At 68.1% G+C, this 56,191-nt stretch carries 55 protein-coding genes and 3 pseudogenes (1 of these 58 cut by a window edge); 46 read left to right on the forward strand and 12 right to left on the reverse strand.

The annotated features are described in order from the left end of the window. From ftsY to A5753_RS17405, 4 genes are all read left to right on the forward strand, one after another. A partial coding sequence (ftsY, locus tag A5753_RS17390) for a signal recognition particle-docking protein FtsY (protein ID WP_067130730.1) occupies positions 1-977 on the forward strand: 977 nt, incomplete at its 5' end. Between the two features lie 189 nt (positions 978-1,166). After that, a complete protein-coding gene (locus tag A5753_RS17395; RefSeq protein WP_067130983.1) occupies positions 1,167-2,555 on the forward strand; it encodes an ammonium transporter in 1,389 nt (462 codons plus the stop codon). Beyond that, the gene (gene glnB, locus A5753_RS17400) at positions 2,552-2,890 is read left to right on the forward strand and encodes a nitrogen regulatory protein P-II (RefSeq protein WP_003878721.1); all 339 of its coding nucleotides are present in this window, start codon (positions 2,552-2,554) and stop codon (positions 2,888-2,890) included. The genes A5753_RS17395 and glnB overlap by 4 nt, the downstream gene beginning before the upstream one ends. A 45-nt stretch (positions 2,891-2,935) precedes the next feature. Beyond that, positions 2,936-5,422: a [protein-PII] uridylyltransferase gene (locus tag A5753_RS17405; protein ID WP_082971360.1), complete on the forward strand. Its 2,487-nt coding sequence runs from the start codon at positions 2,936-2,938 to the stop codon at positions 5,420-5,422. Here A5753_RS17405 and A5753_RS17410 read toward each other — a convergent pair. Both A5753_RS17410 and A5753_RS17415 read right to left on the reverse strand, forming a co-directional pair. After that, the gene (locus A5753_RS17410; RefSeq protein ID WP_231990103.1) at positions 5,419-7,167 is read right to left on the reverse strand and encodes a DEAD/DEAH box helicase; all 1,749 of its coding nucleotides are present in this window, start codon (positions 7,165-7,167) and stop codon (positions 5,419-5,421) included. The genes A5753_RS17405 and A5753_RS17410 overlap by 4 nt on opposite strands. A gap of 107 nt (positions 7,168-7,274) precedes the next feature. Continuing rightward, a complete protein-coding gene (locus A5753_RS17415) occupies positions 7,275-8,063 on the reverse strand; it encodes an alpha/beta hydrolase (RefSeq protein ID WP_067130736.1) in 789 nt (262 codons plus the stop codon). Between the two features lie 167 nt (positions 8,064-8,230). On the opposite strand from A5753_RS17415, the gene ffh reads away from it, so the two are divergent. The 4 genes and pseudogenes from ffh (at position 8,231) to A5753_RS17435 (ending at position 13,530) form a co-directional block, all read left to right on the forward strand. After that, entirely contained in the window at positions 8,231-9,784 is a 1,554-nt protein-coding gene (gene ffh, locus A5753_RS17420) for a signal recognition particle protein (RefSeq protein ID WP_067130739.1), read from the forward strand. Positions 9,785-9,859: 75 nt separating this feature from the next. Further along, positions 9,860-10,936 carry an amidohydrolase family protein gene (locus A5753_RS17425; RefSeq protein ID WP_156656153.1) on the forward strand — a complete coding sequence of 359 codons (1,077 nt, stop codon included), beginning with the start codon at positions 9,860-9,862 and terminating at the stop codon, positions 10,934-10,936. A gap of 147 nt (positions 10,937-11,083) precedes the next feature. Next, a pseudogene (locus A5753_RS17430) lies at positions 11,084-12,926 on the forward strand (amidohydrolase family protein). Between the two features lies 1 nt (position 12,927). Then, positions 12,928-13,530, forward strand: a complete 603-nt coding sequence (locus A5753_RS17435; RefSeq protein ID WP_067130748.1) for a TetR/AcrR family transcriptional regulator — start codon at positions 12,928-12,930, stop codon at positions 13,528-13,530. Between the two features lie 7 nt (positions 13,531-13,537). Here the strand turns inward: A5753_RS17435 and A5753_RS17440 are convergent, their stop codons facing one another. Continuing rightward, positions 13,538-14,419 (reverse strand): D-alanyl-D-alanine carboxypeptidase family protein, encoded by an 882-nt coding sequence (locus A5753_RS17440; RefSeq protein WP_067130989.1) that lies wholly within the window; start codon positions 14,417-14,419, stop codon positions 13,538-13,540. Positions 14,420-14,477: 58 nt separating this feature from the next. Here A5753_RS17440 and A5753_RS17445 point away from each other — a divergent pair, with 58 nt between their 5' ends. The 5 genes from A5753_RS17445 (at position 14,478) to trmD (ending at position 17,144) form a co-directional block, all read left to right on the forward strand. Then, positions 14,478-14,897, forward strand: a complete 420-nt coding sequence (locus A5753_RS17445; RefSeq protein ID WP_067130751.1) for a nuclear transport factor 2 family protein — start codon at positions 14,478-14,480, stop codon at positions 14,895-14,897. Between the two features lie 173 nt (positions 14,898-15,070). Continuing rightward, the gene (gene rpsP / locus A5753_RS17450; protein ID WP_067130754.1) at positions 15,071-15,595 is read left to right on the forward strand and encodes a 30S ribosomal protein S16; all 525 of its coding nucleotides are present in this window, start codon (positions 15,071-15,073) and stop codon (positions 15,593-15,595) included. Between the two features lie 8 nt (positions 15,596-15,603). Continuing rightward, on the forward strand, positions 15,604-15,846 hold the full coding sequence (locus A5753_RS17455) for an RNA-binding protein (protein WP_003878715.1): 243 nt from the start codon (positions 15,604-15,606) through the stop codon (positions 15,844-15,846). A 24-nt stretch (positions 15,847-15,870) separates the two neighbouring features. Continuing rightward, a complete protein-coding gene (gene rimM, locus A5753_RS17460) occupies positions 15,871-16,407 on the forward strand; it encodes a ribosome maturation factor RimM (RefSeq protein ID WP_067130757.1) in 537 nt (178 codons plus the stop codon). Between the two features lie 14 nt (positions 16,408-16,421). Then, positions 16,422-17,144 carry a tRNA (guanosine(37)-N1)-methyltransferase TrmD gene (trmD, locus tag A5753_RS17465; RefSeq protein ID WP_067130760.1) on the forward strand — a complete coding sequence of 241 codons (723 nt, stop codon included), beginning with the start codon at positions 16,422-16,424 and terminating at the stop codon, positions 17,142-17,144. Here the strand turns inward: trmD and A5753_RS17470 are convergent. Continuing rightward, on the reverse strand, positions 17,141-18,118 hold the full coding sequence (locus A5753_RS17470; protein WP_067130763.1) for a hypothetical protein: 978 nt from the start codon (positions 18,116-18,118) through the stop codon (positions 17,141-17,143). The genes trmD and A5753_RS17470 overlap by 4 nt on opposite strands. Before the next feature lie 342 nt (positions 18,119-18,460). Here A5753_RS17470 and rplS point away from each other — a divergent pair, with 342 nt between their 5' ends. From rplS to A5753_RS17490, 4 genes are all read left to right on the forward strand, one after another. Next, on the forward strand, positions 18,461-18,802 hold the full coding sequence (rplS, locus tag A5753_RS17475; RefSeq protein WP_067130769.1) for a 50S ribosomal protein L19: 342 nt from the start codon (positions 18,461-18,463) through the stop codon (positions 18,800-18,802). A gap of 211 nt (positions 18,803-19,013) precedes the next feature. Beyond that, on the forward strand, positions 19,014-19,802 hold the full coding sequence (gene lepB, locus A5753_RS17480) for a signal peptidase I (RefSeq protein WP_369829334.1): 789 nt from the start codon (positions 19,014-19,016) through the stop codon (positions 19,800-19,802). Positions 19,803-19,804: 2 nt separating this feature from the next. Continuing rightward, complete coding sequence (locus A5753_RS17485) at positions 19,805-20,524, forward strand: ribonuclease HII (RefSeq protein ID WP_067130775.1); 720 nt, start codon at positions 19,805-19,807, stop codon at positions 20,522-20,524. A 92-nt stretch (positions 20,525-20,616) separates the two neighbouring features. Next, positions 20,617-20,922 (forward strand): DUF2469 domain-containing protein, encoded by a 306-nt coding sequence (locus A5753_RS17490; RefSeq protein ID WP_003875077.1) that lies wholly within the window; start codon positions 20,617-20,619, stop codon positions 20,920-20,922. A gap of 6 nt (positions 20,923-20,928) precedes the next feature. On the opposite strand, the gene A5753_RS17495 is transcribed toward A5753_RS17490, so the two are convergent. Further along, complete coding sequence (locus A5753_RS17495; protein WP_067130991.1) at positions 20,929-21,699, reverse strand: GAF and ANTAR domain-containing protein; 771 nt, start codon at positions 21,697-21,699, stop codon at positions 20,929-20,931. Between the two features lie 284 nt (positions 21,700-21,983). Between A5753_RS17495 and A5753_RS17500 the strand changes: the two genes are divergently transcribed. The 7 genes and pseudogenes from A5753_RS17500 to A5753_RS17530 all read left to right on the forward strand — a co-directional run bounded on the left by A5753_RS17500 (position 21,984) and on the right by A5753_RS17530 (position 29,201). Continuing rightward, positions 21,984-22,964 (forward strand): NAD-dependent epimerase/dehydratase family protein, encoded by a 981-nt coding sequence (locus tag A5753_RS17500; RefSeq protein ID WP_067130778.1) that lies wholly within the window; start codon positions 21,984-21,986, stop codon positions 22,962-22,964. Positions 22,965-23,131: 167 nt separating this feature from the next. Then, a complete protein-coding gene (locus A5753_RS17505) occupies positions 23,132-23,509 on the forward strand; it encodes a YraN family protein (protein ID WP_067130781.1) in 378 nt (125 codons plus the stop codon). Beyond that, positions 23,509-25,019: pseudogene (locus A5753_RS17510) on the forward strand (YifB family Mg chelatase-like AAA ATPase). Before A5753_RS17505 ends, A5753_RS17510 begins: the two are co-directional and overlap by 1 nt. Next, positions 25,016-26,194 (forward strand): DNA-processing protein DprA, encoded by a 1,179-nt coding sequence (gene dprA / locus A5753_RS17515; protein WP_067130783.1) that lies wholly within the window; start codon positions 25,016-25,018, stop codon positions 26,192-26,194. The pseudogene A5753_RS17510 and the gene dprA overlap by 4 nt, the downstream one beginning before the upstream one ends. Before the next feature lie 34 nt (positions 26,195-26,228). Beyond that, positions 26,229-27,086 carry a siderophore-interacting protein gene (locus A5753_RS17520; RefSeq protein ID WP_067130786.1) on the forward strand — a complete coding sequence of 286 codons (858 nt, stop codon included), beginning with the start codon at positions 26,229-26,231 and terminating at the stop codon, positions 27,084-27,086. Between the two features lie 24 nt (positions 27,087-27,110). Continuing rightward, the gene (locus A5753_RS17525) at positions 27,111-28,271 is read left to right on the forward strand and encodes an alpha-hydroxy-acid oxidizing protein (protein WP_067130789.1); all 1,161 of its coding nucleotides are present in this window, start codon (positions 27,111-27,113) and stop codon (positions 28,269-28,271) included. A 33-nt stretch (positions 28,272-28,304) separates the two neighbouring features. Further along, positions 28,305-29,201: a tyrosine recombinase XerC gene (locus tag A5753_RS17530; RefSeq protein ID WP_067130792.1), complete on the forward strand. Its 897-nt coding sequence runs from the start codon at positions 28,305-28,307 to the stop codon at positions 29,199-29,201. 15 nt (positions 29,202-29,216) lie between these two features. Here the strand turns inward: A5753_RS17530 and A5753_RS17535 are convergent. Then, a pseudogene (locus A5753_RS17535) lies at positions 29,217-29,684 on the reverse strand (M23 family metallopeptidase); the annotation flags it as partial. 304 nt (positions 29,685-29,988) lie between these two features. Between A5753_RS17535 and rpsB the strand changes: the two are divergent. The 3 genes from rpsB (at position 29,989) to A5753_RS17550 (ending at position 33,153) form a co-directional block, all read left to right on the forward strand. After that, complete coding sequence (gene rpsB / locus A5753_RS17540; RefSeq protein ID WP_067094602.1) at positions 29,989-30,822, forward strand: 30S ribosomal protein S2; 834 nt, start codon at positions 29,989-29,991, stop codon at positions 30,820-30,822. A gap of 12 nt (positions 30,823-30,834) precedes the next feature. After that, a complete protein-coding gene (tsf, locus tag A5753_RS17545; RefSeq protein WP_067130798.1) occupies positions 30,835-31,662 on the forward strand; it encodes a translation elongation factor Ts in 828 nt (275 codons plus the stop codon). 84 nt (positions 31,663-31,746) lie between these two features. Continuing rightward, entirely contained in the window at positions 31,747-33,153 is a 1,407-nt protein-coding gene (locus tag A5753_RS17550) for an amidase (RefSeq protein ID WP_067130801.1), read from the forward strand. Between the two features lie 50 nt (positions 33,154-33,203). Here the strand turns inward: A5753_RS17550 and A5753_RS17555 are convergent, their stop codons facing one another. After that, the gene (locus tag A5753_RS17555) at positions 33,204-33,623 is read right to left on the reverse strand and encodes a MarR family winged helix-turn-helix transcriptional regulator (RefSeq protein WP_067130804.1); all 420 of its coding nucleotides are present in this window, start codon (positions 33,621-33,623) and stop codon (positions 33,204-33,206) included. A gap of 123 nt (positions 33,624-33,746) precedes the next feature. Here A5753_RS17555 and A5753_RS17560 point away from each other — a divergent pair, with 123 nt between their 5' ends. From A5753_RS17560 to A5753_RS17585, 6 genes are all read left to right on the forward strand, one after another. Then, a complete protein-coding gene (locus A5753_RS17560; protein WP_067130807.1) occupies positions 33,747-34,160 on the forward strand; it encodes a ChaB family protein in 414 nt (137 codons plus the stop codon). 306 nt (positions 34,161-34,466) lie between these two features. Further along, positions 34,467-35,639, forward strand: a complete 1,173-nt coding sequence (locus A5753_RS17565) for a phosphatidylserine decarboxylase (protein WP_067130994.1) — start codon at positions 34,467-34,469, stop codon at positions 35,637-35,639. A 325-nt stretch (positions 35,640-35,964) separates the two neighbouring features. Beyond that, positions 35,965-37,785 (forward strand): Hsp70 family protein, encoded by a 1,821-nt coding sequence (locus A5753_RS17570; RefSeq protein ID WP_067130810.1) that lies wholly within the window; start codon positions 35,965-35,967, stop codon positions 37,783-37,785. A 124-nt stretch (positions 37,786-37,909) separates the two neighbouring features. After that, entirely contained in the window at positions 37,910-38,410 is a 501-nt protein-coding gene (locus A5753_RS17575; RefSeq protein ID WP_067130812.1) for an oxidoreductase, read from the forward strand. Positions 38,411-38,421: 11 nt separating this feature from the next. Beyond that, positions 38,422-39,912: a molybdopterin-dependent oxidoreductase gene (locus A5753_RS17580; protein ID WP_067130816.1), complete on the forward strand. Its 1,491-nt coding sequence runs from the start codon at positions 38,422-38,424 to the stop codon at positions 39,910-39,912. A gap of 1 nt (position 39,913) precedes the next feature. After that, positions 39,914-40,267, forward strand: a complete 354-nt coding sequence (locus A5753_RS17585) for a hypothetical protein (protein ID WP_067130820.1) — start codon at positions 39,914-39,916, stop codon at positions 40,265-40,267. Here A5753_RS17585 and A5753_RS17590 read toward each other — a convergent pair. Both A5753_RS17590 and A5753_RS17595 read right to left on the reverse strand, forming a co-directional pair. Next, entirely contained in the window at positions 40,233-40,565 is a 333-nt protein-coding gene (locus tag A5753_RS17590; protein ID WP_067130997.1) for a hypothetical protein, read from the reverse strand. The two genes, A5753_RS17585 and A5753_RS17590, sit on opposite strands and share 35 nt — an antisense overlap. A 123-nt stretch (positions 40,566-40,688) precedes the next feature. Continuing rightward, positions 40,689-41,528 carry an SDR family oxidoreductase gene (locus A5753_RS17595; protein ID WP_067130823.1) on the reverse strand — a complete coding sequence of 280 codons (840 nt, stop codon included), beginning with the start codon at positions 41,526-41,528 and terminating at the stop codon, positions 40,689-40,691. Positions 41,529-41,881: 353 nt separating this feature from the next. Here A5753_RS17595 and A5753_RS17600 point away from each other — a divergent pair, with 353 nt between their 5' ends. Both A5753_RS17600 and A5753_RS17605 read left to right on the forward strand, forming a co-directional pair. Beyond that, entirely contained in the window at positions 41,882-42,433 is a 552-nt protein-coding gene (locus A5753_RS17600; protein ID WP_067130825.1) for an MPT63 family protein, read from the forward strand. A 95-nt stretch (positions 42,434-42,528) separates the two neighbouring features. Beyond that, on the forward strand, positions 42,529-43,467 hold the full coding sequence (locus A5753_RS17605) for a lysophospholipid acyltransferase family protein (RefSeq protein WP_067130829.1): 939 nt from the start codon (positions 42,529-42,531) through the stop codon (positions 43,465-43,467). 22 nt (positions 43,468-43,489) lie between these two features. Here A5753_RS17605 and A5753_RS17610 read toward each other — a convergent pair whose 3' ends face one another. Together A5753_RS17610 and A5753_RS17615 are read right to left on the reverse strand one after the other, a co-directional pair. Then, the gene (locus tag A5753_RS17610; protein WP_082971361.1) at positions 43,490-44,251 is read right to left on the reverse strand and encodes a response regulator transcription factor; all 762 of its coding nucleotides are present in this window, start codon (positions 44,249-44,251) and stop codon (positions 43,490-43,492) included. 195 nt (positions 44,252-44,446) lie between these two features. Next, a complete protein-coding gene (locus A5753_RS17615) occupies positions 44,447-44,686 on the reverse strand; it encodes a general stress protein CsbD (RefSeq protein WP_067130831.1) in 240 nt (79 codons plus the stop codon). Between the two features lie 346 nt (positions 44,687-45,032). On the opposite strand from A5753_RS17615, the gene pyrH reads away from it, so the two are divergent. The 6 genes from pyrH to A5753_RS17645 all read left to right on the forward strand — a co-directional run bounded on the left by pyrH (position 45,033) and on the right by A5753_RS17645 (position 50,078). After that, positions 45,033-45,866: a UMP kinase gene (gene pyrH, locus A5753_RS17620; RefSeq protein WP_067130834.1), complete on the forward strand. Its 834-nt coding sequence runs from the start codon at positions 45,033-45,035 to the stop codon at positions 45,864-45,866. A gap of 66 nt (positions 45,867-45,932) precedes the next feature. Next, positions 45,933-46,490 carry a ribosome recycling factor gene (frr, locus tag A5753_RS17625; RefSeq protein WP_067130836.1) on the forward strand — a complete coding sequence of 186 codons (558 nt, stop codon included), beginning with the start codon at positions 45,933-45,935 and terminating at the stop codon, positions 46,488-46,490. Between the two features lie 32 nt (positions 46,491-46,522). Continuing rightward, positions 46,523-47,452 carry a phosphatidate cytidylyltransferase gene (locus A5753_RS17630; RefSeq protein ID WP_067130839.1) on the forward strand — a complete coding sequence of 310 codons (930 nt, stop codon included), beginning with the start codon at positions 46,523-46,525 and terminating at the stop codon, positions 47,450-47,452. A 33-nt stretch (positions 47,453-47,485) separates the two neighbouring features. Continuing rightward, complete coding sequence (rlmN, locus tag A5753_RS17635) at positions 47,486-48,580, forward strand: 23S rRNA (adenine(2503)-C(2))-methyltransferase RlmN (RefSeq protein WP_067130842.1); 1,095 nt, start codon at positions 47,486-47,488, stop codon at positions 48,578-48,580. 123 nt (positions 48,581-48,703) lie between these two features. After that, positions 48,704-49,210: a protein disulfide oxidoreductase gene (locus tag A5753_RS17640; RefSeq protein ID WP_067094640.1), complete on the forward strand. Its 507-nt coding sequence runs from the start codon at positions 48,704-48,706 to the stop codon at positions 49,208-49,210. A 4-nt stretch (positions 49,211-49,214) separates the two neighbouring features. Beyond that, on the forward strand, positions 49,215-50,078 hold the full coding sequence (locus A5753_RS17645) for a cytochrome c biogenesis CcdA family protein (RefSeq protein ID WP_067130846.1): 864 nt from the start codon (positions 49,215-49,217) through the stop codon (positions 50,076-50,078). A gap of 23 nt (positions 50,079-50,101) precedes the next feature. On the opposite strand, the gene A5753_RS17650 is transcribed toward A5753_RS17645, so the two are convergent. After that, positions 50,102-50,356, reverse strand: coding sequence for a DUF2631 domain-containing protein (locus A5753_RS17650; RefSeq protein ID WP_067130849.1), 255 nt, complete (start codon positions 50,354-50,356; stop codon positions 50,102-50,104). Positions 50,357-50,476: 120 nt separating this feature from the next. Here A5753_RS17650 and dxr point away from each other — a divergent pair, with 120 nt between their 5' ends. The 5 genes from dxr to A5753_RS17675 form a co-directional block, all read left to right on the forward strand. Continuing rightward, positions 50,477-51,688: a 1-deoxy-D-xylulose-5-phosphate reductoisomerase gene (dxr, locus tag A5753_RS17655; protein ID WP_197694732.1), complete on the forward strand. Its 1,212-nt coding sequence runs from the start codon at positions 50,477-50,479 to the stop codon at positions 51,686-51,688. Between the two features lie 20 nt (positions 51,689-51,708). After that, on the forward strand, positions 51,709-52,929 hold the full coding sequence (locus A5753_RS17660) for an RIP metalloprotease (RefSeq protein WP_067131002.1): 1,221 nt from the start codon (positions 51,709-51,711) through the stop codon (positions 52,927-52,929). A gap of 22 nt (positions 52,930-52,951) precedes the next feature. Continuing rightward, the gene (gene ispG, locus A5753_RS17665; protein ID WP_067130856.1) at positions 52,952-54,130 is read left to right on the forward strand and encodes a flavodoxin-dependent (E)-4-hydroxy-3-methylbut-2-enyl-diphosphate synthase; all 1,179 of its coding nucleotides are present in this window, start codon (positions 52,952-52,954) and stop codon (positions 54,128-54,130) included. Between the two features lie 49 nt (positions 54,131-54,179). Beyond that, positions 54,180-55,034, forward strand: a complete 855-nt coding sequence (locus tag A5753_RS17670; protein WP_067130859.1) for a GNAT family N-acetyltransferase — start codon at positions 54,180-54,182, stop codon at positions 55,032-55,034. 174 nt (positions 55,035-55,208) lie between these two features. Next, positions 55,209-56,191 carry the 5' portion of a penicillin-binding transpeptidase domain-containing protein gene (locus A5753_RS17675; protein WP_067131005.1) on the forward strand. 832 nt of this gene lie beyond the right edge of the window, so only the first 983 of its 1,815 coding nucleotides appear in the window; the start codon lies at positions 55,209-55,211; its stop codon lies beyond the right edge, outside the window.

The following is a 56,191-nucleotide window of genomic DNA, read 5'->3' on the forward strand; positions in this document are numbered from 1 at the left end:
CGGAGTCATACGCCACCGAGGCCGGGTCGGCGCCCTCGGCGCCGCGCACCACCTCCGCGCCCACCGAGGGCCGGCTGGAGCGGCTGCGCGGCAGGCTGGCCAGGTCGCAGAACGCGCTCGGGCGCAGCATGCTGGGCCTGATCGGGGGCGGTGACCTGGACGAGGACGCCTGGCAGGACGTCGAGGACACGCTGCTGATCGCCGACCTGGGCCCGGTGGTCGCCGAATCGGTGATCGCGCAGCTGCGCAGCCGGCTGGCCAGCAGCGACGTGCGCACCGAGGCCGACGCCAAGGCCGTGCTGCGCGACGTGCTGATCAACGAGTTGCAGCCCGGCATGGACCGGTCGATCCGGGCGCTGCCGCACGACGACCATCCCTCGGTGCTGCTGATCGTCGGCGTGAACGGCACCGGAAAGACCACCACCGTCGGCAAGCTGGCCCGGGTGCTGGTCGCAGACGGGCGGCGCGTCGTCCTGGGTGCCGCCGACACCTTCCGCGCCGCGGCGGCCGATCAGCTGCAGACCTGGGCATCGCGGGTGGGCGCGGAGGTGGTGCGCGGCGCCGAGGGCGCCGACCCGGCCTCGGTGGCGTATGACTCCGTCGACAAGGGCATCGCCACGGGCGCCGATGTGGTGCTCATCGACACCGCGGGCCGGCTGCACACCAAGGTCGGGCTGATGGACGAGCTCGACAAAGTTAAGCGGGTGGTAACACGGCGCGCGGCGGTCGACGAGGTGTTGCTGGTGCTTGACGCCACCATCGGGCAGAACGGACTGGCCCAGGCCCGGGTGTTCGCCGAGGTCGTCGAGATCACCGGTGCGGTGCTGACCAAGCTGGACGGAACGGCCAAGGGCGGCATCGTCTTTCGGGTTCAGCAGGAACTGGGCGTGCCGGTCAAGCTTGTCGGACTCGGGGAAGGCCCCGACGATCTCGCGCCGTTCGAACCGGCCGCTTTCGTCGACGCGCTGCTCGGCTGAACCTCTTACCCGGCCAGCGGGACGTTAATACCGCTGAAACATGGCGGCACCATCGCCGAAACAACGATTGCGCAATCTTCTGGTCAGGTCATCAGACGTGCGTCTGGCGGCCAATCGTGGGCCGACCGGAGGAGATTGCGAGTGACATACCCGATACTGGGCCAGCCCAATACCGGCGATACCGCCTGGATGCTGGCCAGTTCCGCGCTGGTGCTGTTGATGACGCCGGGCCTGGCGTTCTTCTACGGCGGTATGGTGCGCGCCCGAAGCGTGCTGAACATGCTCATGATGAGCATCAGCGCGATGGGTGTGGTCACCGTGCTGTGGGTGCTCTACGGCTATTCGCTCGCCTTCGGCGACGACGCCGGGGCCGGCGTCGTCGGAAAGCCGACCTCGTTCTGGGGTCTGAAAGGCCTCATCGGCGTCAACTCGGCGGCCGCCGATCCCAGCAAAGGCGTTGCGGCAACTGACATTCCGCTGGCGGGTACCCTGCCCGCGACCGTGTTCGTGGCTTTCCAGCTGATGTTCGCGATCATCACCGTAGCCCTGATCTCGGGTGCGGTGTCCGACCGGCTGAAGTTCGGCGCCTGGCTGGTGTTCGCCGGCTTGTGGGCGACGTTCGTCTATTTCCCGGTCGCCCACTGGGTTTTCGCGTTCGACGGCTTCGCCTCCGAGAAGGGCGGCTGGATCGCCAACAAGCTGCACGCGATCGACTTCGCCGGGGGGACCGCGGTTCACATCAATTCCGGTGTGGCGGGCCTGATGCTGGCGATCGTGCTGGGCAAGCGGCGCGGTTGGCCCACCACGTTGTTCCGGCCGCACAACCTGCCCTTCGTGATGCTCGGCGCCGGATTGCTGTGGTTCGGCTGGTACGGCTTCAACGCCGGATCGGCCACCAGCTCCAACGGTGTCGCCGGCTCGACCTTCATCACCACGACGGTCGCGACGGCCACCGCGATGCTGGGCTGGATGCTCACCGAGCGCATCCGCGACGGCAAGGCGACGACGCTGGGCGCGGCGTCGGGCATCGTCGCGGGCCTGGTCGCCATCACGCCGTCGTGCTCGTCGGTCAACGTGCTCGGCGCCTTGGTGGTGGGCCTGGTGGCCGGCGTCGTGTGCGCGCTGGCGGTCGGCCTGAAATTCAAGCTGGGGTTTGACGACTCACTCGACGTGGTCGGCGTGCACCTGGTCGGCGGCTTGGCCGGCACCCTGCTGGTCGGGTTGCTCGCCGCGCCGGAGAGCCCGGCCATCAACGGCGTCACGGGGGTGTCCAAGGGCCTGTTCTACGGCGGCGGCTGGGCGCAGCTCGAGCGGCAGGCGGTCGGCGCGTTCAGCGTACTCATCTACTCTGGGGTGGTTACGCTGATCCTGGCCTTGATCCTGAAGTACACCATCGGGCTTCGTCTCAACCCGGAGGCGGAAGCCGCGGGTATCGACGAGGCCGAACACGCCGAGAGCGGTTACGATTTCGCCGTGGCTACCGGTTCGGTTCTGCCGCCCCGGGCCCCTGTGGTGGATACCCGCAACGGCCTGGAGGAGGAGCGAGTGGGCGACAAAGTGGAGGCAGAGCAGTCATGAAGCTGATCACCGCGATCGTAAAGCCGTTCACGCTCGATGACGTGAAGACCAGTCTGGAGGACGCGGGCGTCCTGGGGATGACGGTCAGCGAAATCCAGGGCTACGGACGGCAGAAGGGTCACACCGAGGTCTACCGGGGTGCCGAATATTCGGTCGACTTCGTGCCCAAGGTGCGCATCGAGGTCGTCGTCGACGATTCCATTGTCGACAAGGTCGTGGACAGCATCGTCCGCGCGGCGCGCACCGGCAAGATCGGTGACGGCAAAGTGTGGGTGAGCCCCGTGGAAACCATTGTGCGGGTGCGCACCGGCGAGCGCGGAACCGATGCGCTATGACATCCGCTGTCAATTGCTGATGCGACCCGGGCGGGCCGGGAGGGCATGACCCTGAACGACCCCGACTCGTCCGGGCACCTAGCGGGGGCAGAAAGCGCCTGCGGGGCAGTCGATTTGGCGGCCTCGCGGCGCCAACTGCTGTCCGAGGGCAGCAAGCTGCACGCCGCCGAACTGCGGCACGCCTGGCTGGACCTGCACGAGTCCTGGTTGATGGCCAAGGCGGCCGAGATCGGGATCACCGACGACAGCGGCTTCGCGATCGTCGGCATCGGTGGACTGGGCCGCCACGAGTTGTTGCCGCATTCCGACCTGGACCTGATGTTATTGCACGGCAACAAGTCCGACGACATGCTGGGCACGGTGGCCGACAAGTTGTGGTACCCGTTGTGGGACGCCAACGTTCGGCTCGACCACAGTGTGCGAACCGTCTCCGGGGCCCTCGGGGTGGCCAACGCCGACATGATCGCGGCGCTGGGCATGCTCGACGCGCGCCACATCGCCGGCGACGCCCGGCTCTCCGACGAACTGATCGCCGGTGCTCGACGGCAGTGGCGCAGCGCAATTCGCTCCCGCATGAACGAGCTCATCGAAATGACACAGGCCCGCTGGGACCGGTGCGGACGGATAGCGCAGCGGGCCGAGCCGGACCTGAAGTCGGGCCGCGGCGGCCTTCGCGATGTGCAACTGCTCGACGCGCTGGGCGTTGCCCAGCTGATCGACCGCCACGGCATGGCACGTCCGGAGTCACCCGGCGGTTCCCTCGACGATGCCCACCTGACGCTGCTCGACGTGCGCACCGAGCTGCACCGGGTATCGGGACGCGGACGCGACCAGTTGCAGGCCCAATACGCCGACGAGATCAGCGCCGCCCTGCACATCGGAGACCGGTTCGACTTGGCGCGCAAGCTATCCGATGCCGGCCGCACCATCGCCTACCATGCCGAGACCGGCATTCGGACCGCCGAGAACGCGCTGCCCCGGCGCGGGGTGACGGCGCTGGTGCGGCGGCCCAAGCGCCGCCCGCTGGACGAGGGTGTCGTCGAATATGCCGGAGAGATCGTCCTTGCCCGCGACGCGCGGCCCGATACGGACGTCGGTTTGGTGTTGCGGGTGGCCGCCGCCTCGGCCGATACGGGGTTGCCGATCGGCGCGGCCACGCTGGGCCGGCTGGCCGCCGGCGCGCCGGAGATGCCGGTGCCGTGGCCGCGAGAGTCGTTGGACGACTTGCTGGTTGTGCTGTCCGCCGGGCCGACCACGGTGGCGACGATCGAAGCGCTCGACCGCACCGGCCTGTGGGGCCGGCTGTTGCCCGAATGGGACGCCATCCGCGACTTGCCGCCCCGCGACGTCGCGCACAAATGGACGGTGGACCGCCACGTCATCGAGACGGCGGTCAACGCCGCACCGCTGTCCACCCGGGTGGCGCGACCCGATCTGCTCGCGTTGGGCGCGCTCCTGCACGACATCGGCAAGGGCCGCGGCGTCGACCACAGCGTGCTGGGCGCGGGCCTGGCGCTCGAGATCGGGCCCAGGCTGGGCATCTCGCCAGCCGAGGCCGAGTTGCTCGCGCAGCTGGTCCGCCACCACCTGCTGCTGCCGATGGTGGCCACCCGCAGCGACCTCAATGACCCCAACACCATTGAGCGCGTGGTCAAAGCGCTGAACGGGGACGCGCTGTTGCTCGAAGTCCTGCAAGCGCTGACGGAGGCTGATTCGAAGGCCACCGGGCCCGGGGTGTGGAGTGAGTGGAAGGCGTCGCTGATCGAGGACCTGGTCCGGCGCTGCCGGCTGGTGATGGCGGGGGAGCCGCTGCCAGAAGCGAAACCCGCTGCACCGCAATATCTTTCGTTGACGACCGATCGCGGCGTTCATGTGGAGATCAAGCCCAGCGGCGGCGAGCGTCTGGATGTGGTGATGGCCGCGCCGGATCAGCGGGGGCTGGTGTCGAAGGCCGCCGCGGTGTTGGCGCTGAACTCGCTGCGCATCCATTCGGCCTCGGCCAGCACCGACGAGGGATTCGCGATCGTCGAATTCGTGGTGTCGCCGCTGTTCGGTTCACCGCCGGAAGCGGGCCTGCTGCGCCAGCAGTTCACCGGCGCGCTGGCCGGCGACGTCGACGTGTTGGGGACGCTGGAAAAGCGGGACAGCGACGCCATCAGCGCGGCCACCAGCCGGGCCGGTGAGGTCCAGGTCGGGGTGCCCGTCACGCGGTCGAGCGCGCCGCCCCGCATCCTGTGGGTCGAGTCGGCCTCGCCCGATCAGTTGATCGTCGAGGTCCGCGCCATGGACCGGCTCGGGTTGCTCGCGTTGCTGACCCGCGCGCTGGAGTTGGCGGGCACCGACATCGTCTGGGCGAAGGTCAACACCTTCGGGTCGACGGCGGCCGACGTCTTCTGCGTGACGGTGCCGGCTGAAGCGGCCGACGCGGGCGCCGGCGCCGAGCACGGTGCGCGCGACGGGGTCGAGCAGAGCCTGCTGGCCGTGTTGGGCGGACCGACGGTCGAGGTGCTCGAGGAACCCGTCGGCGACTAGTGCTCGGCGTTGAGCTGCCGCACGGCGTCGATGCGCGCGCGCAGCTGTTCGCGGCTCGCCGCGGCGATCGGGGGGCCACCGCAGCGGCGGCGCAGTTCGTTGTGGATCCAGCCGTGCGGCTTGCCCGTTCGGTGATGGGCGATCGAGACGAGGGTGTTCAGCTCGCGGCGCAACTCCCGAAGCTGGCCGTGCACGGTGGCGGACGGGGCTTGCGCGCCCCCCGGCGATCCGGCCTCCTCCTGCTGCAATCGGGCGCGCCTTCGCAGCTGTTCATCCTGGCGCTGGTGCAGCAGCGCGCGCATCTGTTCGGCGTCGAGCAGCCCGGGGATGCCGAGGTAGTCCGCCTCCTCGTCGCTGCCGGCCGCGGCGGCCGTGCCGAACGACGATCCGTCGAAGATGAGCTGGTCGAGTTCCGCGTCGGCGCCCAGCGAGGTGAACCCCTTGTCGAGGTCGCTCTTCTCGTCCTGCGTCTTGGTGGCGGGATCGCCCTCGAGCGGGTCGCCCTCGGCGACGCGGTGCGGCTCGCCGAGCACGTGGTTGCGCTGAGCCTCCAGCTCGCTGGCCAGCTGCAGCAGGTTCGGCACCGACGGCACGAAGATACTGGCGATTTCCCCGGGGCGGCGCGAGCGCACGAACCGGCCGACCGCCTGCGCGAAGAACAGCGGCGTCGAGGCGCTGGTGGCGTAGATCCCCACCGACAGCCGCGGCACGTCGACGCCCTCGGAGACCATGCGCACCGCGACCAGCCAGCGGCTGGTGCTCTCGGCGAATTCGCTGATCCGCGCCGACGATCCGGGGTCGTCGGAGAGCACCAGCGTCGGCGCCTCGCCGGTCAGCTTCGCTAGCAGGGCGGCATAGGCGCGCGCCGCGGTCTGATCCGACGCGATGATCATTCCGCCGGCATCCGGTATGTGCGTGCGCAATTGGCGCAGCCGCAGATCCGCGGCGGTGATCACCGCCGGCATCCATTCGCCGGCGGGGTCTAGCGCCGTGCGCCACGCGCGCGCGGTCTGCTCGGCCGACAGGGGCTCGCCGAGGCGGGCCGCGTGCTCCTCGCCGGCGCTGTCGCGCCACCGCGCCTCCCCGGAATAGGCGAGAAACACCACCGGACGGACCACGCCGTCGGCGAGGGCATCGGTGTAGTCGTAGGTGTGGTCGGCCCGCGAACGCCGAATCCCGTCGGGGCCGGCCTCGTAGGTCACGAACGGGATGGGGCTGTCGTCGCTGCGAAAGGGCGTCCCCGTCAGCGCGAGCCGGCGGGTGGCGTCGCCGAAGGCTTCGCGGATGGCGTCGCCCCACGTCCTGGCGTCGCCGCCGTGGTGTATCTCGTCGAAGATCACCAGGGTCCTGCGTTGCTCGGTGCGCACCCGGTGCAGCGTCGGATGCGCGGCGACCTGCGCGTAGGTGACCATCACGCCGTGATACTCCGGCGCGATGCGCGGGTTGCTGTTGGAGAACCTCGCGTCCAGGGCCAGCCCGTAGCGCTGCGCGGCCTGCGCCCACTGCACCTTCAGGTGCTCGGTGGGCACCACAACGGTGACGTGCTCGACGGCGCGCTGGCCGAGCAGTTCGGCCGCCACCCGCAGGGCGAACGTCGTTTTCCCCGCGCCCGGGGTGGCCACCGCCAGGAAATCGCGTGGCCGGCCGGCGAGGTAGCGCACCAGCGCCCTGCGCTGCCAGCCGCGCAGCACGCCGCTGTCGCTGTCGCCGCTGTCGGCCCGCGCCTGGATGTCGCCGAGCGGCATCGACACAGGCCCCCCGTTCCTTGCTCGCCGACGCAGCTGACTCGATTGAGTCGCGGCTGTGAAATCTAGCACGCCAACGCTTTTCGGCGCAGTAACGACCCGACTGGCTACCGCGTCGGGCTCACGCAAATCTGCAGCCACTCATGGATGCGCCCGGCAACGTCGGCCCAGCCCGGTTCGAGCATCATGTTGTGGCCCATCGAAAAGAATTCCGGCTCGGTTCGGTACGCGCGTGCTGTGTTGCGCACCTCGCGGATGCTGACGAAGCCGTCGTGCTCGGCGCCCAGCACCAAGATCGGCGTGGTCACCCGCTTGGTTCTGACGCGGCGGACGATCGGGTCGGTCATGGCCGCGCGCACACTCTCGGCCCCCGCGCGCTGCCGGCAGGATTCGACGACGGCCTCGGGCGTGTCGGGGCAGAACAGGTATTCACGGGCCAGCGCCGGGGTGGCGAGGAACTTCAGCAGTGTGGGGTCGCTCCACGATTCCATCGTCATCGACGGCCGGCGGCGCCAGACCCGCAGCGCCAGGGTGAGCACGCCCTGCGGCGGCACCGAGCCCACCAGAACCGCGGCCGGGGCGCTGCGATCTTCGAGGTAGCGCTGGACCACGAAACCACCCAGGGAATGGCCTACCAGGACCGGCGCGCCGCCCAGGTCGTCGGCCACCGAACGGACGTCGTCGATGTAGTCGCAGATGGACACCTTCGGCAGCGGCTTGGCCGTCGGGCTGGCACCGTGCCCGCGCAGGCTCATCGCGACCGCGCGGTAGCCGGCGTCGGCGAAAAAGTCCAGAAATTGTTCCCAGCACCACGCGCCATGCCAGCCGCCGTGCACGAAGAGCAGCGGCACCGGATGCGCCTCGCTGCAGGACCCCTTGTCGATCACCTCGAGCACTCGACCATTCAAACCCGCTCGCCGTCCCCGCGGGACTGAAACTACGCACATGATTCTCGGCGTGTCGTGTGCATGGTTTCAGTGCCGCGGTCGGGGGCGGCGCCGGGCCCCTGTACTTGGCTGGGACACTGGCCAGCCCCGCTGGCCAAGACCACTAGGCTGGCGGGGTGTTTGAATCGCTGTCCGACCGATTGACCGGTGCCCTCGCGGGGCTGCGCGGCAAGGGTCGATTGACCGACGCCGATATCGAGGCCACCACCCGCGAGATCCGGCTGGCGCTGCTGGAAGCCGACGTGTCGCTGCCCGTGGTGCGCGCCTTCGTCTCCCGGATCAAGGACCGCGCCAAGGGCGCCGAGGTCTCCGGTGCCCTCAATCCGGCGCAGCAGGTCGTCAAGATCGTCAACGAAGAACTCATCGGCATCCTGGGCGGACAGACCCGCCACCTGGCGTTCGCCAAGACCCCGCCGACCGTGGTGATGCTCGCCGGTCTGCAGGGTTCGGGTAAGACGTCGCTGGCCGGGAAGTTGGCCGCCTGGCTGCGCGGCCAGGGGCACACCCCGCTGCTGGTGGCGTGTGACCTGCAGCGCCCGGCGGCGGTGAACCAGCTGCAGGTTGTCGGTGAACGCGCCGGGGTACCGGTCTTCGCGCCGCATCCCGGCGCGTCCCCCGAATCCGGGCCCGGCGATCCGGTCGCCGTCGCGGCGGCCGGACTCGCCGAGGCGCAGGCCAAGCACTTCGACGTCGTCATCGTCGACACCGCCGGCCGGCTCGGTATCGACGACGAGCTGATGGCTCAGGCCGCGGCCATCCGGGACGCGATCAATCCCGACGAAGTCCTGTTCGTGCTGGACGCGATGATCGGTCAGGACGCCGTCACCACCGCCGACGCGTTCCGCGAGGGTGTGGGCTTCACCGGTGTGGTGCTGACCAAGCTCGACGGTGACGCCCGCGGTGGCGCGGCGCTGTCGGTCCGCGAGGTGACCGGCGTCCCAATCCTTTTCGCCTCCACCGGCGAGAAGCAGGAGGACTTCGACGTCTTCCACCCCGACCGGATGTCCAGCCGCATCCTGGGCATGGGCGACGTGCTGAGCCTGATCGAGCAGGCCGAGCAGGTCTTCGACGCCGAGCAGGCCGAGGCCGCCGCGGTCAAGATCGGCACCGGCGAGCTCACGCTCGAGGACTTCCTGGAACAGATGCTGGCCATCCGCAAGATGGGCCCGATCGGCAACCTGCTGGGCATGCTGCCGGGCGCGGGGCAGATGAAGGACGCGCTGGCCCAGGTCGACGACCGGCAGCTGGACCGCCTGCAGGCCATCATCCGCGGCATGACCCCGGCGGAGCGCGCCGATCCGAAGATCATCAACGCCTCGCGGCGGCTGCGCATCGCCAACGGCTCGGGCGTCACGGTGTCCGAGGTCAACCAGCTGGTGGACCGCTTCTTCGAGGCACGCAAGATGATGTCGTCGATGCTCGGCGGCATGGGCATCCCCGGTCTGGGCCGCAAGTCGGCGACGCGAAAGTCCAAGGGAGCGAAGGGCAAGGCCGGCAAGAAGGGCAAGAAGGGCGGACGCGGCCCGACACCGCCGAAGGCCCGCAACCCGCTGGGCGCCGGCATGCCGGCCGGATTCCCCGACCTGTCGCAGATGCCCGAAGGCCTCAACGAGCTGCCGCCCGGGTTGGCCGACTTCGATCTGTCGAAGCTGAAGTTCCCGGGCAAGTGACGATCGCGAGCGCGGCGGTGCCGCGCGAAGCGGGTCGTCACCATTGGACCGGAAGCAGGTAGCCGCCCGGTGCGCATGCACGTTCGGGGCGTGGGGCTGCCCGACGAAACCGAGATCGAACTGTGGATCGTCGACGGCCGCATCAGCGCCGAACCCGTCGCCGGCGCCGACACCGTCTTCGACGGCGGCTGGATCGTGCCCGGGCTGGTCGACGCCCACTGCCACGTCGGCCTTGGTGATCACGGCGAGATCCCGCTGGACGACGCGATCACCCAGGCCGAGATCGAACGCGATGTCGGCGCGTTGCTGCTGCGGGACTGCGGGTCGCCCACCGATACCCGCAGTCTCGACGACCGCGACGACCTGCCCCGAATCATCCGTGCCGGAAAGCATCTGGCCAGACCCAAGCGGTATGCTGCGGGCTTCGCGCGCGAGCTGGAAGACGAATGGCAACTGCCGCAGGCGGTGGCCGAGGAGGCCAAGCGCGGCGACGGCTGGATCAAGCTGGTCGGCGACTGGATCGACCGCAGCGTCGGCGATCTCGCCCCGCTGTGGTCCGACGACGTGCTCAAGGCCGCGATCGAGACCGCGCACGCCCACGGTGCCCGGGTCACCGCGCACGTGTTCAGCGAGGACGCGTTGCCCGGCCTGATCAGCGCCGGCATCGACTGCATCGAGCACGGCACCGGCCTGACCGACGACACCATCGAGCTGATGGTCGAGCACCGGACGGTGCTGGTCCCGACGCTGGTCAACATCGTCGAGAACTTCCCCGGCATCGCCGAGGCCGCCTCGAAGTATCCCGCGTATGCCGCGCACATGCGTGACCTGCATGAGAGCGGGCTGTCCCGGATCGCGGCGGCCCGCGACGCGGGCGTGCCGATCTACGCCGGCAGCGACGCGGGCACCATGGTCGCGCCCGGACGCATCGCCGACGAGGTCGAGGCGCTCAAGAGGATCGGGATGAGCCCGACCGAGGCGCTGGGCGCGGCGTGCTGGGACGCGCGCCGCTGGCTTGGCCGGCCCGGGCTCGATCACGGCGCCTCGGCGGACTTGCTGTGCTACTCGACCGACCCGCGCTCGGGCGCCGCCGTGCTGAACAGTCCCGACCTGATCATGCTGCGCGGCAACATCTTCCGGTCACCGGCCTAGCCGCGGCCCGCGGGGTCGTCGGACCGGCCTGCCCCGCCGCGCCGAGGCCACCGCCATTACGACGCCGGCGCCGCTCGATGCCGCACACTGGCCATCGCCAGATATTTCGGAGGCCTGCCGGGAAAAGATTGCGAGTGCTTGCTATCTATGTTAGCTTTCCGGCAGCAACGAAAGGGAAACCATGGCCTACGACGTGATCATTCGCGACGGATTGTGGTTCGACGGCACCGGCAGCGCGCCCCTGACGCGCACGCTCGGGATCCGCGACGGCGTGGTGGCCACCGTCTGCGCGGAGCCGCTGGACGAGACGGGCTGCCCCGAGGTGATCGACGCGGCCGGCAAGTGGGTCGTGCCCGGCTTCCTCGACGTGCACACCCATTACGACGCCGAGGTGCTGCTGGATCCCGGGCTGCGCGAGTCGGTGCGCCACGGCGTCACCACGGTGTTGCTGGGCAACTGCTCGTTGTCCACGGTCTACGCCGATTCCGGGGACGCCGCCGACCTGTTCAGCCGGGTGGAGGCGGTGCCGCGCGAATACGTCTTCGGCGCATTGGACTCCAACCGAACCTGGTCGACGGCCGCGGAGTACATCAAGGCGATCGACGCCCTGCCACTGGGGCCCAATATCGGTTCACTGCTTGGTCATTCGGACCTGCGGACCGCGGTGCTGGGACTGGATCGGGCGACCGATCCCACGGTGCGGCCCACCGAGGGCGAGCTGAAGAAGATGGCCGAACTGCTGGACGAGGCCCTCGCCGCCGGTGTGCTCGGCATGTCGGGGATGGACGCGCCCATCGACAAGCTCGACGGCGAACGGTTCCGCTCACGCGCCCTGCCGTCCACCTTCGCGACCTGGCGGGAACGGCGCAGACTGATCAAGGTCCTGCGCAAGCGCGGCCGAATCCTGCAAAGCGCCCCCAACGTCGCGAAGCCGTCGACCGGCATGCTCTTCTTCCTGGCCAGCAGCCGATTATTCAACTGGGGCAAGGGCGTTCGAATGAGCATGCTGGTGTCCGCCGACGCCAAGTCGATGCCGCTGTCGGTCTACGTGTTCGGTCCGGGGACTCGTCTGCTGAACAAGCTGCTCGGCGCCAGCGTGCGATTCCAGCACCTGCCGGTGCCGTTCGAGTTGTACTCCGACGGAATCGACCTGCCGGTCTTCGAGGAGTTCGGTGCCGGGACGGCAGCCCTGCACCTGCGAGACCAGTTGGAGCGCAACGCGTTACTGGCGGACCAGGAATACCGCCGCAAGTTCCGGCGCGAATTCGACCGCGTCAAGCTCGGACCGTCGCTGTGGCACCGCGACTTTCACGACGCGGTCATCGTCGAATGCCCGGAAAAGTCGTTGATCGGCAAGAGCTTTGGCGTGATCGCCGACGAGCGCAAGCTGCATCCGCTCGACGCATTCCTGGACGTGCTCGTCGAAAACGGTGAACGCAACGTCCGGTGGACGACGGTGGTCGCCAACCATCGCCCCAAGCTGCTGGACGCGCTCGCCAACGAAGGCAGCGTGCACATGGGCTTCTCGGATGCCGGAGCGCACCTGCGCAACATGGCCTTCTACAACTTTCCGTTGCGGATGCTCAGGCGCGCCCGCGACGCCTACCGGGCCGGCGCGCCCTTCATGTCGATCGAGCGTGCGGTGCACCGGCTCACCGGTGAGTTGGCGGAATGGTTCGGCATCGACGCGGGCACGCTGCGGCAGGGCGACCGTGCGGACTTCGTGGTGATCGACCCGGCCGGACTCAACGACTCCGTCGACGGCTACCACGAGGAAGCGGTGCCGTTCTACGGCGGCCTGCGGCGCATGGTCAATCGCAACGACGACGCCGTCGTCGCCACCGGCGTGGGCGGCGTGGTCGTCTTCGGCGGAAGCCACCCCAAAGGCGAATTCCGGGACGGCTATGGGCAATCCGTGCGGTCGGGTCGGTACCTGCGGGCGGGGGAGCGTGCCCGCCGCGAGCGTGACGCGCTGGGCGTCACCGCCTGACATGGCCAGAACGCAGCAGCAGCGCCGCGAGGAGACCGTCGGGCGGCTCATAGACGCCTGCATTGCGACCATCATCGAGGTCGGCTACGCCAAGGCGTCGGCGGCGGTCATTGCCAAGCGGGCCGGGGTGTCGGTGGGTGCGCTGTTCCGGCACTTCGACACCATGGGCGATTTCATGGCCGCGACGGCCTCGGAGGTGTTGCGCCGCCAGCTGGAGTCGTTCACCAAGGGGGTCGCCGAAATACCGGCCGACCGCCCGGCGCTGCAAGCGGTGCTGGAGATCCTGCGAAACGTCACCGGCGGCCCGATCAACGCCGTGATCTACGAGCTGACGGTGGCCGCGCGCACCGACGAAAAGCTCAGGGACACTTTGCAACACGAGCTCGCGCAGTACGCCGCCAAGATCGACGATACCGCGCGGGCGCTGCCCGGCGCCGAGGGCTTCCCCCGGGAAACCGTCCCGGTCGTGGCGGCGCTGATGCGCAACGTGTTCGACGGGGCCGCCGTGATCGAGGGGGTGCTGCCGCAGCCCGAGATTGCGGCGCAACGCATTCCGGTGCTGATGGCGTTGCTGACGGCGGCACTGCAGGACGCCGACTCCTGACGAAAAGCTACAGCGAGCCGATGCCGGCCTGCGGGCTCTGCGCGAATCCCCAGTCGAACAGCGTCGCAGCCTGATCCCAGTACGTCGGGCCGCCCTGTTTGATCAGCCCGTACATCATGGCGATCACCAGCCGACGACCACCGCGTGCGGCGGCACCGACGAAGGTCTTGCGTGCGGCGTTGGTGAAGCCGGTCTTGCCGCCGATCGCGCCGGGATAGCGCTCCAACAGTTCGTCCTGGTTGGTGATCGGGTGATCGCCGTTGTCGCCGGGGAACATCGCCGACGGCTCGGCGGTGATCTGCGCGAACACCGGATTGGCCATCGCCGCGCGGAAGATGACCGCCAGGTCATGCGCCGTCGACGCGCCCGAACCACCCGGGCCGTCCAGGCCGGACGGCGTCGCCGCGTGCGTGTTGGTGGCACCCAGCGAGGCCGCCTTGGCGTTCATCTTGGCGACGGTGACGTCCGGGCCGCCGAGCATGTGCGCCAGCGTGTTGGCGGCGTCGTTACCCGAGACCAGCAGCAGGCCGTCGAGGAGTTGGCGCGCGGTGTAGGTGCGGCCGGGTTTGATGCCGACGCAGTTGCACTCCACCTGGGTGTCGGCGACGTCGGCGACGACGGTCGAGTCCAGGCTCACCGAGTCCAGGACCACCTGCGCCAACAGCGTCTTGATGGTGCTGGCCGGCGGGTGCGCCACGTTCTGGTCGCGGCCGGCCAGCACCTGACCGCTGTCCAGGTCGGCGATGATCCAGGTCTGCGCGGGGCCGTCGGGAATCGGGATCGAGCCGACCGGCTGCGTGTTGTCGGCCCACGCAGTGGGCATGGTGACGGTGGCGGCGCAGGTACCGAGCGCGAGCAGGGTAGCGGCTGTGGCCGTGAGCTTCCGCATGGCCGCAAAGTCTAACTTCCACCCCTGTTCGAGAACGATCTTCAGTACTGTCCGTTGCATGTTGAGCCTGGCCGAAATCTCCGACCGCCTCGAGATCGAGCAGCTTCTGGTGGATTACTCCACCGCCATCGACCAGCGGCGATTCGACGACCTGGACCGGGTCTTCACGCCCGACGCCTACATCGACTACACGGCGCTGGGCGGCATCGAGGGCCACTATCCCGAGGTGAAGAAGTGGCTGGCCGAGGTGCTGCCCAACTTTCCGGTGTACGCGCACATGCTGGGCAACTTCTCGGTCCGGATCGACGGGGACAAGGCCTCGTCGCGGGTGATCTGCTTCAACCCGATGGTGCTGGGCGGCGATAAGGACCAGGTGCTGTTCTGCGGACTGTGGTACGACGACGAGTTCGTGCGCACGGCCGACGGCTGGCGCATGACGCGGCGGGCGGAGACCAAGGTCTTCCAGAAAGTGCTGTGAGGCGGGGCTGGGCGAATTTCTGATCATCGCCCCCGGTCTGGCACAATGGGCGGCTGTCCGCCGAGCGATCACGCATCGCCGACCGGTCATACACGCGAGGCAAAACCGGATCCGGGCATCGGGCCCCGATCGCTGAATTGCAGCGTGACACACACAGGAGATATCGCTTAACCATGGCTGTCAAGATCAAGCTCACCCGCCTTGGCAAGATCCGCAATCCCCAGTACCGCATCTCCGTCGCCGACGCGCGCACCCGTCGCGACGGCCGCTCGATCGAGGTCATCGGCCGCTACCACCCGAAGGAAGAGCCGAGCCTGATCGAGATCGACTCCGAGCGCGCCCAGTACTGGCTGTCCGTGGGTGCCCAGCCCACCGAGCCCGTTCGCAAACTGCTGCAGATCACCGGCGACTGGCAGAAGTTCAAGGGCCTGCCCGGCGCCGAGGGCCGCCTGAAGGTCGCCCCCGCCAAGCCCAGCAAGCTGGAGCTGTTCAACGCCGCGCTGGCCGAGGCCGACGGCGGACCGAGCACCGAGGCCGCGAAGCCGAAGAAGAAGGCCCCGGCCAAGAAGGCCGCGAAGGCCGCGGAAGCCGCTGCCGAGCCCGAGGCCGCGGCCGAAAGCCCCGCGGAGGCCACCGCCGCTGAAGCCGAGGCGCCCGCCGAGCGCGGCGAGCAGGCCGAGCCGACCACCGAAAGCTGACCGCGGCGATGAGTACGGTTGTCGTTGACGCTGTTGAGCACCTGGTTCGCGGGATTGTCGACAACCCCGACGACGTTCGGGTGGACATGGTGACCAGCCGCCGGGGGCGGACGGTCGAGGTCCACGTCCATCCCGACGACTTGGGCAAGGTGATCGGTCGCGGAGGTCGCACCGCCACCGCACTGCGCACGCTGGTCGCCGGGATCGGCGGTCGCGGCATCCGCGTCGACGTGGTGGACACCGACCAGTAGGCGGGCGCTGCTCATGGAACTCCCTTGGAGTTGACCGTCGGGCGCGTGGTGAAAGCCCACGGCATCAGCGGCGAGCTGGTGGTGGAGATCCGCACCGACGATCCAGCCGCCCGGTTCTCGCCGGGTAACACATTGCGCGCCAAGCCGTCTCGCGGCGGTGCCGAACGCAGCTGTGTCATCGAGACCGTGCGTGAGCACGGCGGTCGGCTGCTGGTGCGCCTGGCCGGCGTCACCGACCGTGACGCCGCCGACGCGCTGCGCGGCGCCCTGTTCGTCGTCGATTCCGAGGACTTGCCCGACATCGACGAGGCGGATACCTACTACGACCATCAGCTCGAAGGCCTGCGGGTGCGCACCGCCGCGGGCCAGCAGGTCGGTGTCGTGGCCGAGGTGTTGCACACCGCGGGGGGTGAACTGCTGGCGGTGCGGCGCGAAGCGGGTGAGTCCGGCGATGAGCAGCGGGAAGTGTTGGTGCCGTTCGTGACTGCGATCGTCACCGCGGTGTCACTGGACGACGGAACCGTCGAGATCGACCCGCCCGAAGGCCTGTTGGACCTGTAACGGGGATCTTCGATATGAGAATCGACGTCGTCACGATATTTCCGGCCTATCTGGATCCGCTGCGGCAATCGTTGCCGGGCAAGGCAATCCAGTCCGGCCTAGTCGATCTGCAAGTGTACGACCTGCGGCGCTGGACGTATGACGCGCACCGCTCGGTCGACGATTCGCCCTACGGCGGAGGCCCCGGGATGGTGATGAAGGCGCCGGTGTGGGGTGAGGCGCTCGACGAGATCACTTCTGCGGAAACGCTTTTGGTTGTGCCCACCCCAGCCGGCCGGTTGTTCACGCAGGCGACGGCCGCGCGCTGGAGCGTCGAGACCCACCTGGTGTTCGCGTGCGGCCGTTACGAGGGCATCGACCAGCGGGTCATCGAGGATGCCGCGGGGCGGATGCGCGTCGAAGAGGTTTCGATCGGCGACTACGTGCTGCCCGGCGGGGAGTCGGCGGCCATGGTGATGATCGAGGCCGTGCTGCGCCTGCTCGACGGCGTCCTCGGCAATCCCGCGTCGCATCGCGAGGATTCGCACTCCCCGGCGCTGGACCGGCGCCTGGAGGGTCCGAGCTACACCCGACCACCGAGCTGGCGTGGGCTCGACGTGCCCGAGGTGCTGCTGTCGGGTGACCACGCGCGAATCGCGGCGTGGCGCCGGGAGATCTCGCTGCAGCGCACCCGGGAGCGCCGGCCCGAACTGCTTGAATCCGAAGGCGTTGAGCCCGAAGGCGATTCGGCCCGCTAGAGCCCGTGTCTGGGCGCGTCGATGCGTCCCTCGGGAAAGATCGTCTTCACCGCGCGGGTGATGGTGTCGCGGGCGGTGGCGTCATCTGCGGTCTGCAGGGACTGAACCACCATGATGTAGCGGCGGTCGGCCCCGACCACGCCGGTCGACAGATGCATCCAGTCGCTGCCGATGCAGCACATCCAGCCCTGCTTGACCGCGACCGGCTCGGCGTACAGGCCGTCCGGGATGCCGAATCGCTGCGGATAGCCGTCGAGCCCGTTGGGGGTGGACTGCGCCAGGTCGTTGACGATGATCTTGGCCTCATCGGCCGGCAGGCCACCCGATCCGTCCAGCAGCATCTCGTAGTAGCGGATCAGGTCGGTCACCGAGCTCATGGTGTTCCACCAGCGCCCATCGCTGGGCGGGGTGGTGGAGGACAAGCCATAGCGGACGGCCACCTCGCTGATGATGGCGGCTCCGCCGCCCTGACCCCAGAACTTCTCGGCCGCGCCGTCGTCGGATGACTGCAGCATGATGTCCAGGGCCTGGCGGTCATCGGCGCTCAGCGGCGCCTTGCCCTCGCTTTCGTGCAGCAACAGATCATCCGCGATGAACAACTTGGCCACCGACGCGGTGCCGATGACCTGGCTGTTTCCGTTGGCGACCAATTGATGGGTGCTGCGATCGAGGATGGCCACCGACAGAGCGGCGCCGCTGCCGGCGGCCTCGTCGGCGGCGTGCTGCACGCGGCCCTGCAGCTGACCGAATCCCGGGCTGGGTAGCGCCTGGGCCGGCTGCGGGGGACCGGCCGCCTCGACCATCAGCGCGGCCGACTGCGGGGGAACCGAGGTCGGTGGCGCGGACACGACCCGGACGGGCGCGGTAACCGGCAAGGTGTACACCTTAGCCTGGACCAGCGCCTCGGAACCGGCGGCAACCACCAACGTCACCGCCGCAGTGGCGGTGATCAGCGTCAGCGGATGTACCCGCATTCCTCTCCTCCGGCGTGACGTCGGCACAGTGCAACAGCGGGCCCCTCGCGCCACCTGCACCGGCCATCACGCTCCCATGCGGGCAGCGCGTTCTGGCCCCAGTCATATTTACCATTTACCAGCGCGTTTGGCGCGCCGTGAATCGCCGACTCGCGGTGATTTCCGCGGCACGCGCCCCGTCTGGCACAATTGACCAGTTGTCTCCAGCGGTTGCAGGCCGGTCGAGCCGTTTCCCGCCTGCTGCGAGATACGCCAGAAAGCCCGAAACCATCGGCTTGGCGACCGCCTCACACCTGCGTGTGGGTAGCTGCCGTCGGCCGCGACCGCAAGGAAGTGTCTCGCATGAACCGGCTGGACTTCGTCGATCAGGCGTCGCTGCGCGACGACATCCCGGTGTTCGGCCCGGGTGACACCGTCAACGTGCACGTAAAGGTCATCGAGGGCGCCAAGGAGCGTATCCAGGTGTTCAAGGGCGTGGTGATCCGTCGTCAGGGCGGTGGCATCCGCGAGACCTTCACCGTGCGCAAGGAAAGCTATGGCGTCGGCGTCGAGCGGACGTTCCCGGTGCACTCGCCCAACATCGACCACATCCAGGTGGTGACCCGCGGTGACGTCCGCCGCGCGAAGTTGTACTACCTGCGTGAGCTGCGCGGCAAGAAGGCCAAGATCAAGGAGAAGCGCTGAGCCGGGACGCCTTGGCGGCGCTGCTGATTCGTCCCATCATCGGTCCGGTGCGCCGGTTGACCGGGCCACAACGTGCGCTGGCTACGCTGATCCCGTGACCGATACCGCGGATTCATCGAAGCCCGAGCCCCACGCCGGCGAGTCAGATCCGAAGGTCTCCACCCGCAACCCGGAGACGCGCCCGGACGAGGCCGAGGCCACGGCCGGCTCGATCCCCGAACCGGCGCCGGTGGCGGACACCCCCGACGACGGCGAGCCGGCGGACTCCACGCGATCGACGTTGCGCGAGTTCGCGCTCCTGGCGGTGATCGCCGTCGTCCTCTACTACGTCATGTTGACCTTCGTGGCGCGGCCCTATCTGATCCCGTCGGAATCCATGGAGCCGACACTGCACGGGTGCACGGGCTGCGTCGGTGACCGGATCATGGTCGACAAGGTCAGCTACCGTTTCAGCGCTCCGCGCCCCGGCGACGTCATCGTCTTCAAGGGCCCGCCGCCGTGGAACCTCGGCTACAAATCGATTCGGTCCAGCAACACCGTGCTGCGCTGGGTGCAAAACGCGCTGTCGTTCGTCGGCTTCGTGCCGCCCGACGAAAACGACCTGGTCAAGCGGGTCATCGCGGTCGGCGGGCAGACGGTGCAGTGCCGCGCGGACACCGGGTTGACGGTCGATGGCAAGCCGCTCAAAGAGCCGTACCTGGACCGCACCACCATGGCCGCCGACCCGTCGGTGTACCCCTGCCTGGGCAGCGAGTTCGGGCCGGTCGCCGTCCCGGCCGGGCGGCTGTGGGTGATGGGCGACAACCGCACACACTCGGCGGATTCGCGGGCGCACTGCACCAGCGTGCCGGCCGAAGCACTCAAGGGCGTCTTGTGCACCGGCGACCCGACGTCGGGAACCGTGCCGGTGGCCAACGTGATCGGAAAAGCAAGGTTCATCGTGTGGCCGCCGTCCCGGTGGGGCGGCGTGGGATCGGTGAACCCGCAGCAGAATCGGTAGCCGTGGCCACGACGTGGCCGCCACGGACGGTGATCCGTAAGTCGTCGGGGTTGCGCACCCTGGAATCCGCGCTGTACCGCAGCGGTTTGGGGCCGGTGGCCGGCGTCGACGAGGTCGGCCGCGGCGCCTGTGCCGGACCGCTGGTGGTGGCGGCCTGCGTGCTCGGACCGGGGCGAATGGAAAGCCTTGCCGCGCTTGATGATTCCAAAAAGTTGACCGAGGCCGCCCGCGAAAAGCTGTTCCCGCTGATTCGCCGCTATGCGCTGGCCTATCACGTGGTGTTCATCTCGCCGGCCGAGGTGGACCGGCGCGGCGTGCATGTCGCCAACATCGAGGGGATGCGCCGCGCCGTGGCCGGGTTGTCGGTGCGGCCCGGCTACGTGCTGAGCGACGGGTTCCGGGTGCCGGGGCTGGCCGTCCCATCGCTGCCCGTCATCGGTGGCGATGCGGTCGCGGCGTGTATCGCGGCGGCCAGCGTGCTGGCCAAGGTCAGCCGGGACCGGTTGATGGTCGCGATGGAGGCCGACCATCCCGGCTACGGCTTCGCCCTGCACAAGGGTTACAGCACGCCGGCACACAGCACGGCGCTAACCCGGCTGGGCCCGTGCCCCGAGCATCGTTATTCGTTCATCAACGTCCGGCGCGTGGCCACCCGGAATGGCAGCCGGGTGGTGGCCGACTGCCAACCGGACCCACCGCTGCAGCGCGACGGATATCGGTGAGGAAAGATGAGATCAGGATTCCCACCCCGGCTAACGGCAGCCAGCGCCGGGAACCCCCGGGAAAACGGTCTGGGAGAAGGACGTCGGAGCAGATGAGTGCAGAAGATCTCGAAAAGTACGAAACCGAGATGGAGCTCTCGCTGTACCGCGAATACAAGGACATCGTCGGCCAGTTCAGCTACGTGGTGGAAACCGAACGGCGGTTCTACCTGGCCAACAGCGTGGAGATGACGCCGCGCAACGCCGACGGTGAGGTCTACTTCGAGCTGCGACTGTCCGACGCCTGGGTGTGGGACATGTACCGGCCGGCGCGGTTCGTCAAGCAGGTGCGGGTGGTCACCTTCAAGGACGTCAACATCGAAGAGGTCGAGAAGCCCGAGCTGCGGCTCCCCGAGTAGCTGGCGCTAGTTGTTCGACGGAAGCTGATTTTCGATCTCCGGTGGCAGCTGACCGCGATTCTCGATGACCGCGCGCGCCACCTCGGCCAGCTTGATGTTCAGCGCCTGGGAGTGGCGTCGCAGCAGATCGAACGCCGCGTCCTCGCTCATGTCGTGCAACAGCATCAACATGCCGACGGCCTTGCCGATCTCGCGGTTGCTGAGCAACCCGCGGCGCAGGCTAGCCGCATCCTCGCCCTTACTGACCGCGTTGATGGCGACGCTGGCGAATGCGGCCAGCACGGCCGCCCGCCCGGCGGATTCGGAGTCGAACATGTTGGGGGTGTCACTGAACAAGTTGAGCGCGGCCCCTTTGCGCTTGTCGACCAGAAGCCGAAAACCCATCGCGCCGCGCACCGGGGTCTCTGCGACCAGGATTTTCGCCAGGCTGGGCCACAGCGAGGGGGTCGTCAGATCGGTGTCGATCTGCGGCGTCTCCTCTTCGATGGCGTCGATGCAGGGGCCGTCACCGGCCCGCCTCTCGATGTCGTCGATGTGCTTCGCGAGCCAGTCACTGGCACCGACGGTGAGGTATTTGTCGTTCTCGCGGACCAACAGGCTGGCGTGGTCACAGCCGCGGACGGTCAGGGTGGCGGCCACGCAGATGGCCGCATACATCTGGTTGACGTCGGAGCCCTGGTAGATGATCTCGGCGAGAGCGGCGAAAACCGTCGCGGGGTCGGCCTTCTCTCCGCCCGTAGCGGGCGCGTGTGCGCGGGTCTTCGATTGGTCCGCCATGTCATGCCTCATTCCTGCGGTGTCGGCGGTGTTATCCGCGTTTGATCGCCGTAGATTATCCGCCGCCGGTACCAGCCTTACACGCAGTTTCGTGCGGTTGCGGCCGATCCTGGCATCTTGGCCGGTCATCGTTGACCGCAAAGCCCTCGCTGACGATGTGCAGTGCCCGAACGTCCAACCGCTCGAGAGTCGCGAGAGCTGGAAAGATGGTTCTACCACGAGCCGGGACTTGCCGATGTCCGCCCGCGGGGTTTCGGTTGGCCGCGGCAGGGAAGGACGTTCTGATGGGAGTGACCGTCGCGGTGACCGGACCAACCGGGGAGATCGGCGTCTCCGCGGTGACGGCGCTTGAGCGCGAACCCGCCGTCGACGCGATCATCGGGATGGCTCGCCGGCCGTTTGACCCGTCGTCGCGCGGCTGGCTGAAGACCAGCTATCAGCAGGGCGACATCCTGGACCGCGCGGCCGTCGACGCCTTGGTCGCGCAGGCCGATGTGGTGATCCACCTGGCGTTCATCATCATGGGTTCGCGCGACGAGAGCGCCCGGGTGAATCTCGAAGGCACCCGCAACGTGTTCGAGGCGACGGCGGCCGCCGACCGGCCCCGGCGCCTGGTGTACACCTCGTCGGTGGCGGCATACGGCTACCACTCCGACAATCCCGTCCCGCTGACCGAGGACGTGGCGGCCCGGGGGTCCGCAGAGCACTATTACTCCGAGCAGAAGGCGGCGTGCGAGGCGCTGCTCGCCGACATCACTAAGGACTCGCCGCTCGAGGTCTATGTGCTGCGGCCCTGCGTGGTGGCCGGGCCCAACGCCACCGCCCTGGCCGACGCCATGCCCTGGAACCAATTGCCCGGCCCGGTGCGTGCGGTGGTCAAAGCCGTCCCGGTCCTCAAGCCGGTGGTGCCCGATCCGGGGTACCCGCTGCAACTTGTGCACCACGACGACGTGGCGACGGCGATCGCGCTGGCGGCCACCGCCCCGGCGCCCCCGGGGGTGTACAACATCGCCGGCGACGGGGTGGTGACCGTGACCGACGTGGCCAGGGCGCTGGGCGGGCGCCCGGTGCGGGTCCCCGCGGTCGCGGCGACGGCGGCGTCGGCGGCGATCTCGCGGGTGCCGCGGGTGCCGTCCATGCTGGAATGGCTGCACACCGCGCGGACCTCGATGGTGATGGACACCACCAAGGCCAAGACCCAACTGGGCTGGCGTCCGCTGCACTCTTCGGCCGAGACGCTGGCAGCGCTTGCCGCGGGAGCGTGAGAACGCAACGGGCGATCCGGTTTTCGTCGGACCGGTCACCTAGCCGCACCCAGGTGCCGCCGCCCGGCTGTGGATGGGCGACGCACTGGGGATAACCGGCCGGCGCGGGCGGCCGTGGGTCGCGATGATGGCCCGTCTCGTCGGGGGCGTGGGGCACCTTGGCCCCCATGACGACCGAAACGACGATGACGCGGATCCAGCTGGGGGCGATGGGCGAGGCGCTCGCCGTGGATCATCTGATGCGGATGGGGCTGCGGATCCTGCAGCGCAACTGGCGCTGCCGCTACGGCGAACTCGACATCATCGCCCGCGACGACGCCACGTCGACGGTGGTGTTCGTCGAGGTGAAGACCCGCACCGGGGACGGATACGGGGGATTGGCGCATGCGGTCACCCCGCGCAAGGTGCTGCGGTTGCGCAGGCTGGCCGGGCTGTGGCTGGCCGGCCAGGGCCAGCGCAGCGCGGGGATCCGCATCGACGTGATCGGCGTGCGGGTCGGGCGCCGCCGCATCCCCGAGATCACCCACCTGCAAGGGATCGGCTGATGGCGCTGGGACGCGCGTTCTCCGTCGCGGTGCGCGGCGTTGACGGGCAGATCGTGGAGATCGAAGCCGACATCACGTCCGGGCTGCCGGGCGTGCACCTGGTGGGACTGCCCGACGCCGCCCTGCAGGAGTCGCGCGACCGGGTACGGGCGGCCGTCACCAACTGCGGCAACACGTGGCCCGCGGCGCGGCTGACGCTGGCGCTGTCACCTGCGACGCTGCCCAAAATGGGGTCGGTCTACGACATCGCCCTGGCCGTCGCGGTGTTGTCCGCGCAGCGCAGGAACCCCTGGGACCGGCTGGAGAAAACGGTGCTGCTCGGTGAGCTGTCCCTGGACGGGCGGGTCCGGCCGGTGCGCGGGGTGCTGCCCGCCGTGCTGGCCGCCAAACGCGACGGTTGGCCGGCCGTGGTGGTTCCGGTGGACAACCTCGCCGAGGCCAGCCTGGTCGACGGCATCGACGTGTGGGGCGTGCGCACCCTGCGGCAGCTGCAGAAGTGGCTCAGCGGCAGCGGCGCCCTGGACGGCAGGATCGACGCGCAGCCGACGGACGGCGGGCCCGAGGCGGATCTGGTCGACGTCGTCGGGCAGACGCAGGCGCGGTTCGCGGTCGAGGTGGCCGCCGCCGGGGCGCACCACCTCATGCTCACCGGGCCGCCGGGGTGGGCAAAACCATGCTCGCACAGCGCCTTCCGGGGTTGCTGCCGCCGCTGACCGAGGCCGAGTCCCTGGAAGTCACGGCGATTCACTCGGTGGCCGGCCTACTGTCGGGCGACACACCGTTGATCACCAGACCGCCATTTGTGGCGCCACACCACAGTTCCAGCGTCGCCGCGCTCGTCGGCGGGGGGTCCGGGATGGCCCGACCGGGCGCCGTAAGCCGCGCGCATCGCGGGGTGCTCTTCCTCGACGAGTGCGCCGAGATCCGGGTCAGCGCGCTGGAAGCCCTGCGAACACCGTTGGAGGACGGCGAGATTCGCCTTGCCCGCCGCGACGGGGTGGCCTGTTATCCCGCGCGATTTCAGCTGGTGCTGGCCGCCAACCTGTGCCCGTGCGCCCCGGCCGACCCGCAGGACTGCATCTGCGCGGCGGCGGCGAAACGTCGCTACCTCGGCAAGCTGTCGGGACCGCTGCTGGACCGGGTGGACCTTCGCGTGCAGATGCATCAGGTGAAGGCGGGAGCGTTCGCAGGCGGAGACGCTGAGTCGACGGCGCAGGTCCGTCGCCGGGTGGCGCTGGCCCGCGCTGCCGCCGCCCAGCGCTGGTTGCCACACGGATTTCGCACCAACGCCGAAGTCAGCGGGGCGCTGCTGCGCCGGAAGTTCCGTCCCAGCAACGCGGCGATGGAGCCGCTGCAAAGGGCGCTGGATCGCGGACTGCTCAGCATCCGCGGACTCGACCGCACATTGCGCGTCGCGTGGAGCCTGGCCGACCTGGCCGGCCGCCCATCTCCCGGGATAGACGAAGTCGCCGCCGCACTCAGCTTCCGCCAGCCAGGGGCCCAGCGATGACGGTGGCGCACGACGCTCCCACGCTGCGCGCGTGGGCCTATCTGTCCCGGGTGGTCGAGCCGCCCTGCGCCGAACTTGCCGCCCTGGTGCAGCACGTCGGCCCGGTGGAGGCCGCCGAGCGGATCCGGCGTGGCCTGGTCGAGGACAGCCTGGCCCGGCGTACCGAGGCCCGGCGCGAGATCGACCGCAGCGCGGCAGATCTCGAAATGCTGGCCCGGCGTGGCGGACGGTTGATCACGCCGGACGACGACGAGTGGCCGCTGCTGGCGTTCGCCGCATTCCGCGGTGCCGCACCGCGCACCGGCGGAGGTGCACCGATGGTTTCGCCAATGGTGTTGTGGGCGCTGGGGCCCGTGCGGCTCGACGAGGCGGCCCATCGGGCCGCGGCCGTGGTCGGGACGCGCGCTTCGACCACGTACGGCGAGCACGTTGCCGGCGAACTGGCGGCCGGATTGACGCAGCGCGACGTCGCGGTGGTCTCAGGCGGCGCATACGGCATCGACGGCGCGGCGCACCGCGCCGTCCTGGACGGCGACGGCGTCACCGTGGCCGTCCTGGCCGGCGGGCTCGACGTTCCGTACCCGAGCGGTCACACCGCCCTGCTGCACCGGATCGGCCAGCAGGGGCTGTTGTTCACCGAGTACGCGCCCGGCATCCGCCCGGCCCGCCACCGGTTCTTGACCCGCAATCGTCTGGTTGCCGCCGTGGCCGGGGCCGCCGTGGTGGTGGAAGCCGGTCTGCGCAGCGGCGCGGCCAATACCGCCGCCTGGGCGCGGGCCTTAGGCCGGGTGGTTGCGGCGGTGCCCGGGCCTGTCACGTCGTCGGCGTCGGCGGGCTGCCATGCCCTGCTGCGCAACGGTGCCGAGCTGGTCACCCGCGCCGACCATGTCGTCGAGCTGGTCGGCCACATCGGCGAACTGGCCCGCGACGAGCCGCATCCGACGACGCCACTCGACGGCCTCAGCGATGCCGAGCGCCGGGTCTACGAGGCGTTGCCGGGCCGCGGCGCGGCCACGGTCGACGAGATTGCGGTCGCATCGGGAATGGTGCCCGAGCTCGCGCTGGGCCCGCTGGCGATGCTCGAGCTCGCCGGCTTGGTGCAGCGCGAGGACGGGCGGTGGCGAATCGTCCGGGTCGCCGCAGCTCAGACCGCATCAACGACGCGGCTCGTATAGTCGAGCGGGGGTTGGGGTTTGGACAGGAGGACAAGTGGCGGGTCGACCACTGCAACGTTTCGAAGTTGTCGTTACCGAACAACTCACACCGCACATGGTGCGGATAGTGCTCGAAAGCAAGGATTTTGACACTTTCGTGCCGAGTAAGTTCACCGACTCCTACGTCAAGCTGGTGTTCGTCGCCGACGACGTCGACATGGCCGGCTTGCCCGAGCCGCTGACCCTCGACAGCTTCGCGGACCTGCCGCCGGAGAAAAAGCCCTCGGTGCGGACGCTGACCGTCCGCCACGTCGACATCGAAAAGCGCCGCATCACACTCGACATCGTGGTGCACGGGGAGCACGGCATGGCGGGTCAGTGGGCGTCCACGGCTCAGCCCGGCCAGCCAATCTACCTGATGGGCCCCGGCGGGGCGTATACACCGGACCCGGCCGCCGACTGGCACCTGCTGGCCGGCGACGAATCGGCGCTGCCGGCCATCGCCGCGGCGCTGGAAGCGTTGCCGCCCAGCGCGGTTGGCAAGGCGTTCATCGAGGTTGCGGGCCAAGAGGACGAGATTCCGCTGAGCGCACCCGAAGGCGTCGAAGTGCACTGGGTTTATCGCGGCGGCCGTGCCGACCTGGTTCCCGAGGACCGGGCCGGTGACCACGCGCCGCTGATCGAGGCCGTCACCAGCGCCCCCTGGCTGCCCGGGCAGGTGCATGTTTTCATCCACGGCGAGGCCCAGGCCGTCATGCACAATCTGCGCCCCTACATCCGCAAGGAGCGCGGTGTGGACGCCAAATGGGCGTCCTCGATCTCGGGATATTGGCGCCGCGGCCGCACCGAAGAGACCTTCCGCCAGTGGAAGAAGGAACTGGCGCAGGCGGAGTCGGCGAACTCGTCAGCCTGACGCCCGCCTGGCATTGTCTATCCCATGGCATTCGGCGACTACCAGAACGAGATCTACTTCAAGGGCCTCGGCGGGGTGGCGCCCGCGCTGCCGATGGCGTTCGCCGAGCTGGAGGCCCGGGCCGAGCGGGCCATGCCGCCGTCGGTCTGGTCTTACGTCACCGGCGGCGCCGGTGACGAGCGCACGCAGCGGGCCAACCGGGAGGCGTTCGATCACTGGGGCTTGATACCGCGCATGTTCGTCGGCGCGGCGGCTCGCGACCTGTCGGTGCAGATGTTCGGCCTGACCCTGCCGTCGCCGGTGTTCATGGCGCCGATCGGGGTCATCGGTATCTGTGCCCAAGACGGCCATGGTGACCTCGCCACCGCACGCGCGGCGGCCACCACTGGCGTCCCGATGGTCGTTTCCACCCTGACCGCCGACCCGATGGAAGACGTCGCCGCACAGTTCGGGGAGACCCCCGGCTTCTTCCAGCTGTATACGCCCAAGGACCGCGACCTGGCCGCGAGCCTCGTCCAGCGCGCCGAAGCCGCCGGCTACCAGGGCATCATCGTCACTCTCGACACCTGGATTCCGGGGTGGCGCCCGCGCGACCTCACCACGGCCAATTTCCCGCAGCTGCGGGGGCTCTGCCTGAGCAACTACACGAGCGACCCGGTCTTCCGCGCCAGCCTGCAGCGCCCGCCGGAAGAGGACCCGCAAGGCACCGTGCTGCAGTGGGTAACGACCTTCGGAAACCCTCTGACCTGGGACGACCTAGCCTGGCTGCGGTCGCTGACCAACCTGCCGCTGATCATCAAGGGCATCTGTCACCCCGATGACGCGCGGCGCGCGAGGGACGGTGGCGTCGACGGCATCTACTGCTCCACCCACGGCGGCCGCCAGGCCAACGGCGGCCTGCCCGCCCTCGCGTGCCTGCCCGGGGTCGTCGAGGCTGCCGACGGGTTGCCCGTCCTGTTCGATTCGGGGATCCGCAGCGGTGCCGACGTCGTGAAGGCGCTCGCGCTGGGGGCCACGGCCGTGGGCATTGGCCGCCCGTACGCGTACGGCCTGGCGCTCGGGGGGGTGGACGGCATCGTGCACGTGCTGCGCTCGATCCTGGGCGAGGCCGACCTCATCATGGCAGTCGACGGCTATCCCACGCTCAAAGATCTCACCCCGGATACGCTTCGGCGCGTCGACTAGAGCGCCACGGTCGCCGCCTGCGACCGTGGGGGAGTGCAGGCGATTCTCGACGAATTCGACGAGTACCTGGAACTGCAGTGCGGCCGCTCGGCGCACACCCGCCGCGCCTACCTCGGCGACCTGCGCTCGCTGCTCGCCTTCATCGAGGACCGCGGCGCGCGTCTGGACGGGCTGAGTCTGCCCCTGCTGCGCTCCTGGCTGTCCGTCGCGGCGGCGGGCGGTGTCGCCCGCACGACGTTGGCCCGCCGCACCTCGGCGGTCAAGGCCTTCACCGCGTGGGCCGTGCGGCGCGGCCTGCTGGCCGCGGATCCGGCCGCTCGACTGCAGGTCCCCAAAGCGCACCGCACCCTGCCCTCGGTGCTGCGCCAAGACCAGGCCGCCGACGCCATGGCCGCCGCCAAATCCGGTGCGCAGCAAGGCGATCCGCTGGCGCTGCGGGACCGGCTGATCGTCGAGATGTTGTATGCCACCGGGATCCGGGTCAGCGAGCTGTGCGGCCTGGACATCGACGACGTCGACACCCATCACCGGCTCGTCAAAGTGCTCGGCAAGGGCAACAAGCAGCGCAGCGTGCCGTTCGGCAGGCCCGCCGCCGAGGCGCTCGACGCGTGGCTGGCCGACGGCCGCCCGGCGCTGGCGACCGCGAAGTCGGGCCCGGCGCTGCTGTTGGGCGCGCGCGGCCGCCGGCTCGACGTTCGCCAGGCGCGCACGGTGGTGCACCAAACCGTCTCCGCGGTGGACGGTGCGCCGGACATGGGGCCGCACGGCCTGCGGCACAGCGCGGCCACACATCTGCTCGAAGGCGGGGCCGACCTGCGCGTCGTCCAGGAGTTGCTCGGCCATTCGAGCCTGGCGACCACCCAGCTGTACACCCACGTCGCGGTGTCGCGGCTGCGCGCGGTGCACGATCAGGCCCACCCTCGCGCGTGAGCCGGCTCACCGCTGCAGCGGTTTGAGCCGGATCGGCGTGGACTTGAGCAGGCCCAACGGATCGACATAGCGGGCGCCCGACGCCGGACCCCAGATCGCGCCCCAGTGCAAACACGCCGCGACCGGGCACCCGGCATGCCCGGCCACCAGGTCGCCGATCACGGTCGCCGCCGTCACCGACTGGCCGACCCGCACGGCCGCCCGGACCGGCTCGTAGCTGGTGTGCAACCCGCCGGGGTGGGCCAGCGACACCACCGGTCGTCCGGCCAGCAGCCCGGCGAACACCACCGTCGCGGCGCCCGCGGCGTACACCGGCTGACCCGGGGCACCGGCCAGGTCCACGCCCCGGTGCCCGGGATGCCAGTCCTGGGCCGGGGCGTCGAACCCCCGGGCGACGGCCGGGGGCGGGCGCAGCGGCCAGTCCAGGCGATCCTCGGCGGCGACCGCCGGCACCGCGCTGACCAGGCCCGCACATAGCAGCAACGCTTTCCACCGCATCCGGGCAGTTCAGCGCCCCTCTGCCGGCGCTGCCACCCGGCCACGCCGGCGTTGTGAATGAGCGGCCCGGTTGGGGAAGCGTGGCAAAACCACCTGCTGAGTCGGTGTAAACTGCTGGTCGCAGCTCGTTCGCGGGCTGACTTCGCGCGTCTGCCTCGCGTCTCTGGTTCCACTAGGAGTTCGCAATCGCATGCCGGGCGGTCCCTTAACCGGGTCCGGCATCGCAGCAGCCGCCAGGGCCCGGCCTCACCCGATGCCAGGCGACAACCGACACAAGTAAGGCACAACCATGGCCGTCGTAACCATGAAGCAGCTGCTTGACAGCGGCACCCACTTCGGGCACCAGACCCGTCGGTGGAATCCCAAAATGAAGCGGTTCATCTTCACCGACCGCAACGGCATCTACATCATCGACTTGCAGCAGACGCTGACCTTCATCGACCAGGCGTACGAATTCGTCAAAGAGACCGTCGCCCACGGCGGCAGCGTCCTGTTTGTCGGCACCAAGAAGCAGGCGCAGGAGTCCGTCGCCGCCGAGGCGACCCGCGTGGGCATGCCGTACGTGAACCAGCGCTGGCTGGGCGGCATGCTGACCAACTTCTCCACCGTGCACAAGCGCCTGCAGCGCCTCAAGGAGCTCGAGGCGATGGAGCAGACCGGTGGCTTCGAGGGCCGCACCAAGAAGGAAATCTTGATGCTGACCCGCGAGAAGAACAAGCTCGAGCGCAGCCTCGGCGGTATCCGCGACATGGCCAAGGTGCCGTCGGCCATCTGGGTCGTTGACACCAACAAGGAGCACCTCGCGGTTGCGGAGGCTCGCAAGCTGAACATCCCGATCATCGCGATCCTGGACACCAACTGCGACCCCGACGAGGTCGACTACCCGATCCCGGGCAACGACGATGCGATCCGTTCGGCGGCGCTGCTGACCAAGGTGATCGCCTCCGCGGTCGCCGAAGGGCTGCAGGCCCGCGCGGGCGTCGGCCGCGGCGACGGCAAGCCCGAGGCCGAGGCCGCCGAGCCGCTCGCCGAATGGGAGCAGGAGCTGTTGGCCTCCGCCACCGCCACCGCCCCCACCGACGCCGCTGCGGGCACCCCCGAACCAACCACTGACCCCTCATAGGAAGGCTGACCATTGGCGAACTTCACCGCTGCCGACGTCAAGCGGCTTCGGGAACTCACCGGTGCCGGCATGCTCGACTGCAAGAACGCGCTGGCCGAGAACGACGGTGACTTCGACAAGGCCGTCGAGGCGCTGCGCATCAAGGGCGCCAAGGATGTCGGCAAGCGCGCCGAGCGTGCGACGGCCGAAGGTCTGGTCGCGGCCCAGGGTGGCGCGCTGATCGAGCTGAACAGCGAGACCGACTTCGTCGCCAAGAACGCGGAGTTCCAGGCGCTGGCCGACCAGATCGTCGCCGCGGCCGTGTCGTCGAAGGCCAAGGACGTCGACGAGCTCAAGGCCGCCGCCGTCGCTGACAAGACCGTCGAGCAGGCAATCGCGGAGCTGTCGGCCAAGATCGGCGAGAAGTTGGAGTTGCGCCGCGTCGCGAACTTCGACGGCACCGTCGAGACCTACCTGCACCGGCGGGCGGCCGACCTGCCCCCCGCGGTCGGTGTGCTGGTCGAGTACGAAGGCTCGGACGCTGGATCCGCCGCTGAGGCGGCTCACGCCGTGGCACTGCAGATCGCGGCGCTCAAGGCCCGCTACCTGTCCCGCGACGACGTGCCCGAGGACGTGGTCTCCAGCGAGCGCCGCATCGCCGAGGAAACCGCCAAGGCGGAGGGCAAGCCGGAGCAGGCCCTGCCCAAGATCGTCGAAGGCCGGCTGAACGGCTTCTTCAAGGACGCGGTGCTGCTCGAGCAGACGTCGGTGTCCGACAGCAAGAAGACCGTCAAGGCACTCCTCGACGACGCCGGTGTCACGGTGACGCGGTTCGTCCGCTTCGAGGTGGGCCAGGCCTGACTTCAGGCTTGACCACTTGACCCGGCCCGGACACAAGCCGGGAAACCTCCCGGGGGCACGGGCGCGCGGGCTAGCGTCAGTGTCATGCGACACGTGCACGCGTTCGGTGATGATGCCCTCGGCGATCTGGACACGGTCGGCCTGGCCGATGCCCTGAAATCCGGCCGGGTCGGCAGGGCCGAGGTGGTCGAGGCCGCGATCGCCCGCACCGAGGCCGTCGACCCGCTGCTAAATGGGTTGGTGTACGCGGCTTTTGACCAAGCGCGGGCGGCCGCGTCGGGTCCGGCAGGCGGTTACTTCGGCGGCGTGCCGACGTTCATCAAAGACAACGTCGATGTCGCCGGGCAGCCCAGCATGCACGGCACCGATGCGTGGACGAGCCGAAATGCCGTCGCGGACAGCGTCTTCACCCGGCTGTTCCTGGCCACCGGCTTGACCTCGGTGGGCAAGACGCAGTTGTCCGAATTCGGGTTCAGCGCCTCGGCGGAGCACCCGAGGCTGGGCCCGGTCCGCAATCCGTGGGACACCGAATACACCGCCGGCGCGTCGTCGTCGGGTTCGGGTGCGTTCGTCGCCGCCGGTGTCGTGCCCATCGCGCACGCCAACGACGGCGGTGGCTCGATCCGAATTCCGGCCGCTTGCAACGGCTTGGTCGGACTCAAACCGTCGCGTGGCCGGCTGCCGCTGGACGCGACGCTGCGCCGGATGCCGGTCGGTGTGGTCGTCAACGGCGTGGTGACCCGTTCGGTCCGGGACACCGCGGCGTTCTACCGCGAGGCCGAGCGAATCTGGCGTAACCCCAAGCTGGCACCGGTCGGGGACGTCACCGCACCCGGCCGGCAACGGTTGCGGATCGCGGTGCTGACCCGATCGGTACAGCGCGAGTGCAGTCCGCAGGTGCGAGAGCTGACGTTGAAGTCCGCCGGTCTGCTCGAGGAGCTGGGCCACCGTGTCGAACACGTCGACGAACCCCCGGTCGCGCGCAGTTTCGTCGACGACTTCGTCATGTACTGGGGATTTTTATCGCTGGCCCAGGTAAGCGGCGGGCGGCACCTGTTCGGCGAGACGTTCGATCGCAGCAAGCTGGACAGCCTGACACTGGGTCTTCTCCGCCACACCAGCCGCAACATCCACCGCCTTCCGACGGCCATCGTGCGGCTGCGCCGGGCGCGCAGACGCACCGCACAGTTCTTCCGCACTTACGACGCGGTGCTCACACCCACCCTCGCCGACGAGACACCCCGCATCGGATTCCTGGCGCCCACCGATTACCGGCAGGTCATCAGCCGGCTGATCGACTGGGTCTCGTTCACCCCGCTGCACAACGTCACCGGCGAACCCGCGATCTCGCTGCCGCTGGCGCAGTCCGCCGACGGGATGCCGGTTGGCATGATGCTGTCGGCCGATATGGGGCAGGAATCTCTGCTGCTCGAATTGGCCTATGAGCTCGAAGAGGCGCGGCCGTGGGCGCGCATTGACGCTACCGGCTGATCAGGACGGCGGCGACGCGATCGCCGCGCGGGCGCGCTTCGTGATCACCGTTAGTCGGAGCCGAGCTTCTCGAGCATCCTCTTGAACTCACGTTGCTGAGTTTCGGTGAGCCTGGCCAAGATGCGTGCGTCCGCGCCGCGGACCGCTCCTTCGGCGCGCTTGAGCAGGGTGCGGCCCTGCCCGGTCAAGTTCGCCGGCAGCGCGCGTCCCGAGGGCACCGACGACGGCCGCGACACGGCGCCGACCTCTTCCAGCTTGCGCAGCACGGTGTTCATCGCCTGCGGGGTGACGTTGGTGTGACGGGACAATTCGGCGCTCGACATTCCCGGGAACATCGAAAGTATGCGCAGGCAAACGAATTCGGGCAGGGTCAGGCCCAGCGGACCCAACGCGGTGGCGACCTCTGGTCGCAGTACCGCCCCGACCCGGTAGAGGAGGTAACCCAGCGGAGCATCGTCGGCCTGAATCATGTCAACGATATTGACATATTTCGACCGGCCCGATGCGCACATTGTCCAGACCTTGATTGTCGGCGTGCCGGCCGGGGTAACCGACCGGTTACCCGCAGCGCTTGCGGCAGCCGAGGAGGTTCGATGCCGAAGACGACGAAGGCCGGCGCGGCCAAGAAGAGCGAATTGCCCAGCACGCTGCAACGTTCCAGCGCCAAGGCCCAACGCACATTCGCGAAAACTCACGACGCGGCCGCCGAGCAGTACGGCAGCGAGGGGCGCGCCCACCGGGTGGCGTACGCCGCTGTCAAGCACAGTTTCGAAAAGGTCGGCGATCACTGGGAACCTAAGGACGAGAAGGGCCCGTCCGATGAGCGGGCCGAGAGCGGTGGCCTGCGGCCGACCGGGCAGTCCGCCGAGGGCGTCGATGCCAACGCCAGCAAAAAGCACCTGCTCGAGCTGGCCCGCCGTCTCGACATCGCCGGCCGGTCCACGATGAACAAGTCGCAATTGATCGACGCGATCAAGAAGTACAACCGCAGGGTTCGGGGCGGCTGAGCGCGGATAGGCAGCAGCGCGCTGGCCTTCTCGTCCCGCGCTGTCGTCCGTCGTGGTGTTGATGAGCACCACCGGCGGCGAGGTCTCGGGTTCGGGGCGCTCTCTCGGACCGCTTGCCACGCAGCCGAATTGGCCTCCCCGCACTGGCCGGTGACACCGACTGGATGGGTAACCGGAATCGCGGTGCCCCGAGCCCGTTTGCCGTTGGAGAGCGCGGGTATGCACCCGCCATGGCTCCGTGCTCGGTGCGCGTCGAGTCGTTGGTTGGCGCGCGTCGCGCACAGACGACACCAAGGAGTGCTGATAATGAGCGAGCCAAAACCCGTCATCCAAGAGCTTCGCGGCGTCCTCGACAAAGAACAGGGCCTGGGCGATCGGCTTGAGCGGTCCCTGCAGGAGGCCCGGCAACGGGCCGAAGCCGAACTGAACCAGGACCTGTACGCCGCGCTCGAGTGGCCGCGCGACATCGACGAGTACGAGGCCTACCTGAAGCGCTTTATCAGATGGGTGCCACACGAGTCGGATGCCGATGCCTGGAAGAACGAAAAGCGGCAGGCTCAAGAGGTCAGTGATCGCATGTCGCACTTCTACTTCCTGGTCGACCAGGGGGACGAGTCGCCGCAGGGCTCCGGCGTCTTTCGGGAATGGATGACCGAGTTCGCCCGGCAGTGGGGGGATTTCCTGGACTCGCCGGAATCGTTCAGCCCGGAGGCCCTGCAGTCGTTCATCGACAATGCGCCCGAGTACCGCATCCATGAGTCCTTGATCGATGGGGTGCCCAATGCGCCCAGCGGATGGTTGACCGCCAACCAGTTCATCGCGCGGGAAGTCAACGGCGGGCTGCGCCCGATCGCCGAGCCGACCACCAATCTGGTGGTCACCTCACCGGCCGACTGCAAATACCAGCACTCCTACGACATCGCTGCCGACTCGAGCATTCCGGCCACCACGGTCAAAAACGAAAAATACGGCAACATCAAGCAACTCATCGAAGGCAGCCAGTACAGCGAAAGCTTTGCGGGCGGCACCTTCGTCCATTACATGCTGCCGGTGCACGCCTACCACCGCTACCACGTGCCGGTCGCCGGACTGGTCAAGGAGTCCTTCCGGATCGAGGGCAAAGTTTTCATGCGCGTGGGCCTGGAAGAACACGAGTTCGCCGCCAGCGACAGCGCCAGCAGCGGATACGAGTTCTCCCAGACCCGCGGGGTGGTCACCATCGACACCTCGCAATCGGATTGCGGCGATATCGGCATCGTGGCGGTCATCCCGGTGGGCATGGCCCACGTGTCGTCGGTGGTGCTCACCGCGGTGCCCGGCCGCCACATGGCCAAGGGAGAAGAGTTCGGGTACTTCCAGTTCGGCGGCTCGGACATCATCGTCCTCTTCCAGGAAGGCGTCGATCCGCAGCTCGACAAGAATGAGGAATTTCGGCTTGTCGGCTCGCCGGTTGCGCGCTGCCGCCGTCCAGCCACCTGACGCGGTGGCGGCGCACAGCACTTTCGGTTTGGCTACCGACGGCTCGCGCGGAAAGCGTTTAAAGTGCTTTCCCATCGGGAAGCCTGCGGCAGGGTTAATCCGCCATGCCTTTGGCCGCTGCGAGTGCGCACCGGAAAAAGGCGGCTATCGCGTTAAACGAGCAGCGCCGAGTCGGGGGATGGCTGCGCCGTAGCGCGATGACTCGGAATCCGTGTATCCGCCGGCTCGCAAGCCGCGCGGCCATCACTCGATGAAAACAGCGTCGTTCATTGCACCGTTGTAGCGGTGTTTGCGACGGATTCCGAGAGAAAGGACACGGGGAGACATGAGCGGCCCGCTCGGTTTGTCGATCGGGACGGCCAACCTGGTGGCCGCGCGCGCCGGTAGCGCCCCGGTGACCCGCGCGTCGGTCTTGACGATGTACGGTCACCGGCCCGCGGAGGTGGGCACACCGACCGAGAATCCTCGCTTGGACGAATCCGGCCTGCTTCTAAGCGGATTCGTCGAGCGGGTCGGAGGCGATCAACCGTTACTGGCCGCCGACGGATCGCGTTATCCCGCCGCGGCGCTCACCGCCGCCGCGCTCGACGGGATGGCGCGCTGCGTCGGTGGGGCACCGGCCGCCATCGCGGTGCCCGGGCATTGGCACGAGCGTCAGGTCGCCGCCCTGCGGGCGGCGTTGCGTGATTATCCCGCCCTCGCACCCGGGGCGCCGCCGGCTTTCATTTGCGACGGCACGGCCGCGTTGGCCGCGTTGTACGCGCAACCCGGATTTCCCAGTGACGGTTGCGTGGTGCTGTGCGACTTCGGAGCGAGCGGCAGCAGCATCACGCTGACCGATGCCGCCGCCAATTTCCGTCAGATCGCTCCGACGTTGCGCTACACCGGCTTCTCCGGCACTCAGCTCGACCAGATAATCACGCGACACGTCGCATCGAACGCCGGTGCCGATGCCGCCAACACGGCGCCGCTGGCGCCGCTGGGTCGTCGCCTCGAACAATGCCGGAGCGCAAAGGAACAGCTTTCATCGGCGACGGTCGCCGTCATCCCGGCTGATCTTCCCGGCGTCGGAGCGGACGTCCGGTTGACCCGCGGCGAGTTCGAGGAACTTATCTACGAACATCTGCAGCGTTTCATCGACTGCGTCGTAGATGTGTTGCAACGCAATCAGATTCCGGCGCATCGGCTCGCCGCAGTCGCCACGGTCGGCGGCGGTGCATGTATCCCGCTGATCACCAACCAGTTGTCTGAGCGCCTGCAGGCGCCGGTTGTCACGACATCGCAACCTTCGTTGAGTGCGGCTATGGGCGCAGCGGTCCTGGCCCAACTGCGTTCTTCGGCCGGCACGCCGGGCCCGTCCCCTGCCGTCGGCGCCGCGGCAACTGTCGCAGGTCAGGCGCCGGCCGCCCTGACGGAAGGCGTCCCAGCCACCGACGCAGGTCCGACGGCCTGGGCAGCCGGGACTGCCCACAGCGCGGCGGGGCAAGCGGCCGCCGACGGCGATCAGTCGGCGACGTACCGCGCCCTGGCGTGGTCCCAGGAAGCCTCTTCCGGCGAGCTGCCCATACCTGCCCGCGATGACGATCTTGTAGACGATGAGGCGCCCGGCGCCATCCCGCCGAGCGCCGAGGTCTCCCGCGGCGATCCAGAGGTGGCAGCCAGGCCGCGGCGAAGGCCATGGCTACGGCGCTCGGCAGTGCTCGTCAGCACCGCCGGCGCGGCCGCGTTCGTGCTGCTCGTGGCCGCCGGGTTGGCCGTGCGGCTGGGCGGCGTCGGGAACAAACCGACCGACAACGTGCGCAACGTAACCCCGCCGGTCGAGTCTTCGCGGCTAGCACCGCCTGTGCCGGTGACTACCACCGCCGTCCCCGTCTCTCCGAATTCCGAGTCGAACGAATCGCCGTCACCGCGGTCGACGACGGTCACAACCACGCAGCCACCGGCGACAACGACGTCGCCGATCACCACCTACCCGACTTCTACCCGCCCGACCACCTCCTCTCCGACGACCCCGTATCCGGTGACCACCTCTCCGATGACTCCTTATCCGGTGACCACCTATCCGACGACTCCTTATCCACTGGCCCCGTATCCGACGGTGAGCACGAGCGTGGCGCCGGCGTACCCGACGATGCCCCCGCCATAAGGCACTGATCTCCAGATCCGTTGTGGCCCTTACCGACTCACGCGCATTCAATCGCAACCTGTGAAGACGCTGAAAGCTTTCCGACGACGAGTTTGTCGGCCGGTCAGGTGGGTAGTCAGCGATAATGGTCGGGCTGCTCGCACGCCTGTGGCTCAAAGCGTGGCACAAGGTTTTCTCCTCGCCCCTCCTCACGCTCAACGGCTATGTCGCCTTTGATCTGCCGCGCACGGTGACGGGCTTGGGCGCATCGCTGCTGATGGGTCTGGTGGCGGTACATGCCTATCTGCTGGCCACCCGTCCGGGTCTGCCGCTGTATTTTTTGGTGTACGTTGCCATGCTGATCGCCGCCTGCCTTGCCGCCGCCGCTGCGATGGCGTTTCCGGTCAATCCTGTTGTGCCGCAGGCTGGCTGGTTTGCCGGCAGTCTGGTCAGCGCGGCATTCCTGGTGATCTATGTGGTCAGCCGGTTTGCCGGCCTGCCCGGGCTGGTGGCGTTGACCGGCCGGTGGGACCTGGCGCCCGGGACGCTTGCCATGGCGCTCGCCGGGGGCTTCATCGCCGTGCACACCACCGTCCTGTCCGGCATCAACGTGGCGTATCCGCAACGGCAGAACTGGCGCGACTGAACGGTGATGACATGACAGTCCTTGACTACCCGGCGTGGCTGCGTATCGACCACTGGCTCAACGTGTTGTTCTTGACTTTGGTGATCCGCAGCGGCGTCGAGATCCTGTCCACCCACCCGAAGTTGTACTGGCATGACGACAGCAAGCCGGGCAGCGAGTGGGCGCGCTTCACGGTCAAGGAAATGCCGATCAACAAGCTCTACGACACCCTCGATGAGGAGGAGGATTACAGCTCGCTGTTCTCGTTGCCCGGCCACAAGAAACTGGGCATGGGCCGGCACTGGCATTTCTTTTCGGTGATCGGCTGGATCCTCGTCGGGTTGTCGTACTACATCCTGCTGTTCGCCACCGGCCAGTGGCACCGTTATTGGCCGGCCTCATGGTCGATCTTCCCCGAGGCGTGGAACGACATCGTCACCTACATGAGTTTCAACTTGCCGCCACTGCTGCCCGGAGAACCCCTGGATGCCATCCAGAAGCTGACCTACGCCGGCGTCATCTTCTTGTTGGCACCGTTTCAGATCCTGACCGGCGCTGCGCAATCCCCGGCGATCGAGGCGGCGTTCCCGTGGTACGTGCGCATGTGGGGCGGTCGGCAATGGGCGCGAAGCCTGCACTTCCTCGGTCTAATCGCATTCCTGGTCTTCATCGTCATCCACCTGTCGATGATCTTCTTCTGGAGTTGGGGCCAGCTCACCGCCGCAATGATCTTCGGCTCGGTCCGCAACGTCGGCTGGGCCACCGTCTTGTCACTGGTGATCATCGCGGCCATCGTTGCCGTGCACATCGCGGCGACGGTGTGGAGTCTGCGCCGACCCGTTCAGGTTCGCCGCGTGCTGGGCGCCGTGGTCACCCGCGCCCGCAAAATCCTACTGCGGCCGCTGAATTCGAAGCAGAACTACCCCGAGCGGATGACCTCCAAGGAACACCGGGTGAACGGCAAGCCGCCGACGAGCGCCGAGTACAAGGTGATGGCCGTGCACAACTTCGTCGATTGGCGCGTGCGAGTAGGAGGCCTGGTGGAGAACCCCGTGACGCTGGACCTGGACGAGTTGCGTTGCCTCGCTGATCGACAGTCGCAGCGCGTGATGCACAACTGCGTGCAGGGCTGGACCAGCATCGGCCAGTGGAGCGGCGTGCCACTGGCCCAACTCGCCGACCACGTGCGTCCCCTGCCGCAGGCGAAATACATCTGCTTTCTGACCATGCAAGACACCGGCCGCGACGAGCCAAGCGCGGAGGGGGAGGGCCAGTTCTACGAGGTGATCGATCTCGAACTCGCCTACAAGCCGCAAACTTTGCTGGCCTACGAGATGAACGGAAAGCCGCTACCCATCAAGCACGGGGCACCGCTGCGATTACGTGTCGAGACCCAGGTCGGCTTCAAGATGGCGAAGTGGATCAACCAGATTGAGTTCATCGACGACTACTCCGGCATCGGCCGCGGACTGGGCGGCTGGCGCGAGGACAACGTCCACTACGACAAGGACGTGGAGATCTGAGATGACCGACATGAGTGTGCGGCCCGAGCTGATCGACCTGCAAAGCGTTGAGCGCGAACGCGTCCTAGAGCTGGTGGCCGTCAAGGGCGGTCACTGCGCCGGATGTGGCGCCAAGGATTTCTCCGTAGGACACGCGCTGTATCTCGGTTTCCTGTTCCTCGACGAGGACGACGACGCCTTCATGGTGGCGTTGACTTGCCGCAACGGCGGCTGCCCCGCGCCACGTACTGGAATCGTGTTGGCGGCCAACGAGTTTCTGTCCGATTACCGAGAGATATCCGATGTCGAGGACATCGCGAGCCGCGCCAGGGCGAGGCAAGCTAGCGTAACGTGGGGTGGCTCGGGGTATCGCTGAATCGGGGCCTGGCGAGACCGTACCTCTCGATCAGATCCGACACGGAACGCAGGTCGTCACATAGGGATTGGAACCGGCGCTCGGCGGCGTCGTCGAGCAGGCCAAGACAGCTGTAGTGCACCAGCCGCCTGAACCGTCCGGCAAGCGCTGCCCCCCAACGGATTCCGAAATCATAGATCTGGCCTTCGGGCACGTCGTCGCGGCGCGCGAGCTCTTTGAGAGCAGCGACCTGGTCGGCGAGCAGCTCGAAGTCGTCATCGGTCCCGATCGGCTCGGGCTTCTGCGCTGTTGTGCTCATCTGCACTCCCTTTACCGGCCACGCGCTGGTCACGTCGGTGCCCTCGTGCCCCGCCTGCCCGTTCGGGCTGTACCCCGGTGAGCACACCGTTACACCTGCCCGATGAACCCGAAGCCTCGCCGCCTACAGAATCGGTCGTCCGCCGGTCACCGCCACCCGCGCCCCGGAGATGTAACTCGCGTCATCGGAGGCCAGCAGCACGTAGATCGGGGCGAGTTCGGCGGGCTGCCCGGCGCGTCCCAGCGGCACGTTGTCGCCGAACGATTCCACACTGTCCGGCGGCATGGTCGACGGGATCAAGGGTGTCCATATCGGTCCGGGAGCCACACTGTTGACCCGAATGCCCTTGTCGCCCAACAGCTGGGCGAGGCTGGCCGAAAAGTTGGCGATGGCCGCCTTCGTCGCCGCATAGGGCGCCAGGGTGGGATTGGGTGTGTCGGAATTGACCGACGAGCTGCCGATGATCGACGAGCCGGGGCTCATGTGCGGCACAGCCGCCTTGACGAGGTAGAAATACGCACCGATGTTGAGCCGGAAGGTGTACTCCCACTCCTCGTCGCTGATCTCGTCGAGACTCTTGCGCATCATCTGATAGGCCGAGTTGTTGACGAGGATGTCCACGCCGCCCAATTCCTGCACCGCCCGGTCTACGACGGTGCGACAGTGCGCGGCGTCGGAGAGGTCGCCGGGCACCAGTACGCAGTTGCGGCCGGCATTGGTGACGTAACGGGCGACTTCGCGCGCGTCGTCATCCTCGTTGAGGTAGGCGATCAGCACGTCGGCGCCTTCGCGCGCGAACGCGATCGCGACCGCGCGTCCGATGCCGCTGTCGCCGCCGGTGATGATCGCCCTTTTGCCGAGCAGTTTTCCCGATCCCTGGTAACTGTTTTCACCACAATCGGGAATCGGGTCCATTTGCGACTGCACACCGGGGACGGATTGTTGTTGCGCTACAAAGCCCATGCGATTTCCTTTACCGATTCAACGTGATTTGTGATGCACAATCCGACCCGCCAGAGTCTTCGGCTCTACGGTCCAGCGTTCGACGAGCCACCGCCCCCGCCGCCGGAACATCCGGGTCGTCATCGACACCGATTACCCTTCGGCGCGCGGCCTAATCGAGGCGGTCGAGTGTGAGTAATGATGCATTTGTTATCACCTGATGCGAAAGATACTGCTTCACAATGCCACGTAAATTCCGCGGCTAACCGCCCGGTATCAATGCCGATGTTTAAGACGCCGGCCGCCCGGCTATTTGCTGGCTATACCTCTATGCCCTTCAGGGGGGCAATTGTTCGATACGAAAGGAATGAACAATGAAGGTCACCAAGACTGCCGTTGCGACAGCTGCCGCCGCCGGGGGGATAGCGGTGGCGACCATTTTCGCGACGCCCGCTTCTGGCGCGCCCAACATTCAGGGGTTCGGCACCAGCGAGCAACTCGTCGACGGGCCGCTGATCACCAATTACACGGTGAGCAACCTGCAGCCCAGCAACGTCACCATCCCCGGCTACACGCCGAAAGGCACGCTGTATCAGGCCGACGTCACCGCCAGATCCGATGGCGGGCTGGTAACTCCCATGGTCAACGATTTCATCGCCCGCGGGCCCAACGGCCAAAACTACCGGGTGATCGACAAGGTTGGGGCTCCTAACGGGCTCAACCCGGCACCGATCTCCCAGGGCAACGAGTCGACCGGCACGCTGTACTTCGACGTGACCGGCGCGCCTCCGAACGGCGTCGTCTACAACGACGGGATGCAGGACATCCTGATGTGGACGTCGAACGTGCAGGGTGGCTCGGAGCCTGGCGCACCGAACAGCCCGGCACCGGGTGCCCCGCCTGCGCCGGCGCCGCACACCACCTAAACCGATTGCGAATCCTCCCCGCGCCATGTCGAGTGGCGCGGGGAGATTTGCATTTGGGGGAATCGTGGGCGCCCGAATCGGGTACTCGGTACGGCATGAGTAACCCGGATCACAGGTCGGCGCCGGTACGCGCCCAAGCGAGGCGGCAGGCCGACGACGCCCGCGCCGCGATGGAAGAACGGCGCAGCAACCAAGCCGGCGGGCTGAGCGGCTGGGTGGCCGAGCGAGCCGCGCGATGGGACCTTTCGGGCCAGGACGAGACCGCCCTGCAGCGACAGAAATATCTGTGGAATGTGCTGGTGGACTACTGGTTTCGGATGGAGATCGACGGCTGGGAAAACATTCCGGAGAAGCCGCCGGCGCTTCTGGTGGGGATTCACTCCGGGGCCCCGTTCGTCTGGGACGCCTGGACCGTCGGCCTGCAATGGTGGCGGCGGTTCGGGCAGGAGCGCACCCTGCACGGCACCGCCCACGATGCGTTGATGGCAATTCCCTTGTTCGGGCGATACTTTCGGTCGATGGGAGTGTTGCCGGCTGCCCCGGACGCGATTGCCACCGCATTGGCGGAAGGGCGCGACGTGGCACTGTGGCCCGGCGGCGAAGTGGACTCACTGCGCCCGTGGACCGAGCGCGATCAGGCCAACCTGGCGGGACGGACCGGCTTCGTCAAGATGGCGATACGCGCGGGCGTGCCGATCGTACCGATCGCGACCGTCGGCGGTGCCGACGCGATGCCTGTGCTGATTCGCGGCGACCGGTTGTCGAAAGCTCTGCGCCTGGACCGTCTCTTGCGGCTCAAGGTATTTCCGTTGGCCGTCTCGTTGCCGTGGGGGATCGCACCGGCGGCGCTTCCGCAGCTGCCCTTGCCGGCCAAGATCAGAACCAGGTTCATGCCCGCCGTGGAACTGGACAACGATCCCGCGCGGGCCGACGACGACCGATACGTCGACCGCAAGTACCACGAAGTGCAAGACGCGATCCAGGATGGGATGAATGCGCTGGCGCGCAAGCGCGCCTTCCCGTTGTTCGGTTGATAGGCGACAAAAGCGTTCTGGCCTAGAGCTCTGACGCTTCCGGGTTCAGCGGGCCGGGCGCGGGCGTCGTGGTCGAGGTCCAGATCGGTGTCAGCCTCGAGCCGGCGAGCCATTCCGGTTGCGGCGGCGTTGCGGCCCGGTAGCCGACTCCCCGGACGGTGTCGACCATGAATTGGTGCCGGGTGCCCAGCTTCGCGCGCAGTCGCCGAATGTGTACGTCGACCGTGCGCACCTTGCCGGTGCTGTCGTAGCCCCAAGCCTCTTGCATCAGCCGGGTTCGGGTGAATGCCTGACCGGCATGCTGCACAAGAAAATTCAGCAATTTGAACTCGGTGAGTGTCAAACCGAGGTCGCTGCCGTCCAGCGACGCGGTGAAGCTGGCCGGATGCAGCAGGAGGTCGCCGAACTTCAGGGTGCCGTCGACCGCGCTGCGCCGGCGGCTGATCGCAAGGCGCAACCGGGCCTGTAACTCTTCGGCACCGGTGCCGGGCAGCATCACGTCATCGAAGTTGCAGCTGTCGACGTCGACGGCGGCACAGTCCGCCGCCGCCACCAGGGCCACCACCGCGGTGCCGGGGTTGTCGGTCGTCAGTCGAGAGCTGATGTCCTGGGCCATCGCCATGTTCGTGCGCGCGTCGATGATGGCGATGTCGGCCATGGCGCACTGTCCGTCGCTGTCCGCCGCCAGGCTGGCGCGGCGCATCGGCCGCGCGAACGTCGACAACAAGGGGAGGGCGGATTCGAAGTCATCCTCATCGGTGAGCACCACCACGTCCAACGGCATCTCCTTACCTCGTCACGTCCCGGTTCCCCCCCGGTCCGTAGGCACCTCTGCGGAGACGTCGTACAGAGCTAGGCGTGGGTACCCGCCCAGCCGGAAACTATGCAAAAGCTATGTGAAAGTCAGACTTGACGATGCTGTGAACAAGCCGATGGGCCCGGCCCGCTTCCGCGGACCGGGCCCATCGGCTACGACGTGCTACTGGTTGTCTTTCTGGCGCTCCTCGGCCGCCTTGGCGCCACCGCGCGCGGCGTCCGCTTCGGCTTCCTTCTTCGCCGCGTCACGCTGCGCTTCGGCCTTGTCCTGCTGCGCCTGGCCCTCGCGGGTGAGGTCATCACGACCGGCCACCGCGCCTACGGCCTCCTTGGCCTTGCCCTTGACGTCCTCGACGACGCCTTTCACCGCTTCGGCAGGTCCCGACTTGTTTTCTTCAGCCATGGAAATGCTTCCTCCTCGTTGGCGTACTGTGAGCGATCCATTGCTCAACGGCGATCGCGAGCGATCGACCCGGTCATACGGCGAGGCCGGTCCTCGTTGCTTAAGACCGCATAAATCTGCCGCGTTGATCCGGATTCCCATGCCAACCGCGGCTCAAACGCGAGCCCGAAGAAAGCGCATCGGCGCCGGGCTATTCCGGTACCGGCAGACTCGAAAATTGGTCCGGCGCGCCAACTGTGCCCATAATGCACCCCGTCGACGCCGCATTGTGCTGCGATGAGGCAGGATGTGAAATGCCGTTCCGGATGTAAATCACCCGGGATGGCACTCTCATGCGAGGAGTCTGATGACGGAGTCCAGGGAGCCTCGAGTCGCCGGCTCGGCGGCTGCAAGGCGGGAGCCGGCAACCCCCAGCAATGGCGTATCGACATCCGAACCGGACACTGGACTGGGTTCGGGCGAGCCGCCGAGCCGGGCCAGGTATTCGCGGGTGTTGCTCAAGCTCGGCGGTGAGATGTTCGGCGGCGGCCAGGTCGGCCTGGATCCCGATGTCGTGGCCCAGGTGGCGCGACAGATCGCCGAGGTGGTTCGCGGCGGTGCCCAGGTCGCCGTCGTGATCGGCGGTGGCAACTTCTTCCGGGGTGCGCAGCTTCAGCAGCGCGGCATGGAACGCACCCGTTCGGACTACATGGGCATGTTGGGCACCGTCATGAACAGCCTGGCGCTGCAGGACTTCCTGGAGAAGGAAGGCATTGTCACACGGGTTCAGACCGCGATCACCATGGGCCAGGTCGCGGAGCCCTATCTACCCCTGCGCGCCGTGCGGCACCTGGAGAAGGGGCGGGTGGTGATCTTCGGAGCCGGCATGGGACTGCCGTACTTCTCCACCGACACCACGGCCGCACAGCGCGCCCTGGAGATCGGCGCCGAGGTGGTCCTGATGGCCAAAGCCGTCGACGGCGTGTTCGACGCGGATCCGCGGCAGCATCCCGATGCCGAATTGATCGCCGCGATCAGTCATCGTGAGGTCATCGACCGCGGGCTACGAGTGGCCGATGCAACCGCGTTCAGCCTGTGCATGGACAATGGCATGCCGATCCTGGTGTTCAACCTGCTGACCAATGGCAATATCGCCCGAGCGGTCGCTGGTGAGAAGATCGGGACTCTGGTCACCACCTGAACCGAAGACGCGATGACGTGCGCGTGCCAGGATGCGCAGCGCAGCAATGATGGAGGAGCGGCGCACATGATTGACGAGGCTCTCTTCGACGCGGAAGAGAAAATGGAAAAAGCTGTAGCCGTTGCCCGCGACGATTTGTCGACCATCCGGACCGGGCGCGCCAACCCCGGCATGTTCTCGCGGATCGTTATCGACTATTACGGCGCGGCCACGCCCATCACGCAACTGGCCAGTATCAACGTGCCCGAGGCGCGCCTCGTCGTCATCAAGCCCTACGAAGCCAGCCAGGTGGGCGCGATCGAGACGGCGATTCGCAATTCCGACCTCGGCGTCAACCCCACCAACGACGGCACCCTGATCCGGGTGGCGGTGCCGCAACTCACCGAAGAACGCCGGCGAGAATTGGTCAAACAGGCCAAGGGCAAGGGGGAGGACGCCAAGGTCTCGGTGCGCAACATCCGCCGCAAGGCGATGGAGGAGCTGCACCGCATCCGCAAGGACGGGGAGGCCGGCGAGGACGAGGTCGGCCGGGCCGAAAAAGACTTGGACAAGACCACCCACCAGTACGTCACCCAGATCGAAGAGCTGGTCAAGCACAAAGAAGGCGAACTGCTGGAGGTCTAGCGACCGGCCAGCAGCTAAGTTCATCCACGCCAGTGGCTACTCCAGAACCCGGCGCAGTCGACCCGCCCGACGATCCGGCGCGCGCCGGCAAGGACACGGTTCAGCAGCCGGCCGAGAAAGCATCTCGGGCCGGACGTGACCTGCGTGCCGCGATCGCCGTCGGCGCCGGTATCGGCGGCGTTCTGGTCGTGACGCTGGTGTTCGCGCCACACTTCTGGGTTCCCATCGTCGCCTTGGCCATCGTCGTGGCCACCCACGAAGTGGTTCGGCGATTGCGCGAAGCCGGCTACGTCATACCCGTGATCCCGCTGCTGGCCGGGGGCCAGCTCACGGTCTGGCTGACCTGGCCGTTCCACGCCGCGGGCGCGTTGGCCGGCTTCGGCGTCACCGTGGTGGTCTGCAACGTGTGGCGGCTGTTCATGCAGGACAACCGCAGACGGCCCGAGCCGTTCGACGGCTCGCCGTCGGCTAATTACCTCAGGGACGCCTCGGCCACCGTGTTCCTGGCCGCCTGGGTGCCGCTGTTCGCGTCCTTCGGCGTGCTGCTGGTCTACCCGCACGACGGGGCAGGGCGAGTGTTCTGCCTGATGATCACCGTCGTCGCCTCCGACACCGGCGGATATGCCGTGGGAGCGCTATTCGGCAAGCACCCGATGGTTCCGGCGATCAGCCCCAAGAAGTCCTGGGAGGGATTGGCCGGTTCCCTGGTGTTCGGCATCACCGCGGCGACGCTGACGGCGACCTTCCTGGCCGGCAAACCGTGGTGGATCGGCGCGCTGCTGGGTGTCGTCCTCGTGCTGACCTGCACGCTTGGCGATTTGGTGGAGTCGCAGGTGAAGCGCGACCTTGGCATCAAGGACATGGGTCGGCTGCTGCCCGGCCACGGCGGCCTGATGGATCGGCTCGATGGCGTGCTGCCGTCGGCGGTCGCGGCCTGGACGGTGCTGACACTCGTTCCCTAAGTCGGCCCGAACGTGACCGATACTGGACAGGTCATGGTTGCACAATTGGTTTTCTCCGAGCCGCGCCCGGCCAAGCCGCCGCGGCACCTGGCCGATCTCGACGAGGACGGGCGCGCGTCCGCCGTCGCGGAGCTGGGCCTGCCGGCGTTTCGCGCCAAGCAGCTGGCGCACCAGTACTACGGTCGGCTGATCGCCGATCCGCGGGAGATGACCGACCTTCCGGCGGGATTGCGCGATGCCATCGCCGAGACGATGTTCCCCATCCTGCTCACCGCGGCCTCCGACGTGACCTGCGATGCCGGCCAGACGCGAAAGACGTTGTGGCGGGCCCTCGATGGGGTCACCATCGAGTCGGTGCTGATGCGCTACCCGCAACGCAACACGGTATGCATTTCGTCGCAGGCCGGCTGCGGCATGGCGTGTCCGTTCTGCGCGACGGGTCAGGGCGGGTTGACCCGCAACCTCTCGACGGCCGAGATCCTCGAGCAGGTGCGCGCCGGCGCCGCGGCCCTGCGCGACGACTTCGGGGACCGGCTGTCCAACGTGGTGTTCATGGGCATGGGGGAGCCGCTGGCCAACTACGCCCGCGTGGTCGCCGCGGTGCGGCGCATCATCGACGCACCGCCACAGGGATTCGGCATCTCGGCCCGTTCGGTGACCGTGTCCACGGTGGGCTTGGCCCCCGCGATCCGCAAACTCGCCGACGAACGCCTCGGCGTCACGCTGGCGCTGTCGCTGCATGCGCCCGATGACGAACTGCGCGACACGCTGGTGCCGGTCAACAACCGGTGGAAGATCACCGAAGCCCTCGACGCCGCACGGTATTACGCCGACGTCACCGGACGGCGGGTGTCGGTGGAGTACGCGTTGATCCGCGACGTCAACGACCAGCCTTGGCGCGCAGACCTTTTGGGGCAGCGGCTGCATCGTGCGCTCGGGCCGCTGGTGCACGTGAATTTGATTCCGCTGAACCCGACCCCGGGAAGTGAGTGGGACGCCAGCCCGAAAGCCGTCGAGCGGGAGTTCGTTCGGCGGGTCCGCGCCAAGGGGGTCTCCTGCACCGTGCGCGACACTCGCGGGCGCGAGATCAGCGCCGCCTGTGGACAGCTGGCCGCCGAGGGCGGGTAGCTGGAGCGCAGGCGATTCAGCGTGGGCCTGCGGGCAGCTGGCCGCCGAGGGCAGGTAGCTGGATGAACCGGGAGGGCGACGCGCACGTCTTTAAGGCATAACGCCAGCAACCGGGGGTGCGCCTTGATTCGCTTGTTTTCTCCACTCAAACTGTTTGCCGCTGCCGTTTTCGCCGCTGCACTGATATTGGTACTGGGCGGTGCGCCGCGAGCGGCGGCCGCCGACGACCGACTGCAATTCGCCGGGACGACCCTCAGCGGTGCACCGTTCAATGGGGCCAGTTTGCAGGGCAAGCCCGCGGTGCTGTGGTTCTGGGCGCCGTTCTGCCCGTTCTGCAATGCCGAAGCTCCCGGCGTCAGCCAGGTTGCGGCCGCCAATCCCGGTGTCACCTTCGTCGGCATCGCCGGGCACTCGGATGTCGGCGCGGAACAGAACTTCGTCTCCAAGTACGGCCTGCACTTCACCAACCTCAACGACGCCGACGGATCCCTCTGGGCCCGCTACAACGTCCCCTGGCAGCCCGCCTACGTGTTCTACCGCGCGGACGGCAGCTCGACGTTCGTCAACAACCCGACCTCGGCCATGTCGCAGCAGGAGCTCTCCGATCGGGTCTTTGGCCTGAGGTCCTGACTCGGTGGACCGGGGTCTGGTCGGCTTGGCCTTCGCGGCCGGACTGGTGGCCGCGCTGAACCCGTGTGGGTTTGCCATGCTGCCCGCCTACCTACTGCTGGTGGTGCGCGGCCAGCGTCCCGGCGAACGCTCGGGCGTGGCCGCCGCCGGGCGTGCCCTGGCGGCCACTGTGGGGATGGCGCTGGGCTTCCTGACGGTGTTCGGCGTGTTCGGCGCGCTGACCGTATCGGCGGGCACAACCGTGCAGCGGTTTTTGCCCTATGCCACCGTGGTGGTCGGCGTGGTGCTGGTCGTGCTCGGGGTCTGGCTGCTGTCGGGCCGAGCGCTGTCGGCCCTGACCCCGCGTCCGCTGGGCCCGCGGTGGGCCCCCACCGCTCGGCTGGGCTCCATGTACGGCTACGGCATCAGCTACGCGATCGCCTCGCTGTCGTGCACCATCGGGCCGTTTCTGGCCGCCACCGCTGCCGGCCTGCGCGGCGGATCGCTCGTCACCGACCTGGCGATCTACCTCGCCTACAGCGCGGGGCTGACCCTCGTCGTGGGTGTGCTCGCGGTCGCGGCGGCGACGGCGAGCTCGGCGATGGTGGACGTGGACCGGTTGCGCCGGCTCCTGCCGTTCGTCAACCGGGTCGGTGGCGCGCTGCTGGTGCTGGTCGGGCTGTACGTGGCCTATTACGGCGGCTACGAGGTGCGCCTGTTCGGCGCGAACGGCAACCCGCAGGACGCGGTGATCACCGCGGCGGGGCGCCTGCAGGGCGCGGTGGCCGGCTGGGTGCATGAACAGGGCATATGGCCGTGGGTGATGGCCGTGCTCGCGATGGTGGTCGTCGTGCTAGGTGGTGCCTGGCGTCGCCGGACGCAACGCTAGGGCGCTCCGAACCGGGCTAGGTGCTACCTGATCCAGCCGCGGCGGCGGCCCCACAGGTCGCGGATCAACACCACGAGGGTCAGCGTCGCAAACCCAATCAGGAACCAGTTTTCGATGTGGCCGACGTGGTTGCCGCGCAGCATCGCCAGCAGGAACCCGAAGCCGAACAGACCGGTGATGTGCCAGGTCCGGTGGTTGATCCTGCTCCAACCCCACGCTGCCGACGGCACCTCGACGGCGTCGACGCCGGTGAAGTGCTCCACCTCGGTACTGGCCACGGTGAATCCCCTTCGGATCGGATTGGCTTGTCCTTCAGAATTCTGGCACATCCCTGAGCGGGGTCGGGCGGCATGGCCCGGTAGATGGCCCCGGTCGGTGCCGGGCGGCACAATGAATGGGTGACCAACCCGACGACCGACGGGCAAACGCGGGACAGGCTGCGCGTGCTGGTGCTGGGCAGCACCGGCTCCATCGGCACCCAGGCGCTGGACGTCATCGCCGCCAACCCGGACCGCTTCGAGGTGGTCGGCCTGGCGGCGGGAGGCGCCAACCTGGACACCCTGCTGCGGCAGCGCGCCGAGACCGGTGTGACCAACATCGCGGTCGCCGACGAAGCGGCGGCGCAGCGGGCCGGCGACATCCCCTTTGCCGGGTCCGAAGCGGCCACCCGGCTGGTCCAGGAGACCGAGGCGGACGTCGTCCTCAACGCGCTGGTGGGGGCGTTGGGACTGCGGCCGACGCTGGCCGCACTGGAGTCGGGCGCGCGGCTGGCGCTGGCCAACAAGGAATCGCTGATCGCCGGCGGTCCGCTGGTGCTCCGGGCCGCCAAGCCGGGGCAGATCGTGCCGGTCGACTCCGAGCATTCCGCGCTGGCCCAATGCCTGCGCGGCGGCACCGCCGACGAAGTCGCCAAGCTGGTGCTGACCGCCTCCGGCGGCCCGTTCCGCGGCTGGACGACCGCCCAGCTCGAGGACGTCACCCCGGAACAGGCGGGCGCCCATCCGACGTGGTCGATGGGCCCGATGAACACGCTGAACTCTGCCTCGCTGGTCAACAAGGGGCTCGAGGTCATCGAGACCCACCTGCTGTTCGGCATTCCCTACGACCGCATCGAAGTGGTCGTGCACCCCCAGTCGATTGTTCATTCGATGGTCACCTTCGTCGACGGCTCGACGCTGGCCCAGGCCAGCCCCCCGGATATGAAGCTGCCGATTTCGCTGGCCCTGGGCTGGCCGCAGCGGGTCCCCGGCGCGGCCGCCAGCTGCGACTTCAGCACGGCCTCTAGCTGGGATTTCGAGCCGCTGGACGATGAGGTGTTCCCCGCCGTCGAGCTGGCCCGGTACGCCGGGCAGACCGGTGGCTGCATGACCGCCGTCTACAACGCGGCCAACGAGGAGGCGGCGGAGGCCTTCCTCGCGGGCCGGGTCGGGTTTCCCGCGATCGTCAAAACCGTCGCCGACGTGCTGCACGCCGCCGACCAGTGGGCGGTTTTACCCGCTAACGTGGATGAGGTACTCGACGCGCAGCGCTGGGCACGTGAGCGGGCGCAGCGTGCCGTCGCACGAGCCCAGCCCGCCAAGGTGTCGGCAAAAGCTTCCGGAGTGGTGTGAGAAAGGTCCTCGCAGCGGAGATGATGTTCGTTATCGGCATTGTGTTGTTCGCACTGGCCATCCTGGTCTCGGTGGCCCTGCACGAGTGTGGGCACATGTGGGTTGCGCGCGCGACCGGCATGAAGGTGCGGCGCTACTTCGTCGGCTTCGGACCCACCGTGTGGTCGACCCGGCGCGGTGAAACCGAGTACGGCCTCAAAGCGGTTCCGCTGGGCGGCTTCTGTGACATCGCCGGCATGACCTCGGTGGAGGAGCTCGCTCCCGACGAGACCGACCGCGCGATGTTCAAGCAAGCGGTCTGGAAGCGGGTGGCGGTGCTGTTCGCCGGTCCCGCCGCGAACTTCGTCATCGCCCTGGTGCTGCTCTATGGCATCGCGCTGATTTGGGGGCTGCCGAACCTGCATCCGCCGACCCGGGCGGTGGTCGGCGAAACCGCTTGCGTGGCACCGGAAGTCGCGCCGGGCAAGGTCGCGGACTGCACCGGGCCGGGTCCCGCGGCGCTCGCCGGAATCCGGCCGGGCGACGTCATCGTCAAGGTGGGCAACACCCCGGTGTCGACCTTCGAGGACATGGCCGCCGCCATCCGCAAGCTGCACGGCAACGTCCCGATCGTCGCCGAACGCAACGGCACCACGGTCACCGCCTACGTCGACGTCACCGCCACCCAGCGCTACCTGACCACCGGGTCCAAGCAGGGCGGTCAGCAGCAGCCCTCGACGGTCGGCGCCATCGGCGTCGGCGCCGTCAAAGTCGCGCCCACGCACTACGGGCCGTTGACGGCGATCCCGGCCACCATCGCCTTCACCGGTGACCTCACCCGCGAGGTGGGCAAGGCGCTCGTCGCAATCCCGACGAAGGTGGGTGCGCTGGTGCACGCCATCGGCGGCGGGCAGCGCGACCCGGAGACGCCGATGAGCGTCGTCGGGGCCAGCATCGTCGGCGGCGACACCGTCGACCACGGGTTGTGGGTGGCGTTCTGGTTCTTCCTGGCCCAGCTGAACCTCATCCTGGGCGCGATCAACCTGGTGCCGCTGCTGCCCTTCGACGGAGGTCACATCGCCATCGCGGTGTTCGAGAAGATCCGCAACCTGATCCGCTCGGCCCGTGGCATGGTCGCGGCCGCGCCGGTGAACTACCTCAAACTGATGCCCGCGACGTACGTCGTGCTGGTGTTCGTGGTCGGTTACATGCTGCTGACCGTGACCGCCGATCTGGTCAACCCGATCAGGCTCTTCCAATGACCAAACCGAAGGAATCAACACAGTGACCATTGGCCTGGGCATGCCGCAGACACCGGCGCCCACGCTTGCTCCCCGGCGTACCACGCGCCAACTGATGGTCCGTGACGTCGGGGTCGGCAGCGACCATCCGATTTCCGTGCAGTCGATGTGCACCACCAAGACGCACGACGTCAACACGACGCTGCAGCAGATCGCCGAATTGACCGCCGCCGGCTGCGACATCGTCCGGGTGGCCTGCCCGCGTCAAGAGGATGCCGACGCGCTGGCCGAGATCGCCCGGCACAGCCAGATCCCGGTCATCGCCGACATCCACTTCCAGCCCAAGTACATCTTCGCCGCCATCGACGCTGGATGCGCCGCGGTGCGGGTAAACCCCGGCAACATCAAGGAATTCGACGGCCGCGTGGGCGAGGTCGCCAAGGCCGCCCGTGCGGCCGGCATCCCGATCCGCATCGGCGTCAACGCGGGCTCGCTGGACAAGCGGTTCATGGAGAAGTACGGCAAGGCAACCCCCGAGGCGCTGGTCGAGTCGGCGCTGTGGGAGGCGTCGCTGTTCGAGGAGCACGGCTTCGGCGACATCAAGATCAGCGTCAAGCACAACGACCCGGTGGTGATGGTCGCCGCCTACGAGCAGCTCGCCGAGCAATGTGACTACCCGCTGCACCTCGGGGTCACCGAGGCCGGCCCCGCCTTCCAGGGCACCATCAAGTCCGCGGTCGCTTTCGGCGCACTGCTGTCGCGCGGCATCGGCGACACCATCCGAGTGTCGCTGTCGGCGCCGCCGGTCGAGGAAGTCAAGGTCGGCATCCAGATACTCGAATCGCTGAACCTACGGCCGCGGGGTCTGGAGATCGTGTCGTGCCCGTCGTGCGGGCGCGCGCAGGTCGACGTCTACACCCTGGCCAACGAGGTCAGCGCCGGCCTGGACGGTTTGGACGTGCCGCTACGCGTCGCCGTGATGGGGTGCGTCGTCAACGGCCCGGGGGAGGCCCGCGAGGCCGACCTTGGCGTCGCATCGGGAAATGGCAAGGGGCAGATCTTCGTTCGTGGCGAGGTGATCAAGACCGTGCCCGAAGCCCAGATCGTCGAGACGCTGATCGAAGAGGCAATGCGAATCGCCGCGGAAATGGGCACCGACGTGAACACCGATGGCGGGCCGGATGCAACATCGAGCGGTTCACCTGTTGTCACCGTAAGCTGATAACCGCCAGCGCCCGGTCGAAGAGTTCGCACCACAGAGAGTTCGCCAGATGTCGGCTCCGCCCCTGTTCCGCCTTGTCGGTGAGCGACGGGTGTCCGTGGTGCGCGACGCGGCCGCCGTCTGGCGGGTGCTCGACGATGACCCGGTCGCGTCGTGCATGGTCGCGGCGCGGGTGGCCGACCACGGCATCGATCCCAATTCCATCGGCGGCGAACTGTGGACGTTGCGCGGTGCCGCCGAATCGCTGTGCTTCGCCGGTGCCAACCTGATCCCGCTGCGCGGCGCGCCGGCCGATTTGAGCGCGTTCGCCGACGAGGCCATGCGCGGGACGCGACGCTGCTCGTCGCTGGTCGGCAGGGCCGAGCTGGTGATGCCGATGTGGGAGCGGCTCGAGGCGGCCTGGGGCCCGGCCCGCGACGTGCGCGACCACCAGCCGCTGCTGGCGTTGTCCACTCACCCCAGCTGCGACCTCGACCCCGGGGTGCGGCAGGTCCGGCCCGAAGAGCTGGACGCCTATCTGGTGGCCGCCGTCGACATGTTCATCGGCGAGGTGGGCGTCGACCCGCGGCTCGGCGACGGCGGCCGCGGTTACCGGCGACGGCTGGCCAGCCTGATCACGGCCGGGCGTGCCTGGGCGCGGTTCGAGCACGGCCAGGTCGTCTTCAAGGCCGAGGTCGGCTCGCAGTCCCCGGGCGTGGGCCAGATCCAGGGGGTGTGGGTGCATCCGGAGTGGCGCGGGCTGGGCCTGGGCACCGCCGGCACCGCCACGGTCGCCGCGGTGATCGTCGGCACCGGGCGAACCGCCAGCCTCTACGTCAACGGCTTCAACACGGTGGCGCGCGCCGCGTACGCGCGAGTGGGCTTCAATCAGATCGGCACCTTCGCCACGGTGCTGCTCGACTAGCCTCCGCCTTTCGAGACCACCCCTGAGCGAGCGTGCGGCTGGCCGCACGCTCGGCACCGAATGTGCGGCTGTCCGCAGATTCGCGCAGAGGGGCCGCGGCCAATCCACGCATCACAGGTCGGTCTCGGTGTGTCGGCGCCGCCGTTCAGGCCAATGTTCTTAACATTTGCATCGATGGCAACTAAAACAACAATGGCCTCATCCGTTTCAGGCTTGCTGCTCGTCGCGGTCGTCGCCTTGTCCGGATGCACGCCCCGGCCCGACGGCCCGGGCCCGGCGGCGGAGAAGTTCTTCCGCGCCCTGGCCATCGGCGACACCGCCACCGCCGCGCAGCTCAGCGACAGCCCCAACGACGCCCGCGAGGCGCTCAACGCGGCCTGGTCAGGCCTGCAGGCGTCCCACCTCGACGCGCAGCTCCTCAACGCCAAATACGCCGAGGACAGCGGCACCGTCGGCTATCGCTTCACCTGGCACCTGCCCAAGAACCGGACCTGGACCTACGACGGCCAGCTGAAGATGGCCCGCGACGAGGGGCACTGGGCGGTGCGGTGGACCACCACCGCGCTGCACCCCAAGCTGGGCGAGCACCAGACATTCGCGTTGCGCGCCGACCGGCCGCACCGCGCCTCGGTGAATGAGGTCGGCGGCAGCGACGTGCTGGTGCCGGGCTACCTGTACCACTACACGCTGGACGCCACGCAGGCCGGACCGGCCCTTTCCGGCACGGCACACGCGATCGTCGATGTGCTGCACCCCTTCAACGGGGCCCTCAACGACCCGCAGCTGCTCGCCGAGCAAGCCACCTCCACGCCCCACCCGGTGGATCTTGGAGTGACGCTGCACCCCGACGACAACGACAAGGTCTCCCCGCTGGTCGGGCACCTGCCCGGCGTCATTGTCACCCCCCAGCCCGAAATGCTGCCCACCGACCCGCATTTCGCACCCGCGGTGATCTCCGCGGTGAAGAAGGCCGTGGTCGACCAACTCGACGGCCAGGCGGGCTGGCGGGTGGTCAGCGTCAACCAGAACGGCGTCGAGGTCGAAGTGCTGCACGAGGTCGAGGGGTCGCCTGCGCCGTCGGTGTCGATCACCCTGGACCGGGTGGTGCAGAACGCCGCCCAGCGCGCGGTCGACAACAAGGGCGGCAAGGCGATGAT

The sequence above is a fragment of the Mycobacterium sp. 852002-51971_SCH5477799-a genome (assembly GCF_001667145.1).
Taxonomy (GTDB): Bacteria; Actinomycetota; Actinomycetes; order Mycobacteriales; family Mycobacteriaceae; genus Mycobacterium.

What these genes read in the sequence shown, in the direction of transcription:
- A5753_RS17395 (WP_067130983.1), top strand. Translation starts at nt 1,167, where the DNA reads ATGCTGGCCAGTTCCGCGCTGGTGCTGTTGATGACGCCGGGCCTGGCG.
- glnB (WP_003878721.1), top strand. Translation starts at nt 2,552, where the DNA reads ATGAAGCTGATCACCGCGATCGTAAAGCCGTTCACGCTCGATGACGTG.
- A5753_RS17405 (WP_082971360.1), top strand. Translation starts at nt 2,936, where the DNA reads ATGACCCTGAACGACCCCGACTCGTCCGGGCACCTAGCGGGGGCAGAA.
- A5753_RS17410 (WP_231990103.1), bottom strand. Translation starts at nt 7,167, where the DNA reads ATGCCGCTCGGCGACATCCAGGCGCGGGCCGACAGCGGCGACAGCGAC.
- A5753_RS17425 (WP_156656153.1), top strand. Translation starts at nt 9,860, where the DNA reads ATGCACGTTCGGGGCGTGGGGCTGCCCGACGAAACCGAGATCGAACTG.
- A5753_RS17435 (WP_067130748.1), top strand. Translation starts at nt 12,928, where the DNA reads ATGGCCAGAACGCAGCAGCAGCGCCGCGAGGAGACCGTCGGGCGGCTC.
- A5753_RS17440 (WP_067130989.1), bottom strand. Translation starts at nt 14,419, where the DNA reads ATGCGGAAGCTCACGGCCACAGCCGCTACCCTGCTCGCGCTCGGTACC.
- A5753_RS17445 (WP_067130751.1), top strand. Translation starts at nt 14,478, where the DNA reads ATGTTGAGCCTGGCCGAAATCTCCGACCGCCTCGAGATCGAGCAGCTT.
- rpsP (WP_067130754.1), top strand. Translation starts at nt 15,071, where the DNA reads ATGGCTGTCAAGATCAAGCTCACCCGCCTTGGCAAGATCCGCAATCCC.
- A5753_RS17455 (WP_003878715.1), top strand. Translation starts at nt 15,604, where the DNA reads ATGAGTACGGTTGTCGTTGACGCTGTTGAGCACCTGGTTCGCGGGATT.
- trmD (WP_067130760.1), top strand. Translation starts at nt 16,422, where the DNA reads ATGAGAATCGACGTCGTCACGATATTTCCGGCCTATCTGGATCCGCTG.
- A5753_RS17470 (WP_067130763.1), bottom strand. Translation starts at nt 18,118, where the DNA reads ATGCGGGTACATCCGCTGACGCTGATCACCGCCACTGCGGCGGTGACG.
- rplS (WP_067130769.1), top strand. Translation starts at nt 18,461, where the DNA reads ATGAACCGGCTGGACTTCGTCGATCAGGCGTCGCTGCGCGACGACATC.
- A5753_RS17490 (WP_003875077.1), top strand. Translation starts at nt 20,617, where the DNA reads ATGAGTGCAGAAGATCTCGAAAAGTACGAAACCGAGATGGAGCTCTCG.
- A5753_RS17495 (WP_067130991.1), bottom strand. Translation starts at nt 21,699, where the DNA reads ATGGCGGACCAATCGAAGACCCGCGCACACGCGCCCGCTACGGGCGGA.
- A5753_RS17500 (WP_067130778.1), top strand. Translation starts at nt 21,984, where the DNA reads ATGGGAGTGACCGTCGCGGTGACCGGACCAACCGGGGAGATCGGCGTC.
- A5753_RS17505 (WP_067130781.1), top strand. Translation starts at nt 23,132, where the DNA reads ATGACGACCGAAACGACGATGACGCGGATCCAGCTGGGGGCGATGGGC.
- dprA (WP_067130783.1), top strand. Translation starts at nt 25,016, where the DNA reads ATGACGGTGGCGCACGACGCTCCCACGCTGCGCGCGTGGGCCTATCTG.
- A5753_RS17525 (WP_067130789.1), top strand. Translation starts at nt 27,111, where the DNA reads ATGGCATTCGGCGACTACCAGAACGAGATCTACTTCAAGGGCCTCGGC.
- rpsB (WP_067094602.1), top strand. Translation starts at nt 29,989, where the DNA reads ATGGCCGTCGTAACCATGAAGCAGCTGCTTGACAGCGGCACCCACTTC.
- A5753_RS17550 (WP_067130801.1), top strand. Translation starts at nt 31,747, where the DNA reads ATGCGACACGTGCACGCGTTCGGTGATGATGCCCTCGGCGATCTGGAC.
- A5753_RS17555 (WP_067130804.1), bottom strand. Translation starts at nt 33,623, where the DNA reads ATGATTCAGGCCGACGATGCTCCGCTGGGTTACCTCCTCTACCGGGTC.
- A5753_RS17560 (WP_067130807.1), top strand. Translation starts at nt 33,747, where the DNA reads ATGCCGAAGACGACGAAGGCCGGCGCGGCCAAGAAGAGCGAATTGCCC.
- A5753_RS17565 (WP_067130994.1), top strand. Translation starts at nt 34,467, where the DNA reads ATGAGCGAGCCAAAACCCGTCATCCAAGAGCTTCGCGGCGTCCTCGAC.
- A5753_RS17570 (WP_067130810.1), top strand. Translation starts at nt 35,965, where the DNA reads ATGAGCGGCCCGCTCGGTTTGTCGATCGGGACGGCCAACCTGGTGGCC.
- A5753_RS17575 (WP_067130812.1), top strand. Translation starts at nt 37,910, where the DNA reads ATGGTCGGGCTGCTCGCACGCCTGTGGCTCAAAGCGTGGCACAAGGTT.
- A5753_RS17580 (WP_067130816.1), top strand. Translation starts at nt 38,422, where the DNA reads ATGACAGTCCTTGACTACCCGGCGTGGCTGCGTATCGACCACTGGCTC.
- A5753_RS17585 (WP_067130820.1), top strand. Translation starts at nt 39,914, where the DNA reads ATGACCGACATGAGTGTGCGGCCCGAGCTGATCGACCTGCAAAGCGTT.
- A5753_RS17590 (WP_067130997.1), bottom strand. Translation starts at nt 40,565, where the DNA reads ATGAGCACAACAGCGCAGAAGCCCGAGCCGATCGGGACCGATGACGAC.
- A5753_RS17595 (WP_067130823.1), bottom strand. Translation starts at nt 41,528, where the DNA reads ATGGGCTTTGTAGCGCAACAACAATCCGTCCCCGGTGTGCAGTCGCAA.
- A5753_RS17600 (WP_067130825.1), top strand. Translation starts at nt 41,882, where the DNA reads ATGAAGGTCACCAAGACTGCCGTTGCGACAGCTGCCGCCGCCGGGGGG.
- A5753_RS17605 (WP_067130829.1), top strand. Translation starts at nt 42,529, where the DNA reads ATGAGTAACCCGGATCACAGGTCGGCGCCGGTACGCGCCCAAGCGAGG.
- A5753_RS17610 (WP_082971361.1), bottom strand. Translation starts at nt 44,251, where the DNA reads ATGCCGTTGGACGTGGTGGTGCTCACCGATGAGGATGACTTCGAATCC.
- A5753_RS17615 (WP_067130831.1), bottom strand. Translation starts at nt 44,686, where the DNA reads ATGGCTGAAGAAAACAAGTCGGGACCTGCCGAAGCGGTGAAAGGCGTC.
- pyrH (WP_067130834.1), top strand. Translation starts at nt 45,033, where the DNA reads ATGACGGAGTCCAGGGAGCCTCGAGTCGCCGGCTCGGCGGCTGCAAGG.
- frr (WP_067130836.1), top strand. Translation starts at nt 45,933, where the DNA reads ATGATTGACGAGGCTCTCTTCGACGCGGAAGAGAAAATGGAAAAAGCT.
- rlmN (WP_067130842.1), top strand. Translation starts at nt 47,486, where the DNA reads ATGGTTGCACAATTGGTTTTCTCCGAGCCGCGCCCGGCCAAGCCGCCG.
- A5753_RS17660 (WP_067131002.1), top strand. Translation starts at nt 51,709, where the DNA reads ATGATGTTCGTTATCGGCATTGTGTTGTTCGCACTGGCCATCCTGGTC.
- A5753_RS17670 (WP_067130859.1), top strand. Translation starts at nt 54,180, where the DNA reads ATGTCGGCTCCGCCCCTGTTCCGCCTTGTCGGTGAGCGACGGGTGTCC.